The 57671-nt window shown below is 40.2% G+C and carries 44 protein-coding genes and 1 tRNA gene (2 of these 45 cut by a window edge); 23 read left to right on the forward strand and 22 right to left on the reverse strand.

What is annotated here, in order from left to right; genetic code table 11:
- Nucleotides 1–527 carry the 5' portion of a homoserine kinase gene (locus O0V13_RS11565; protein ID WP_268035116.1) on the reverse strand. 403 nt of this gene lie to the left of the window's left edge, so 527 of the gene's 930 nt are visible here — the first part of the coding sequence; its start codon is at nt 525–527; its stop codon lies off the left edge, out of view.
- Nucleotides 527–2974, reverse strand: a complete 2448-nt coding sequence (gene thrA, locus O0V13_RS11570) for a bifunctional aspartate kinase/homoserine dehydrogenase I (protein ID WP_268035117.1) — start codon at nt 2972–2974, stop codon at nt 527–529. The genes O0V13_RS11565 and thrA overlap by 1 nt, the downstream gene beginning before the upstream one ends.
- Nucleotides 2975–3378: 404 nt before the next feature.
- On the opposite strand from thrA, the gene O0V13_RS11575 reads away from it, so the two are divergent.
- Nucleotides 3379–3801 (forward strand): META domain-containing protein, encoded by a 423-nt coding sequence (locus tag O0V13_RS11575; RefSeq protein WP_268035118.1) that lies wholly within the window; start codon nt 3379–3381, stop codon nt 3799–3801.
- Here the strand turns inward: O0V13_RS11575 and O0V13_RS11580 are convergent.
- From O0V13_RS11580 to O0V13_RS11590, 3 genes are read right to left on the reverse strand one after another with little or no spacing between them, the layout of a single operon-like run.
- Nucleotides 3798–4253, reverse strand: a complete 456-nt coding sequence (locus O0V13_RS11580; RefSeq protein WP_268035119.1) for a hypothetical protein — start codon at nt 4251–4253, stop codon at nt 3798–3800. The genes O0V13_RS11575 and O0V13_RS11580 overlap by 4 nt on opposite strands.
- A 6-nt stretch (nt 4254–4259) precedes the next feature.
- A complete protein-coding gene (locus O0V13_RS11585; RefSeq protein WP_268035120.1) occupies nt 4260–4715 on the reverse strand; it encodes a nuclear transport factor 2 family protein in 456 nt (151 codons plus the stop codon).
- A 3-nt stretch (nt 4716–4718) separates the two neighbouring features.
- Nucleotides 4719–5396, reverse strand: a complete 678-nt coding sequence (locus tag O0V13_RS11590; RefSeq protein WP_268035121.1) for an SDR family NAD(P)-dependent oxidoreductase — start codon at nt 5394–5396, stop codon at nt 4719–4721.
- Between the two features lie 56 nt (nt 5397–5452).
- On the opposite strand from O0V13_RS11590, the gene O0V13_RS11595 reads away from it, so the two are divergent.
- Both O0V13_RS11595 and O0V13_RS11600 read left to right on the forward strand, forming a co-directional pair.
- Nucleotides 5453–6346 carry a mechanosensitive ion channel family protein gene (locus tag O0V13_RS11595; RefSeq protein ID WP_268035122.1) on the forward strand — a complete coding sequence of 298 codons (894 nt, stop codon included), beginning with the start codon at nt 5453–5455 and terminating at the stop codon, nt 6344–6346.
- Nucleotides 6327–6665, forward strand: coding sequence for an MGMT family protein (locus O0V13_RS11600; RefSeq protein ID WP_268035123.1), 339 nt, complete (start codon nt 6327–6329; stop codon nt 6663–6665). Before O0V13_RS11595 ends, O0V13_RS11600 begins: the two co-directional genes overlap by 20 nt.
- Here O0V13_RS11600 and O0V13_RS11605 read toward each other — a convergent pair.
- Nucleotides 6662–8107, reverse strand: a complete 1446-nt coding sequence (locus tag O0V13_RS11605) for a sodium:solute symporter (protein WP_268035124.1) — start codon at nt 8105–8107, stop codon at nt 6662–6664. The genes O0V13_RS11600 and O0V13_RS11605 overlap by 4 nt on opposite strands.
- Nucleotides 8108–8168: 61 nt before the next feature.
- Between O0V13_RS11605 and O0V13_RS11610 the strand changes: the two genes are divergently transcribed.
- From O0V13_RS11610 to O0V13_RS11620, 3 genes are all read left to right on the forward strand, one after another.
- Nucleotides 8169–8453: an ATP-dependent Clp protease adaptor ClpS gene (locus O0V13_RS11610; protein WP_268035125.1), complete on the forward strand. Its 285-nt coding sequence runs from the start codon at nt 8169–8171 to the stop codon at nt 8451–8453.
- 11 nt (nt 8454–8464) lie between these two features.
- The gene (recR, locus tag O0V13_RS11615) at nt 8465–9085 is read left to right on the forward strand and encodes a recombination mediator RecR (RefSeq protein ID WP_268035126.1); all 621 of its coding nucleotides are present in this window, start codon (nt 8465–8467) and stop codon (nt 9083–9085) included.
- 128 nt (nt 9086–9213) lie between these two features.
- A tRNA-Ala gene (locus tag O0V13_RS11620) sits at nt 9214–9290 on the forward strand.
- 113 nt (nt 9291–9403) lie between these two features.
- On the opposite strand, the gene O0V13_RS11625 is transcribed toward O0V13_RS11620, so the two are convergent.
- From O0V13_RS11625 to O0V13_RS11640, 4 genes are all read right to left on the reverse strand, one after another.
- Nucleotides 9404–10936, reverse strand: coding sequence for a RagB/SusD family nutrient uptake outer membrane protein (locus O0V13_RS11625; RefSeq protein WP_268035127.1), 1533 nt, complete (start codon nt 10934–10936; stop codon nt 9404–9406).
- An 11-nt stretch (nt 10937–10947) separates the two neighbouring features.
- Nucleotides 10948–14310 carry a SusC/RagA family TonB-linked outer membrane protein gene (locus tag O0V13_RS11630; RefSeq protein WP_268035128.1) on the reverse strand — a complete coding sequence of 1121 codons (3363 nt, stop codon included), beginning with the start codon at nt 14308–14310 and terminating at the stop codon, nt 10948–10950.
- A 154-nt stretch (nt 14311–14464) separates the two neighbouring features.
- A complete protein-coding gene (locus O0V13_RS11635) occupies nt 14465–15520 on the reverse strand; it encodes a FecR family protein (RefSeq protein WP_268035129.1) in 1056 nt (351 codons plus the stop codon).
- Between the two features lie 138 nt (nt 15521–15658).
- Complete coding sequence (locus tag O0V13_RS11640) at nt 15659–16264, reverse strand: RNA polymerase sigma factor (RefSeq protein ID WP_268035130.1); 606 nt, start codon at nt 16262–16264, stop codon at nt 15659–15661.
- A gap of 328 nt (nt 16265–16592) precedes the next feature.
- Here O0V13_RS11640 and O0V13_RS11645 point away from each other — a divergent pair, with 328 nt between their 5' ends.
- Genes O0V13_RS11645 through O0V13_RS11660 form a run of 4 tightly spaced genes read left to right on the forward strand, consistent with a single transcriptional unit; the run spans nt 16593 to nt 18588 of the window.
- Nucleotides 16593–17012, forward strand: coding sequence for a hypothetical protein (locus O0V13_RS11645; RefSeq protein WP_268035131.1), 420 nt, complete (start codon nt 16593–16595; stop codon nt 17010–17012).
- Nucleotides 17013–17062: 50 nt separating this feature from the next.
- Nucleotides 17063–17482 carry a hypothetical protein gene (locus O0V13_RS11650; protein ID WP_268035132.1) on the forward strand — a complete coding sequence of 140 codons (420 nt, stop codon included), beginning with the start codon at nt 17063–17065 and terminating at the stop codon, nt 17480–17482.
- An 11-nt stretch (nt 17483–17493) separates the two neighbouring features.
- Complete coding sequence (locus O0V13_RS11655) at nt 17494–17766, forward strand: hypothetical protein (RefSeq protein WP_073570980.1); 273 nt, start codon at nt 17494–17496, stop codon at nt 17764–17766.
- The gene (locus O0V13_RS11660; protein WP_268035134.1) at nt 17767–18588 is read left to right on the forward strand and encodes an HAD family hydrolase; all 822 of its coding nucleotides are present in this window, start codon (nt 17767–17769) and stop codon (nt 18586–18588) included. It abuts the gene before it with no gap.
- Here the strand turns inward: O0V13_RS11660 and O0V13_RS11665 are convergent.
- Together O0V13_RS11665 and O0V13_RS11670 are read right to left on the reverse strand one after the other, a co-directional pair.
- A complete protein-coding gene (locus O0V13_RS11665) occupies nt 18585–19262 on the reverse strand; it encodes a DUF2461 domain-containing protein (RefSeq protein WP_268035135.1) in 678 nt (225 codons plus the stop codon). The two genes, O0V13_RS11660 and O0V13_RS11665, sit on opposite strands and share 4 nt — an antisense overlap.
- Nucleotides 19263–19304: 42 nt before the next feature.
- On the reverse strand, nt 19305–20600 hold the full coding sequence (locus O0V13_RS11670) for a UDP-N-acetylmuramoyl-tripeptide--D-alanyl-D-alanine ligase (protein ID WP_268035137.1): 1296 nt from the start codon (nt 20598–20600) through the stop codon (nt 19305–19307).
- A 92-nt stretch (nt 20601–20692) separates the two neighbouring features.
- Here O0V13_RS11670 and O0V13_RS11675 point away from each other — a divergent pair, with 92 nt between their 5' ends.
- The 3 genes from O0V13_RS11675 (at nt 20693) to O0V13_RS11685 (ending at nt 27629) form a co-directional block, all read left to right on the forward strand.
- Nucleotides 20693–22759, forward strand: a complete 2067-nt coding sequence (locus O0V13_RS11675; protein WP_268035138.1) for a T9SS type A sorting domain-containing protein — start codon at nt 20693–20695, stop codon at nt 22757–22759.
- Nucleotides 22760–22823: 64 nt separating this feature from the next.
- The gene (locus O0V13_RS11680) at nt 22824–24524 is read left to right on the forward strand and encodes an amidohydrolase (protein ID WP_268035139.1); all 1701 of its coding nucleotides are present in this window, start codon (nt 22824–22826) and stop codon (nt 24522–24524) included.
- A 177-nt stretch (nt 24525–24701) separates the two neighbouring features.
- Nucleotides 24702–27629 (forward strand): S9 family peptidase, encoded by a 2928-nt coding sequence (locus tag O0V13_RS11685; RefSeq protein ID WP_268035140.1) that lies wholly within the window; start codon nt 24702–24704, stop codon nt 27627–27629.
- A gap of 53 nt (nt 27630–27682) precedes the next feature.
- Here O0V13_RS11685 and O0V13_RS11690 read toward each other — a convergent pair whose 3' ends face one another.
- Entirely contained in the window at nt 27683–28261 is a 579-nt protein-coding gene (locus O0V13_RS11690) for a DsrE family protein (RefSeq protein ID WP_268035141.1), read from the reverse strand.
- Between the two features lie 194 nt (nt 28262–28455).
- Here O0V13_RS11690 and O0V13_RS11695 point away from each other — a divergent pair, with 194 nt between their 5' ends.
- The 3 genes from O0V13_RS11695 (at nt 28456) to O0V13_RS11705 (ending at nt 33559) form a co-directional block, all read left to right on the forward strand.
- Nucleotides 28456–30855, forward strand: coding sequence for a TonB-dependent receptor domain-containing protein (locus tag O0V13_RS11695; protein WP_268035142.1), 2400 nt, complete (start codon nt 28456–28458; stop codon nt 30853–30855).
- 54 nt (nt 30856–30909) lie between these two features.
- Nucleotides 30910–33087, forward strand: coding sequence for a DUF5916 domain-containing protein (locus O0V13_RS11700; RefSeq protein ID WP_268035144.1), 2178 nt, complete (start codon nt 30910–30912; stop codon nt 33085–33087).
- A gap of 76 nt (nt 33088–33163) precedes the next feature.
- A complete protein-coding gene (locus O0V13_RS11705) occupies nt 33164–33559 on the forward strand; it encodes a carboxypeptidase-like regulatory domain-containing protein (protein WP_268035145.1) in 396 nt (131 codons plus the stop codon).
- Between the two features lie 74 nt (nt 33560–33633).
- Here the strand turns inward: O0V13_RS11705 and clpB are convergent, their stop codons facing one another.
- Nucleotides 33634–36255, reverse strand: coding sequence for an ATP-dependent chaperone ClpB (clpB, locus tag O0V13_RS11710; protein ID WP_268035146.1), 2622 nt, complete (start codon nt 36253–36255; stop codon nt 33634–33636).
- 246 nt (nt 36256–36501) lie between these two features.
- Here clpB and O0V13_RS11715 point away from each other — a divergent pair, with 246 nt between their 5' ends.
- Together O0V13_RS11715 and O0V13_RS11720 are read left to right on the forward strand one after the other, a co-directional pair.
- Nucleotides 36502–36690 carry an ORF6N domain-containing protein gene (locus tag O0V13_RS11715; RefSeq protein WP_268035147.1) on the forward strand — a complete coding sequence of 63 codons (189 nt, stop codon included), beginning with the start codon at nt 36502–36504 and terminating at the stop codon, nt 36688–36690.
- A 32-nt stretch (nt 36691–36722) separates the two neighbouring features.
- On the forward strand, nt 36723–37010 hold the full coding sequence (locus O0V13_RS11720) for a hypothetical protein (protein ID WP_268035148.1): 288 nt from the start codon (nt 36723–36725) through the stop codon (nt 37008–37010).
- A 47-nt stretch (nt 37011–37057) separates the two neighbouring features.
- On the opposite strand, the gene O0V13_RS11725 is transcribed toward O0V13_RS11720, so the two are convergent.
- The gene (locus tag O0V13_RS11725; protein ID WP_268035149.1) at nt 37058–38311 is read right to left on the reverse strand and encodes a dipeptidase; all 1254 of its coding nucleotides are present in this window, start codon (nt 38309–38311) and stop codon (nt 37058–37060) included.
- A gap of 170 nt (nt 38312–38481) precedes the next feature.
- On the opposite strand from O0V13_RS11725, the gene O0V13_RS11730 reads away from it, so the two are divergent.
- From O0V13_RS11730 to O0V13_RS11750, 5 genes are all read left to right on the forward strand, one after another.
- Nucleotides 38482–40212 carry a hypothetical protein gene (locus O0V13_RS11730; protein ID WP_268035150.1) on the forward strand — a complete coding sequence of 577 codons (1731 nt, stop codon included), beginning with the start codon at nt 38482–38484 and terminating at the stop codon, nt 40210–40212.
- A gap of 3 nt (nt 40213–40215) precedes the next feature.
- Nucleotides 40216–41106, forward strand: a complete 891-nt coding sequence (locus O0V13_RS11735) for an ATP-binding protein (protein WP_268035151.1) — start codon at nt 40216–40218, stop codon at nt 41104–41106.
- 198 nt (nt 41107–41304) lie between these two features.
- Entirely contained in the window at nt 41305–42303 is a 999-nt protein-coding gene (locus tag O0V13_RS11740; protein WP_268035152.1) for an acyl-ACP desaturase, read from the forward strand.
- A gap of 80 nt (nt 42304–42383) precedes the next feature.
- Nucleotides 42384–43676, forward strand: a complete 1293-nt coding sequence (locus O0V13_RS11745) for a Zn-dependent hydrolase (protein ID WP_268035153.1) — start codon at nt 42384–42386, stop codon at nt 43674–43676.
- A 66-nt stretch (nt 43677–43742) separates the two neighbouring features.
- On the forward strand, nt 43743–44597 hold the full coding sequence (locus tag O0V13_RS11750) for a pirin family protein (protein ID WP_268035154.1): 855 nt from the start codon (nt 43743–43745) through the stop codon (nt 44595–44597).
- Here the strand turns inward: O0V13_RS11750 and O0V13_RS11755 are convergent.
- The 7 genes from O0V13_RS11755 to O0V13_RS11785 all read right to left on the reverse strand — a co-directional run.
- Complete coding sequence (locus O0V13_RS11755; protein WP_268035206.1) at nt 44594–45367, reverse strand: Rossmann-like and DUF2520 domain-containing protein; 774 nt, start codon at nt 45365–45367, stop codon at nt 44594–44596. The genes O0V13_RS11750 and O0V13_RS11755 overlap by 4 nt on opposite strands.
- 62 nt (nt 45368–45429) lie before the next feature.
- Complete coding sequence (locus O0V13_RS11760; protein WP_268035155.1) at nt 45430–48042, reverse strand: carboxypeptidase-like regulatory domain-containing protein; 2613 nt, start codon at nt 48040–48042, stop codon at nt 45430–45432.
- Between the two features lie 151 nt (nt 48043–48193).
- The gene (gene lpdA / locus O0V13_RS11765; RefSeq protein ID WP_268035156.1) at nt 48194–49591 is read right to left on the reverse strand and encodes a dihydrolipoyl dehydrogenase; all 1398 of its coding nucleotides are present in this window, start codon (nt 49589–49591) and stop codon (nt 48194–48196) included.
- Between the two features lie 114 nt (nt 49592–49705).
- Nucleotides 49706–51229, reverse strand: coding sequence for a 2-oxoglutarate dehydrogenase complex dihydrolipoyllysine-residue succinyltransferase (gene odhB / locus O0V13_RS11770; RefSeq protein ID WP_268035157.1), 1524 nt, complete (start codon nt 51227–51229; stop codon nt 49706–49708).
- A 61-nt stretch (nt 51230–51290) separates the two neighbouring features.
- On the reverse strand, nt 51291–54086 hold the full coding sequence (locus O0V13_RS11775; protein ID WP_268035158.1) for a 2-oxoglutarate dehydrogenase E1 component: 2796 nt from the start codon (nt 54084–54086) through the stop codon (nt 51291–51293).
- Between the two features lie 204 nt (nt 54087–54290).
- On the reverse strand, nt 54291–55349 hold the full coding sequence (locus tag O0V13_RS11780; RefSeq protein WP_268035159.1) for a DUF4249 domain-containing protein: 1059 nt from the start codon (nt 55347–55349) through the stop codon (nt 54291–54293).
- Nucleotides 55349–57671 carry the 3' portion of a TonB-dependent receptor gene (locus O0V13_RS11785; RefSeq protein WP_268035160.1) on the reverse strand. It continues 77 nt past the right edge of the window, so only the last 2323 of its 2400 coding nucleotides appear in the window; its start codon lies beyond the right edge, outside the window; the stop codon is at nt 55349–55351. Before O0V13_RS11785 ends, O0V13_RS11780 begins: the two co-directional genes overlap by 1 nt.

Raw genomic sequence — 57671 nt, forward strand, 5'->3', positions numbered from 1 at the left:
TGCAACAGGGTACAATGCAAGCCTTTTGGCACATGCAATTTGATCACGTCCAAAGGATGGTAATCTCTGATCAGAACGAAGCCTCCCAATAAACTTGGAGCAACATTATCTGCATGACCTGCTCCACAAGCAGCTTTTTCAGCAGCAATTGCAAAAGGGAGCAAATCTTTCTTTTCAAGTGGATTCCCCAGAAACTCATTAGCAGCAACCAAAGCAGCAGCTGCACTTGCGGCACTGGACCCCATACCAGAACCTAAAGGGAGTCCTTTTTCCAAATGGATAGCCATGCCTATTTCAATATTCAAGGAATGAAGCATGGCCTGAATAGCTACTGAACAGGTGTTTTTCTCCACATCCAAAGGAAGCTTCCCTTCATCTCCAGTAATAGAGACAACCTCTAAACCCGGGCTACCTTTTTCCTCCAAGCGTACCCAATCACCCATGCCTTCGATGGCAAATCCCAGGATATCAAATCCACAGGAAACATTGGCGACCGTTGCCGGAGCAAAAGCTTTAACAGACTTCATTATTCACGGGTATAGTTACCGATACGAATCACATCTGCAAATACACCGGCAGCAGTCACATCTGCTCCCGCACCAGGCCCTCTAATAATCATAGGGCGATCCAAATAACGTTCTGTAGTCAGCAAAATCATATTATCACTTCCACTCAAACTACTGAATGGGTGTGCATTTGGAAGGGAATTCAATCCCACTTTCGCTTTACCATTTTCAAGAGTTGCCATAAACCGCAACTTCTCTCCTTTTGCCTCTGCCGCTTTCAACAGATCAGTAAACTCAATATCGTGTGCTTTCAGCTTTTGGAAAAACTCATCTACAGTCTCAGCATCCTGACAATCTTCAGGAACCATGCTTTGAATAGTAATATCATCAAACTCCAAAGTCTGCTCGGCTTCTCTACCCAAAATCAAGATCTTTCTTGCCACGTCCATTCCACTCAAATCATCTCTTGGATCAGGTTCGGTAAAACCTTTTTCTTTTGCTACTCTCACCACTTCAGAGAAAGGATCTCCTTTTTCCAATTCAGAGAAAATAAAGTTCATCGATCCACTCAAAACTGCTTCAATTCGGATCACACGGTCTCCGGAAAGCATCAAATCCTGAAGTGTATTGATCACTGGAAGACCTGCGGCTACATTGGTTTCATATAGGAATTTCACCCCACGCTTTTTCGCCAATTTTCTGAGGTAGGCATACTCCTCCATGGTACCGGAGTTTGCTTTTTTGTTTGGCGTCACGATTGCAACTTTCGCTTCCAAAATACGGGAATAAGCATCCGAAACACTCTGACTTGCAGTACAATCTACAAATACGGAATTGGAGAAATTCATCTCTTCCATCGTTTTGATGAATTTCTCCAAATCCATGTTTTCGTCTGATTCGCTCAACTCATAAGGATCTTTCAAATCAAATCCATCTTCATGAAATGCCATATAACGACTATTTGCCAACCCATGAATCTGGATATCCAATTCACTGCTATCACGAAGTTTCACCTGCTGGTTTGCGATCATTTTGATCAGTGCTTTCCCGATCAGGCCAACTCCAACCAAGAACACGTGAAGAACCTTGTTTTCAGAAAGGAAGAAGGCCTCGTGCAAGGCATTCAGGGCCTTTTGCAAATCCGCCTGAGGAATCACAGCAGAAATATTCAATTCGGAGCTTCCCTGAGCAATCGCCGCAACGTTGATATTATTTCTACCCAAGGCACGGAACATTCGTCCTGAAGCGCCCGGGTTTTGTTTCATATTTTCACCTACCACAGCAATGGTTGAGAATCCATGCATTAAGTAGACCTCATCCATTTCACCGGACTTGATTTCGTAGAAAAACTCCTTCTCCACGACTTCTTTCGCCAGGTAGGCTTCGGCAGTTTTGATTGCCAAACAAATGCTATGCTCTGAGGATGCCTGAGAAATCAAGACAATATTGACCTTCGCCTCTGACAAAGCTTTGAACACTCGGCTTCCTGCGGTCCCATCAAGCAAAGCAGATCCCTGAACAGTCACAATCGAAATATTGGACATGGAAGAAATCCCTTTGATCAAAGCTCCATTGGTAACCTCCCCATTGATCATGGTTCCGGGATTTTCCGGCTCAAAAGTATTTTTGATATAGATCGGAATACTTTTCTTCATCGCTGGCTGCATGGTAGCCGGGAAAATCACTTTGGCACCAAAGTGAGAAAGTTCCATCGCCTCATTGTAGCTCAATTGAGGAATGGTGAATGCGGTATAAACCAACTTAGGATCTGAAGTCAATACCCCGGAAACATCAGTCCAAATCTCCAAATCATCGGCCCCCAATGCTCCTGCAAAGATTGCAGCAGTATAATCAGAACCAGATCTTCCTAAAGTGGTGGTTTCCCCTTTTGCAGTGGATGCGATAAAGCCAGTGATTACTTTGATCCCATCGTGCTGCAAGAAATAGTCTTTTATCAATTGGTTGGTTACCTCAAAATCAACTCTCGCCTGACCAAATCTATCATTGGTTCTGATCACATCTCTTGCATCGAGAAACTGGGTCTTCATTCCTTTTGCGGCAAAAGCTTCTGCCAAAATGAAAGTTGATAGTCTCTCACCGAAGCTAACTACATAGTCCAGAGTTCTAGCAGAGTTTTCTTTGATCAAGAAAATTCCATGAAACAAATCCTCAAGCTCGTTGAATCGAACCTTCACAAAAGTCATCACAGTGGACTGGTTTTGTACAGCAATCAGCTGACGAACCATATCCAAATGCTTCTCCTCCAATGTTTGAAGCATATCTCTATAGGCTTGATCGCCTTCTCTAGCTAGACGAGCAATCGTCAATAAGCTTTCCGTGACTCCCCCAAAGGCGGAAAATACAACAGCTACTTCCTGTTGTTTTAATTTGTCTTGAATAATTGCAAAAACCTTTCGGATGTTGTCTGGGTTCGCTACGGATGAACCTCCAAACTTGATGATTTTCATAAGAAACTGTTCTGATGATTTGTAATGTAAAATGCCTAAAAAAGGCCTAGGGGCGGGTACTAATAATTCATGACGGGATTACCCCGTAATGGTGGTCATTCGGGTGGACATGGTAAAAAAAGCAGTGATACCTCCGCAAAGGACTTGCGGGGTGTTTGGATAAAAAATATGTTTTGCTGCACCAACCATGATCTTGGAATTGACTGCACAATCTTACTGAGGAATTTCCTTTAAGCCAAATAATCCTTCATGGTTTTTCCAGTTTTGAATAAAAGCTGCCCTTAAAATATAAAAAACGCAATTTTAGGCATCAAAAAATACAAATCATTATTTCCTATTTTTGACTTAATCAAAATATAATTTCTTATTTTAGATTCATACATCTGTTTTAAAATGAATTATCTATGAAACACCTTAAATTTCTTTCGCCAATATTTTTCTTGATTATTTTCAATAGCTGTGGTAGTGTTTCGACTATCAACCCATTTGCATTGTTGTCCAAAAACCCCTGGGTACTATCATCTTTGATGGGTTCTGGACTGGATCTCAATCAATTTACAGGTGGACTCCCCTCTTTAAGCTTCTTGGATGGAGGAAAATTGGCTGGATATTCAGGATGTAATGATTTCTCTGGATCCTTTCAACTGGAAGGAACAGGAATTCAATTGGATCCGGGAGCTATCACAAAAAAAGCCTGCCCAGGTAATGGAGAGCAGACTTTTTTAGATGCTATTGCTAAAGTCAGAGATTTTAAGGTCAGCAAAGACAAACTCACCTTGCTTCAAGGAGCTGAGGAGATCATGACTTTGGTGCCGAAAAAAGATTAAACCAATGAATTAATCGTCTGAGGCTTTCCTCTGAAAGGAATAGCCTCTCCTTCTTTTTTGCCAATCAAGAGTTGGCCCAAAGGAGAATTTCTGCTTAAAAGGAAGTATTTCTGGCCTTCCATTTCCAATTGTCCCAGACTAACGGAAATCAGAAACCAATCCGTCCCCAAATTCACCAAAGATCCTTCTTGGATCATTCCTGAGGATGACTTGATTGCTAGAACCCGATAGAGCTCATCCAAATCTGATTGATTTTTTTCCAATTGAGTCTCAACTTGTTTGAGGTCTTGAGTCAGCATTTCACGACTCGTCTCAAACTTATCTCCTGCGCTACTTTTGGTATCTTCCAATATCCCATCAGATATCGCTTTTCTTTCTTCTTTGAGAAGTTGGATATTTTCTTTCACCTTGCCTATTGCAAGTTGAAAAAGCTTTTCTTTAATACTTTGCATGGGAAATTAACAACCCTCTTTTCTTCGGGTATCAATGATATAGACGATTTTCCAACCTTCCGGGAGTTTCACCAGCTGAAAGCTATTGACTCCACAATGGCTGAATTTGTCATTGACATAGAATTCATAGGGAGTCCAGGCGGCAGCCATATCCCCATCTACCTTGATTTGATATTCTAGGATTCTTTCATCCAACTGAACTTCCGGCCCTGTAGAACCGATTCTCGAAGCGAAATCAGACACAGAATTACTCCCGATTCTCGTGCCTTTGTCATCTGAAATCACGGTTTGCATTACAGCATCAGGGATAAAAGCATTAGAAACCTGATCAGCATTTTTGGCTCTCATTCCATCGAAAAGGGACATAATCACTGCTTTCACATCTTGGTCAGCTCCTGACTGTGCCATGGAAAAGTGGCTTAAAAAAGCCATTGCAACAATTAATAAAAGGGTCTTTTTCATAGTTTAAGCCTCCCCGTATAGTTTAAAGGTCATATTTCTCAATGCAGAATTATTGACAGCATAATGCATTGCTTCTGCAATATCGGTAGGACTAACCCACTTGGCAAAATCAGCCTTTGGCATTGCCTCTCTATTTTGAGGAGTATCGATGATACTAGGCACAAAAACATGGGATCGAATGGCTGTATCTTGGGTTTCTGTTGCAATGATTTCGGCCAAGGAAATTACCATCTTTTTGCTCATAGCATACGCTAAGGTACCTGCGGCATCTTCCAATTGCAATGCCGGACGGGACCCCACAAAAAGGAAAGTTCCTTTTTCCTGCTTTTTCAAAAATGGTAAAAAGCCTTTCACCAAATGATATGCGCTGAAAAAATTCAAAGTGAACATTTTCTCCAAGTCTGCTTGATTGGTCTTTTCAATATTCCCCATTGCGAAACCTCCCACAAGAAGAGCCAAAGCATCTAAGTCCTGATATTGTAATTGATATTCTTTGACAAATTCGGCGACAGACTTTTCATCTGTCACATCTACTTCATAGCAATCATCGGCTTCTTCGACTTCTTCTTCCTTCCCGGGATGAAGCAATGCGATCACATGGTATCCCTCTCGTTTAAATTTTTCTACAACAGCTGAACCTAAATTCCCAGCGGCACCAGTCACGATGATATTTCTACTCATAAGCTTAAAACACGATTGATTATTGCTAAAATTACCCTTTATTTTCCGATAACCTCATGAATCAGTTAAAAACGAGCATTCGTACCAAAGAGAACAAACGAAGATTGAACTTTGCCATCAAGCTCATTCTCTTGATTTTACTCGAATATTTTTCAGAAGCTGACACCTTTCTAAAACCTATTTTAGAAGACAACCTAGTTCTTAAAAACATCATCCGAGCACTCATCTTTTTGATTAGTGCCAATCTGATTATCTCTTTAGGGCGAATAATTACCCTTCGATTTTATCTTCAAAAAACAGCTGAAACGAAGGTCTTGCCCAATTTCGTGGTGGGGATTGGAAGGATTTCGGTGATCTTAAATGCGCTGGCACTTTTGATCTCTCTGATGCTGGCTTTTGGAATAAAACCTCTTGAATTCCTTACCTCCATCACCATTGTCGCGGCTGCGATTGCCCTTTTGACAAAGGATTACATCACCAGCATAGTAAACGGTCTGATCATTATGTTTTCAGAACAATTGGAAATCGGGGACAAAATCAATATCGGAAGACACACGGGTTTTATCAGAGACATCACTTTGATCAATACTGTTTTGAAAAGCGAAACCGGTGAAATCATTATCATCCCAAACGCAATGGTTTTTGCGACAGATGTCGTCAATTATTCGAAAAATAATACCCATCAGGTAGTTTTTGATGCGGAAATGGCTTACTCTACAGATCTTCAGCTAAACCATCTTGAACAAAGTCTCGGGCAAGTTCTGGAAGATTATAAAGAATACGTTTTCCTAGAAGGAGCCCAGCTAAATGTTTTGGAAAGAAAATCTGAAAATGTGTTGATCAGATATCAATTTCCGATCAAGTCAGGTGAAAAATTGATTGAAGCCCAAGTCAGAAAAACGATAAATCAAGCATTTTTAAATTGGACCAATGAACACAGAAAAGCCTAATTACTTCGATCTCGTCTATCAGGTAGTCAAAGAAATCCCTTCTGGAAGAGTCTGCTCCTATGGCACAATCGCAAATTACCTGGGACTAAAAAGTGGAGCTAGGATGGTAGGTTACGCTATGAATGCAGCTCATACACTACCAGATGTACCAGCTCATAGAGTTGTAAATCGCCAAGGGCTTTTGACCGGAAAAAACCACTTTGAAACTCCAACTAAAATGCAAGAATTACTTGAAGCCGAAGGCGTCAAAGTGGTAAAAGATAAAGTACAGGATTTCGAAAACCTGTTTTGGGATCCCGAAAAGGAACTGAGCCTTTAATCCTTTTTCCTGAAAAGATAAAGGCCCAAAAACATCAACAATCCATTCAGGATCAAAGCTTCAAAGCCAAACTTGTATCCCCAAAGCAATTTTTCGGAATTAGTAGCGATAGCAAAGGTTATCAATGGTGCTGCTATAGCAATATAAGGAACGAATTTATCCTGAACCTTCATTTTGGTAAACAAGCCAAAGGCATACAGTCCAAGTAAGGGACCATAAGTATATCCCGCAATGATAAATACAGAATTGATCACACTTTGATCATTGATCCAATGGAAAATCAAGATGGCAAAAAACATGATGGCAGTGAAAGCCAAATGGACTTTTTTGCGGATTGGAACTCGCTTTTCAGCTGGATATTTTCTTTCAATTTCCAGAAAGTCTATACAAAATGAAGTTGTCAATGCAGTCAAAGTAGAGTCAGCACTGGAATAAGCAGCAGCTGTAATCCCAAGTACGAAAATAATCCCTGCGAAGGCAGAGAAATGCTCAGTCGCCAGCATCGGGAATAATTCGTCAGTTTTTGCAGGGATGCTAATTCCTTTGGTTTCAGCATACAGATACAACATCACTCCAAGGCCCAAAAACATCAAATTGACAATCACCAAAATAGTGGTAAACCAGAACATGTTTTTCTGAGCTTCTCCGATGTTCTTACATGTCAGGTTTTTCTGCATCATATCCTGATCTAGCCCAGTCATCACTATTGTGATAAATGCTCCGGAGATAAATTGCTTAAAGAAATTGGTACCTGCTTTCCAATCCCAATTGAAGATTTTGGAACGGCTATCATCAGCAACAGCTGTGAAATAATCTCCAATCCCGTTGAAATCTAACTCATCACCTACTAACTTGATGCTCACAACGACAGCTAGTAGCATAAAGAACGTTTGCAACGTATCAGTCCATACGACTGTTTTGATTCCTCCTCGGTGGGTATAGAGCCAAATCAATCCCACTGTGATCAATACTGAAACCCAAAATGGAATCCCCAAAGAGTCAAACAAAATCAGTTGAAGAACTGAGGCAACAAGAAAGACTCTTAGGGAGGAACCTAATGTCCTCGAAAGGATAAAAAAGAATGCGCCTGTTTTATAGGACCAAAATCCGAATCGATCCTCCAAATAAGAATAGATCGAAATCAGATTGAGTTTGTAATAAAGCGGCAGCAAAACTTTGGCAATTGTAAAATAGCCCAGTGTATAACCCAAAACAACTTGGAAGTAATAGAAGTTGGTATTACCTACTTCACCTGGAACTGAAATGAAGGTAACTCCGGAAAGGGAGGCGCCTATCATTCCAAAGGCAACCAAAAACCAAGGAGACTGTCTGTCTCCGGTAAAAAAAGTATCTGCGGTTACTTTCCTTGATGTAAACCAAGAAATCAGAAAGAGCAACAAAAAATAACAGGAGATAACGAACAGGACAAGTTGCGGATTCATAATCAAAGTATGGTGAGTCGCCAAAATTGTTCAATATTCTTAATTTTGCAAAATGATTGAAATGAGCACACCATTCCCTCAGATAGAAGAAGAAGAAATCGCCCTAGAGGAATTGCTGGATCTAGAGTCTCATGATCTGATCGTATTCAATGATGACATCAACACATTTGACCATGTAGCCAATATCTTGGTCAAGGTCTGTAAGCATACCCGAGAACAAGCTGAACAATGTACGCTGATCATTCACTATAAGGGAAAATGCGCTGTAAAAAAAGGCAGCCAAGAAGAGCTAAAACCCATGTGTGAAGCTATATTAGATGCAGGAATTCAAGCTACCATCGTTTAACATCCCCTTAAGTGAATTTTCCTTCCAAACTGATCGAAGATGCCGTAACCGAAATCTCCAGACTTCCTGGTATCGGTAAAAAAACAGCACTTAGACTAGCCCTACACCTTCTCAAACAAAACGAAGCCCATACTGAAGCTTTGACCTTGGCCTTGTCCAGGATGCGTTCCGAGATCAAATATTGCAAAACCTGTCACAATATTGCCGACGATGATGAATGCAGCATTTGTAAAAGTCATAGGCGAGACTCCTCCATTATTTGTGTGGTAGAGGATATGAGAGACGTATTGGCTATCGAAAACACCAATCAGTATTTAGGAAAATACCATGTGCTTGGAGGAGTAATTTCTCCAATTCAAGGCATCGGACCAGAGGAATTGAAGATCGGCTCACTGCTTGAAAGAATTGAAAAGAATAGAGATTCAGAACCGGTAAAGGAAATAATCCTAGCATTAAGTGCTACAATGGAAGGTGATACGACCTCATTTTATTTAGCCAAAAAGCTGAAAGAAAAGGGAGTATCCGTCAGTACTATTGCCAGGGGAATCCCCGTTGGAGGAGAATTGGAGTTTACAGATGAAGTAACATTGGGCAGGAGCATCATGACCCGAATAAATTACAATACGGATTGATTTTTTATTTGCCGATTTAAATCCACATCCTATATTTGCACACCTTATGGGGGATTAGCTCACCCCGATCCTCGATTATCGGGACCATGGGGGCTAAAGCGCTACAAAATTTAGCGAATCTATAATTTGGGGGATTAGCTCAGCTGGCTAGAGCGCTACACTGGCAGTGTAGAGGTCATCGGTTCGACTCCGTTATCCTCCACCAAAAGCCTCACATTTCTGTGAGGCTTTTTTTGTTTTCAAAAACTTAAACTCTTTAAAAAAACACCCCTTGAAGAACATTCTCCAAGGGGTGTAAAAATTAAACCAAATACTTTTTTAATAACCTGGGTTTTGCTCAAGCAAAGGATTCTGATCTATTTCACTTTGTGGAATAGGCCATAAATATTGCTTTTCAGCAAATACTCTATGGACTCCATTTGGAGTTGCCTCTGTGATCGAACCTGGGACTAACTGCTCCGGAACGACTTCATGAGCAATATTCCATCTCTTAATATCAAAGAATCGAAGACCCTCTCCGGCTAATTCAACTCTTCTTTCGTGTCTGATTTGCTCTCGAAGTCCAGCTTGATCAAAAGTATTGTCGATGGCAGGCATTTCGATTCCAGGTCTCTGACGAACCATATTGATCGCATCAATGATTTCCTGGCTAGGACCGCTTGATTCATTCACTGCTTCAGCATACATCAATAAGATATCTGCATATCGGATCAAAATAATATCCTGATCACTATTTGTAGCTCCAGACGGAGGCGATTGATTTAGGTACAATCCCTTTTGCCACAAGTGATCTGTAGGCTTTTCTCCTGCTTCTAAAGGGATATTATAATACGGCCTATTCTCACCTACATGGACTACTGTCAGTTCCATTCTAGGATCTCTGTTTAAATAAGGGCTCTCAGGGTCATACATTGGAGATTCTGAAATGCTCTTTCCGTCCAGGCACTCAAACTCATTAACCAAATCCATCAAAGGTGCACAGGAACCCCAATCTCCATACATTCTATCGTATTCATGACGCATCGTAGGAGCTTCATAGACGATTGAAAACATAATCTCTGGATTACCCGCTTGATCAGTTCCATCAAACATACCTGCCCAGTTGTCACTCAGACCAAATGCACCAGAACTCATGATTTCTTTACCAATGGCAGCCGCTTCACTCCATCTTTCGTTATAAAGCAAAACACGCATTTTGAGACCTTGAGCAGATCCTTTGACAGCTCTTCCTTCATAAGCTTTTGCATCAAGATTAGCTATTGCATAATCCAGATCATTCAAAATATAATCCACTGTTTCAGCCTCTGAACTTCTTGGCAGCAAGGCTTCTTCCAATGTAATATCTTCAGGAAGAATAATCATACCACCAAACATCTGAAGCAGAGTTGAATAATGCCAAGCTCTGATAAACTTCACCTCAGCGATGTATTGCTTTTTCTTTGCTTCGTCAAAATCTTCAATCCTGTCTACATTTCTCAAGAAATCATTACAAGCTGCAATCCCTTTGTAAGGAATCGTGTAATAATTTCGTACTACACCACCAGTGGTAGAAGTCACATCACCTGATTGAGGCACATTGAAGAGGTCCGGCCAACTCGCATTACCATATCCATCATCACTGAGCCCATCGATTTGCGTACGCAAACCACCAAACCCAATAATCCAATGACTCGTCACCAAAGTCTGATAAACCCCTGCCAATGCATTGGTTGCATCATTTTCATTTCTCCAAAAAGTCTCTGTAGAAACGGCAGAAAGGGGATTTTTATCTAGAAAATCGCTACATGAATTGAGACCTAAAATAGCAGTCATCCCCAAGCAAATAGCTGTACTTTTTATATTAAATTTCATCTGATGTTCATTTAAAAGTTTACAGTAATACCCATTGAATGAATCTTGTTTTGAGGATAATTAGCCAAAGTACCAATGTTGGCAACCCGCTCAGGATCATACCCATCCAATTTGCTGAATGTCAGGATATTGTCTCCGGAATAATAGACTCTCAAATTGCTCAATCCAACATGATCCAGCACAGTTTGAGGGAATGTATAACCGATCTGTAAATTTTGTAATCTTAAGTAAGAAACATCCTTCAGGTAATAGGTAGACATGGAATTAAAAATCTGAGAATGATCTTCTCCGGCATAAATCCGAGGCATCTCATTGGTAGGATTTTCAGGAGTCCAACGATTTCTCCAGTCAGTTGAAGGAGGGGTACCTTTGTAGAATGGTGATGCTCCCTGATAATTCAAGAATTTCTTACCGCCTTGAGACCCATAGAACCTAGCTCCTAAATCAAAGTTTTTCCACTCAACCGAAAAATTGAATGTATAGGTGAATTTAGGGAATGCACCGGAGATATGAATCCTATCATTTTGATCGATAACACCATCTCCATTCTGATCTTTGTATTTCAAGTCCCCAGGCTGTGGCTCCGGAGATTGGGTAGCTGAATTCTGAACTTCTTCTTCACTTTGGAAGATGCCATCCCACTCCCACATGTACCAGTCATTGTAAGGATACCCTTCTTCATTGATCGTCAAGTTATTGATTTCGCTTTCTCCGAATTTCACCAATTTGTTTTTGAAAGTCTGAACATTACCACCTATGGTATAGAACAAGTCACCCACTTGATTTCTGTAATTTGCAGCAATTTCAAAACCGGTGTTTTTCAGGGTTCCATCATTTATAATCGGAGCATTTAGACCCAAATAGGCAGGAATTTGTGCTCTTCTTAGAATGTTGTCTGTGACCTTATTGAACCAGTCAAAATTCAAAATCAATTTGTCATTGAACAATCCCATGTCAAAACCAACATTGGTAACTGAGGTGGTTTCCCACTTGATATCTTTATTAACCAATGAAGATGGAGAAACTGCCGTCACGATACTCCCATCTATTGGGTAAACACCGTAAGGGAAAGAGCCATTTGCTCCAATGCTCAAGACATTTTGATAAGGATAATATCCAATATCCTGGTTACCCAAAACCCCATGAGAACCACGAAGTTTCAAGTCTGAAACCCAAGAAACATCCTGCATAAAGCCTTCTTCACTCATTCTCCATCCCAGAGAGAAAGATGGGAAATACCCCCATTTGTTACCTTCTGAAAATCTGGAAGACCCGTCAGCTCTAAGATTAGCTTCTACCAGGTACTTTTCGTTGAACGCGTAGTTGATACGACCGAAATAGGACAACATGGACCATTCTTCGGAGTTACCTGATGTGTATTGGGTTGCAGCAGGACCTGCATCGATTTCCTGTGCTGTATTGATGAAATAGGATTTTCTACCGAGACCTAAAGTCTCATACTTATACGATTCCATTTGGTATCCACCTACTACTTTGAAATCATGCTTCCCGATGCTTTTATCGTATGTCAGATGAGAATACAAGACTGGATACAAATCATTGAAGGTTTTAATATCCAAAGAGTTGGTGTTTTCGATCTTCGACAATTTTCCAGAGTGGTAGTTGTATGCTTCAAATTCACCATCGAAAGTTTTTGTTTTGGAATTATTCACATTAAAGCCTCCTTTCACTCTCCAAGTCAAACCCTTCAAAATATTTACATCCATAAATGCATTCGTTTGCAACTGAAGGCCTTTAGTACGTCTTAATGATTCACGTGACATAGCATAAGGATTTGTCATGAAACGATTTCCATTGACCTCTTTTTCGTAAGCATTTCTCGCATATCTCCCATCAGGAAGGGTGGGCGCATAGGTGGGACCCGACGCCATGATCATGCTATACATGTCTCCATAGATATCGTCAGTGACGTCATATCCAATACTGGTATTGACTCCCAACTTGATTCGTTCTGTAGCTTGTGCCGCCACATTAATTCTCAAGTTATATTTTTTGTAATGATATGGGTCAATTGTACCTGGCTGGTCAATATATCCCAATCCGATGTTATATGTACTCTTCTCATTGCCCCCATTGAGACTCAAATGGTGATTTTGAACAGTGGCAGGATTAACCATAAAGTCCACCCAATCAAAATTAGGATAGGCTGACTCATCAGTAGAATTTCGATAGGCGTTGATCTCATCTGAAGTATATATCGGGGAAGCTCCGGATGAATTCAAAGCTGCTTCATTATAAAGCTCCATATATTCTGCAGAATTGGTGATCAAGTCAGGAATAGCAGTAGGAGTATGACTACCAATGTTCATATCGTAGGTTAAAGTCATTTTCCCTTCTTTACCTTGTTTGGTAGTTACCAAAATCACTCCATTGGCTGCTCTAGAACCGTAAATTGCCGCAGAAGCTGCATCTTTCAGCAATGTAACCGTTTCAATATCATTTGGATTGATTCCCGAAAGGCTTCCCGGAATCCCATCAATTACCACTAACGGGCTCACTCCTGCTCCACTGAATGTACCAAATCCCCTTACCAGTAAAGAGACATTGTTACCGCTTGGAGCCCCTGAATTCTGGACCACCTGAAGACCAGGCAAAACCCCCTGAAGCATAGAAGAAGAATTAGCGATTTTACGTTTGTTCAACACCTCTCCTCCTACGGAAGCAACTGAACCTGTTAAATTCGCTTTCTTTTGAGTACCGTATCCTACTACCACGACTTCATCTAACTGAGAAGCATCCTCCAATAGCGTTATTTGAAAATCAGTTTGATTTCCAACTTCAATTTGTTGGGTATCATATCCAATAAATGACACAACTAATATTGCGTCATCAGGAACCTCCATTGAAAAGCGGCCATCTTGATCAGTCACCGTCCCCTGGGTAGTTCCTTTGACCAAAACTGTCGCCCCAGGGATAGACTCGCCTGTTTCATCAGTTATTCGACCAGAAACTTTCTTTTCATAAATGGGAACTGACTCGACTTTTATTCGAGCATCTTTTTTAACATCAATTCCATTATTCACCTGACGAAAAGAAACGGACGTTTGCTCAGCAACCTGGCGTAAAAATCCTTCTACCGAATCAGAGTTCCGATTGAAATGAAGTTGCGTATTCATCTCAAAATCTTTCTTATCAAACCCAAATCGAAAATCAGTATTTGATTCTACGAATTGGATAAACTCTGTAATGCTTAGGGTCTTATTGGGTATTGTCAACTTGACTTCATCGATGCTTTTATATTGAGCGCTGACATTAGTAGCCAAAGCCAAATTCAAAAACACCAACTGAACTACAAACCCATAGAGGAAGTATCTGGACAACATGTATATTGTCTTTTGTAGTTTTAAATTCATAAATTTGAGTTGTTAGATTATAAATAATTTAATGCGTCTGATAGCTAGCTGGTGTCCATTCCCCAATGCAGCACCGTTGCTATGTATCAGACATGACCTATCGGCTTTCCGGTAGGTCTTTTTTATTAGGAGGTATTTGGATTAAGATTGCTCATTAGTCATTTAGGTTTATTGTTACATTTTTTCCTTTTATATCGAACTCAAAATCTTCTATGTAGGACAGTCTAAACAGAACCTGCTCCAAACTTGCATTATCAAAATTGATAGAAACGTCCCACTTCCGGGCAGGATTACCCTGAACAGAAATCTTCACCCCAAACCACTTTTCCAAAGCCTGAACGACATTTTGAAATCCATCATGATCAAAGGCTAGCACTCCATCTTTCCAGCCTATCACTTTGGTAGGATCGAATCCACCAATGATGCTTTTATTTTCATCCAAAGAATAAGAGAGCTGCTGTCCCGGAATTAAATATTCCTGGTTTTCATCAAGGAGGTTTTCAATCTTGACCTTTCCCGTAAGCAAGGCAACTTTCACTTTTTCAGCTTCATGTGTGGTGATGTTAAATGAAGTACCGAGAGCGGTAGTGACTAGATTGGAAGAAGTGACACGGAAAGGCTTTTCTGGATTATGGGAAACCTCAAAAAATGCTTCTCCTTCTAAAGAAACGGCTCTTTCTTCCTTCGTGAAATTTTCAGGGAAACTCAATGTACTATTGCTATTGAGCCAAACAGTAGAGCCATCAGGAAGTCTGAAATTCAACCTTTCTCCTTCACGAGTTGACTTGGTAATATTTGCAATTTGAACCTCCTCACGTATAGGTTCTACATTGGGAACTGTTAAGCTATAAATCCAGGAAAAAGTCAATACCAACAAAATAATTGCAGCAACACGATAGCCCTGCTGGGATCTAAGCCAAATAGATTTTCGAGCTACTTTGCCTTTATTAGAAATAGAGAATTCCGCTTCACTTAAATTTTCATGAGGATGACTCAAAATCTCTCTCAGCACTTCATCCTTAAATTCTGATTTGGCAGATTTTGTCTCAAATTGAAATCCCAAAACTACTTCACGAGCCATTTTCAGGGATTTTATTCTGGAAGGATTTGCCTCCATCCATTTTGACCAATAGGTATCGAGCTCAGGATCTGGGTTTTTCACCCATCTAACAAACTCGGTATTGGCTAAAAGTTCTTTGATGTCGTCCATTTACAAAAACACAATCTTCTATGGATATAAGGAAGAATGCATCTAAATGACATCATTATTTTTTCTGTTTTTAAAAAAAAATCTCAAAACCCCTCAAAACATTAAGAGAATCAATGAATTGAATAAGCTGATTTATATTCAGGAAATTTCGGATTTTAGAAAATCCAATGCCTTGTAGAGTAAGTTTCGGACTGATTTCACATTGGACAAGCCCATCAATTGACGAATCTCTTCATAGGATAGACATTCGTAATAAAAATAATAGATGACTTCCTTTTTACGGGTGGATAGCTGCTGGACCGCCTTGTTGAGGTTATTTATTTGCTCCTCATTCAGCTGCCTATCGACCAAAAACTGTTCATGGCTTAAGGAAACGCTAAAGGAGTAATCATCATTTAACTCCAAAAGTTTATAATACCAGGACTTTTGATCTTTGACTACCCTTCTCTTGAGAGATTTGAAAAGATAAAATTTGATATTATTGGTTGTACTCAAATTCTCTCGGCTCTTTCTTAGGTCGATAAATAGATCTTGGACTGCATCTTTCACTAAATTCTCATTGGAACAAAACATCCTACCAAATTCAAACAAAGAATCAAAGTATGCCTCGTAGATAAAAATAAAAGCAGATTCATTTCCAGACCTAAAGGAATCCCAAACAGTAGAGTCGCTTTGCCCCTGAAACCCGCTTTCTTTTGGGTTCTCAGGCCATTCAAATTCCTCTATATGCTTTTTCTGTTTCACTAAATCAAAAATTTGGGATTATTATTAATTGGCGAAAGAAAGATCAACTCTGAGAAATGCAACCTTCCAAATCTTTAAGCTTTCTAAATTTCGCCAACAATAAAACAACATTTCTAATCCAATTCAAAGTCCAGTTTTTTCCCTTTTAATCATTTTAAACACAACTAATCTTAATTGTTTCAGCTCATAATACTCTTAAAATTTTGATGTAAAACCCTTTTGAACCCTTACTATTAAGCCAATTGACCTAATTTTAGAAAAAACACAAGGGATGTATCAGTCTAGCTAAACCCTTCGTCTTTCAAGCAATTCACTATCTGAACATTAAATGAAAAAAATTCTTTTTTTGATTTTTATCATCCCATTCTTCTCCTGCAAAGACGAAGAACCCTGCACAACATTTGTATTTAGTGAGCCATTCGAAATCCCAATTCACGAGACAATCTCTCATTGTACCGAGCTGATTTCCATTTCATTTTTGGATATCACCCAAGACTCCCGATGCCCGGAAAATGTAACCTGTGTTTGGCAGGGATTAGTTGAAGTAGAAATACTAGTTAAAGTAAATGGCGATGAAGAAAGCTTTTTATTGAGTTCATTCCCGCAATTTGAGGGAGTGCCCAGTCAAGTGGATTTCAATGGCTATTCAATCTCCCTGGTAGATGTTATTCCCTATCCCAATACCACTAAAAAATACCGGGAGGAGGATTTGCTGTTAAGCTTGTTAGTTGAAAAGACTGTGGACTAATCGTATCTTGCTGAAAAGATTCGGCAATGATCAACCGGCTATTCAAATCAATGTTTTTAAGTTTCCTCGTAGGAGCAGTTTTCTTCTCTTGTTCTTGTAATCCCGAAAAAATCGCATCCTTGGCTATGAAAGGAATGGAGTCCATGATGGGTGAAGGCTTTTTACCTTCAGATGAAATCAGAGCTCTAGGAGGATTTCAAAATGTCAGCGTCAATTTAAATAAATCCTCTACCGAGGATTCGGAATCAGCTACAATTTTTCTCAAACTCCAAAATGGAGACCCTTTGGTCCTAGGTAATCAACCTGAAGTACTAGCTAGAAAATGTGCCGAAATTTATGTCAGAGACTTTGAAAATGCCTCAGATTATCAGCAAATTACAGTACAATTTATTCAGTCTGACCCTCAAAACCCGGACAACTTTGCGATGCAGGAATACGAGTTTCAGGTTGAAGATTTGCTTTCATCTTAACACCAGCAGCCATGAATATCCCTGAAGAATTTAAAAAGCCACCCTTATCTCTAGGCGATTGGGTCATCAATGTCATTATCTCCAAAATCCCACTCATTGGGTTCATCATGCTCATCGTTTGGGCAGTGGACAACAACACGGAGGAAAACAAAGCAAATTGGGCAAAAGCAGAATTGATCTCCTGGCTCATTGGTTTTGCGATTGCTATGATTTTTGTCGCAATCATTGGTTTTGGAGTATTTGCTAACTTCGCCGATGAAATTGACTGGTCACAAATCGATTAAATGAAATACAAAGCTATCTGTTCCGACATTGACGGAACCCTATTAAACTCTGAAAGAGACCTTTCCGAAAAGCTCAAAAATCTAGTCTATACCCTACCTGAGGATTTCCCTGTCATCTTGGCCAGCTCGAGAATGCCTGATGCCATGAGACACTTGCTTCAGGATCTAAAAAGACCATTGGAACCTTTGATTGCTTACAATGGAGGCTTTGTCATTGACCAGCATGGAAAAGTGTTGGACTCTGTGGAAATTCCATTGGATTTGGTTTCAAAGATTATTGAACTGACTCAGAAAACAGAGATTCATGTCAGCTTATATCAAGGTGAAAATTGGTATGAGGAAAAAGAAGATTATTGGTCCAAGCGAGAAATCAAAAACACGAAAGTTGAGCCTACTTGGCAAAACCATAAGGTTACTTTGGAGCTATGGAAGGAAAGCAATTCCGGTGCTCACAAGGTCATGGTGATGGGTGACAGCAATGAAATCAGCTGGCTTTTTGGAGAATTACATTTGGCCTACAGCGATCAAATTCATTTGTACCGATCCAAAGACACCTATATCGAGATTGCTCCGAAAAAGATCTCCAAAGCAACTGCTCTTGAATTAGTCTTGAATAAGCTATACACTTTTGGAATGGAAGATGTCATCGCTTTTGGTGATAACTACAACGATATCGACCTGATCCAATCCGTTGGCTGGGGAGTAGCGGTTGCCAATGCCAGACCCGAAGTCAAATCCGTAGCAAAGGAGATTACCTTGGAAAATAAAGAGGATGGTGTAGCTATTGCATTGGAGCGATTGATGATTGTCCCGGAGGTTTAAAGTATATCTCCTCCTCCTTCGACATCTTCAATTGCCTGAGCTAAAAAGTCATTGAAGGGCTTCATTTTTATGAAGCCTTCCATGGCCAAATTGATATAATTTCCCGAATCCACATCCTTATCAGAAATCGGTCTGGTCACTGTAAAACTCTTTAATTTCAGGTATTCGATATATGGATGATCCGCATCATAATCACGGGGACTAGTTTTGAGCTTTTCCCCACTGATTTCTCCAAATAGCTTTTTGAATTCAGTCTCGGACTCAATTTTTTCTAATTCAGCACCTGAATAATCAATCTCCTTTCTGATTTTCTTCAAAACATCAGAAGGTGGCATCCAAATACCTCCTCCGAAAAATGAATTTCCTGGCTGAACCTGAACGTAATACCCTGGCCCGTCTGACTTTTTCCCTCCTGGGGAAAAATAAGCTCCAAAATTCAATTTATAAGGGTTCTTATTGGCAGAAAAACGAATATCTCGATTTTGTCGAAATACACATTCTTTGGGCTTGAAAGTCGAAAATTCGGGTTCCAATTCCGAAAGCTGTTTCAAAAAAACCTCCACATCTTTCAAAAATTCTCCTCTCGTTTCCTGATACCATTTCTTGTTGGCATCCATCCATTCTTTTGAATTGTTTTCGGCTAATTGGGATAAAAATTTCAGATAAGATCTCATGGATTTATTTTCTACTGGTAACTCAGGATTTTTCTGAATAGTTTAAATAAAGTCTATCAAGGATTCAAGCTTCATTCCCCGGCTACCTTTAATCAGAATCAGATAATCTTCCAACTGACTATCCTGAAGCCAGTTTCTGAATGAAAAAGGATCTGGAAAATAAAGTGCCTTCGGAGCCTTTTCCAAAGCTGACACAACCAGCTTCCCAGTAAAGCAAACTTTGTCAATTGGGTATTCACTGACTATTTCACCCAGCTTTCTATGCTCAGCTTCGGCATGGTCACCCAACTCAAACATGTCTCCCAAAATGATCATTTTATGCTTTTTGCCGGTCATCTGACCAATAGTCCTAATCGCCACCTCCATGCTGGAGGGATTGGCATTGTAAGCATCCAAAATGATCAAATTGCTACGTTTCTCGATTAACTGAGACCGCATATTGGAAGGTTTGTATTCTACCACGGCTTTTACCGCTTTTTTCATCGGAACACCGAAGAACTTCCCAATAGTCAGGGCGTTTGCAATGTTTCCGAAATTATAAGCTCCAATCAAAGAAGTCAGATGCTCACCCTCAACTTGCTCAACAGAAAATTTCACAAATGGATTGGCTTCAATAAAACTGACTTCACAAAAATCTCCTTTGGCTGGGTACAAAATAGGATCCTCAAATCTCTTGATCATATTTGCTAAAATCGGATCTTGAGAATTGATAAATACCGTTCCCTTATTAGCTCTCAAATGCTGATAAAGCTCTGTTTTGGTTTTCAGAACACCTTCAGGTCCGCCCATTCCTTCGAGATGTGCCCTTCCGATATTGGTAATAAAGCCATGGGTCGGTTCAGCTATTTCACAAAGCTCCTGAATATCTCCAGGCTTGTTTGCCCCCATTTCCACGATGGCAATCTCAGCATCTTTGGGTATTTCCAACAAAGTCAAAGGCACCCCGATATGATTGTTCAGATTACCTCGCGTGGCAGAAGTTTTGAATGTCGTTTTCAAAACCGCATGAAGTAATTCTTTAGATGTAGTCTTCCCGTTACTTCCTGTTAGCCCGATCACAGGAATATCCAATTGATGTCGATGGTAGTTAGCCAACTTTTGCAAACAGGTCAAGGCATCTTCGCAGATAAAATATCGCTCATCATCTTCTTCAAAATAGGCAATTTCATCAATCACTACTGCCGAAGCTCCCATTTCCAAAGCCTTTGGAGCAAACTCATTTGCATTAAAATTGGGCCCTTTCAAGGCGAAAAAAATGTTTCCCGGTTCAATTTTTCGTGTATCGGTGCTGACTCCGGTACTTTTCAAAAAGAGTTGATATAATATTGCGATATTCATCTAAAATCAATTTTACCCCAAAATAAACGAATGATCACATCTTTGGACTGATGATTCCGTATTAATTTTAGAATTCGGAACCAACCTTGCCCATGCGATTATTTCTAGTAGGTATTTTTCTTTTTGTCACTTCGGTAGCTTTTTCTCAAAAGACTTTTACCCTCGATTCGCATCCTTCGATTCAAGTTAATGGTGAAACACTTTCCTCCCCCTTTTCTGGAGGGATCAATTCGGCCCAGATCCAAACGATAGATTTGAATGGTGATGGACAGGAAGATTGGGTAGTTTGGGACATCAATTCTCGACAGCTTACGATCTTCGAAAAAGAAGGAAATGAATGGTCGGCCAGGCCAGAATGGGCCTATTTTTTTCCGGATGATATCAGCGGTTTTATGGCATTGGCTGATTATGATGGTGATGGAAGAAAAGATTTGTTTACCTCCACTGCTTTGGGGATCAAAGTTTATAAAAACACTTCTACAGGCAATTTAATCTCATGGGAGTTGGCTAGAAACTTCCTTCCTCTGGAAAGTGGATCTAATATTCAGGCAAATAATCTAGACACGCCGCTAATTCGGGACCTGGATGGAGATGGAGATCTGGACTTGGTAATTTTCAACTTTGCTGCGGGCGATTATTTGGAGTATTACAAAAACACCTCTGTAGAAAGAAATGGAACACCTGATATAGATGGTTTCGAATCAGCAGTTCCATTTTGGGGAAATTTCACATTCTGCGGTTGCGAAAATGTCCTTTTTGGAAAATCATGTTCAGGCCAAGATTTAAGAGTTCTAGAAAATGAAAATAGCCGAATCCAGCATGCCGGAGGACATTCTATTTTATACCGGGACTTTACAGGCGATGGAATTTCAGATTTGGTATTGGGAAGAGATGAGTGTGATATTTTGTATTTTTTACCCAATGAAGGAACGGAAACCTCCCCATTATTCACCAGCTTTTCCCATGAAATCCCAGGCTTAGGAGACCTTCCTACTTTTCCCATTTTCCACAATCCGAATTGGGTTGATGATCAATTTATTATTTCTCTCAATTCCAATGAAGCGGCTCAAACTTATGGAATAGATTATGAAAATTCTGTTTTCACATTTGAAGGAGGCATAGAGCCGATTTTGCAAAATCAGACTTTGGATTTGGGAGAAAATTCCAAGCCATTCTTCAGTGGGAATAAAAACGGAGGATACCTTTTTGTGACTTCCAATGTAACTCGCCAGGAAAGTGCATTAGGTGAAATTGCTGAGTTTACATTTTCAAACAACCAATTCAACCTGTTAAACAGAAATCAGGAAATACGAAGTTTAGGACTTTGGGACATTCAGTATTTGGAGCCACTGGACAATCTAGGAAATCCCTACCCAATCCTAACAGGCCAAAGATGGGAACAAGCTATTCCCAAACAAGTTTTCTTCTATCAAGTTGAGGGAAAATGGCAGGAAAGAGACATTGTCGGTTACAATGCTGCGCGAGGAGATTATATCCAATTTTTTAATTACCAAGACCAGCAGTATATGCTTGTAGCAGGCCAAAATGGAGCTTTGGACCTGTACAAAATGGATTTTTCAATTTTAGCAGCAAACCTAATGGAAGAAGATTTTCTGGATTTCTCAGACAATCCTTCTAACCGAAACCTCAGCATTGCGGTGGTCGAAGGGGAAAGTCCAAACCTCTATGCAATAGACCAAAGAGGAATTCTTGTTTTCATCGAAAACTTTATGGAAAACACCCAACGAGAGGAAGTCCAAATAGAAGTCGGAGATAAAAACTTTTCTACCAGACTGGGAAGAAATACTTGGATTGCAGTTATCTCTCCTGTTTTGGGAAATGACCACGATTTGATTTTGGGCACTCGTGCTGGAGGCTTGCTTTTCTTGACTGGAGTTTCCTCGCCTACTTCTCCTTCAGAAGAGAGTCAATTAATCGTTTTTCCGAATCCAAGTGACGGTCCAATTAAGATTATCTCAAATCAAAGCGGAACTGGTAGACTAATTACCTCTTTGGGACAGATTCTTTTGGATAAAATCTCTATAACAGCTGGACAAGAAACTGAAATCCAATCTGGAATCCTGACTCCTGGGCTTTACATATTTCAATTGGAGACCTCAAATGGCTCCCGCATCGCCAAAAAAGTCTGGATCCGCTAATTACAAGATTGGTTTTGTAGGCATTCTGTAAACTCGTAGCTTTCGATACAGAATATTTATCCCCATGAAACATCTATTTCTCTTAGGAATCCTTGGAGTTTTTCTTTTCTCCTGTTCCTCCCAACCTGACAATCCTGCCGATTCGGTCTTTATTAATGGAACTATCTACACGGTTGATTCTCGAAATCCAAAAGTTGAAGCAGTTGCTGTCAAGGACGGTTTGATCCAAGCTGTAGGGACAAGTGATGAGATAAATGCCTTTGTCGGGAATGACACAGAAGTAATTGACTTAGCCGGAAAAACCATGACCCCCGGGCTCATTGAATCACACGCACATTTGATGGGAATCGGATACAATAAACTGGAGCTGGATCTAATGTATGTGAAAACCTATGATGAATTGGTAGAAAAAGTAGCAGAGGCAGTCGCCAAATCCAAGCCCGGAGACTGGATAGTAGGAAGAGGCTGGCATCAGGACAAATGGGCTAAAATGCCTGAAAAAACTGTAAAAGGTTTTCAAACCAATGAAGAACTGAATAAAGTTTCTCCAGACAACCCGGTTTACCTAAGCCATGCTTCCGGACATGCTTCTTTTGTCAATGGAAAAGCTTTGGAATTGGCAGGTATTGCTAATCTGAAGGGTGAAAGACCCATAGAGGTAGAAGGTGGAGAAATCATTATGGATGAATTAGGAAACCCTACGGGGATATTATCCGAAAGAGCCTCTGGATTGGTAGCCAGATTGATCCCGAATGAAACTCCTGAAAGAGCTGCTGAAGCATTGACATTGGCTTTACAGGAATTGGCAGAAAAAGGCATTACTTCTTTTCATGATGCAGGTTCGGGTCAAGATGTAATTGACTTAGTTGACCAATTCAAAAAAGATGGAAAATTGACATCCAGAATGTACATCATGCTTACGGGTCGCCAGCCTGAACTTTTGGAAGAATGGTACAAAAAAGGCCCTATGATTGATCAGGACCATCTATTGACAGTTCGTTCGATCAAATTAAACTGTGATGGAGCTTTGGGAAATCGAGGTGCTTGGTTATTGGAGGATTATTCCGACAGAGCTGGACATAGAGGCCATGAAACACTGCCGATGTCAGTAGTAACTGAAGTTTCCGAAAAGGCATTGCCTCTGGGTTTTCAGGTTTGTTCCCATGCCATCGGAGACCGTGCGAATCAGGAAGTCTTGGATCGATATGAAGCTGCTTTTGCAAAAAATCCAGAGATCAAAGATCATAGATTCAGAATCGAACATGCACAGCATATCGACCTAGAGGACATTCCAAGATTTGGAGAAATGGGTGTAATTGCCGCTATGCAAGCTATTCACTTGAGCTCTGACAGACCTTGGGCCATCGACAGATTAGGAGAGAAAAGAATCGTTGACGGCGCTTACGTGTGGCAAAAGTTGATGAAAAGTGGCGCAGTGGTTACCAACGGTACTGACGCCCCTGTAGAGCCAGTGGATCCGATTCCATCTTTTTATGCTTCTGTGACTAGAAAAACATTGGCTGGCACTCCTGAAGGGGGCTATGAAGCCAGTCAAAAAATGACTCGTGAGGAAGCCTTGAAATCCTATACTTTGGATGGAGCTTTCGCCGAGTTCGAAGAGGATTTCAAAGGATCCATTGAAGTAGGAAAAGCGGCTGATTTTACGATTTATGACCAAAACATCATGGAAATCCCTGAAGAACAAATTTTGGATACTAAAGTGGTGAGAACAGTAGTTGGTGGAAAGACGGTGTTCAGCAGATAGGACAAAAAGCTGAAAGCTTAAGTAAGATATCTAAAAAATCAGTGGCCCTTCTGGATTTAAAAATTCGGAAGGGCTTTTTTTCACACTTAAACTAACCTTTAAGCCAACAGCATATATTTGACTTCCCCCTTCCTAATTTTTTCCTATTTTCAGTCTTTCAAAATAAATCCAAATCTTATGAGAAAAATTTTATCGCTCTTTGGGGTATTTTTTCTTCTGGCCATTTCTATCCATGCCCAAGAAGTCAAGCCCATTACGTGGAAGGATATCCCGAACTGGAAGTACATGCCAGGGCCGGCTTTTCAAATTTCGAATGATGGCCAATGGGTTGCCTACGGCTTGGTAGAATTGGAAGGAGATGGAGAAATTATTCTTCAGAAAGTCGGAGTAGATTCCACCAAACAAACCCTGAAAATTGGTTCTACGAGCTACCCTTCTATGCAATTCAGTGAAGACGGCAAGTATTTTATCTACACTGAATACCCGACTTTTTCTGAGAAAAAAGCCAATCAAAAAAGCAAAGGTAAGCCTCTTAAAAACAAAGCCATCCTGATCAAATTGGGATCTGATGACAAGAAGGAGTTTGAAAATGTAAACAACTACTCCTTCAACAGAGACGGTTCCTCCGTCCTTGCCATCAACCTCTCTAAAGAAGGAAATGGTGATGCCAAAGGTTCAGATCTATTGATTTACCATTTAGGTTCAGAGAAAGCACAAAACATCGGGAATGTTTCCGATTTCAGTTTTAATAAAGCGGGTAATTACCTCGCATATACTGTCGATGCGGCAAACCAATCCGGAAATGGCCTTTATTTAATGAATGTTGCAGCAAACAGTATCCAAATTTTGGATTCGGATAAGGCATCCTATAAGTCAATCGGATGGACCGAAAAGGGTGATGCACTTTCCGCATTGAAAATGGTCAAGGACAAGAAGTATAAGCAAGACAAAGGTCAGGTGATCGGTGTTAAAAATCTTGCAGCTCCTTCCGTCACTATTTATGATCCTGCAAAGGATTCTGTGAATTTTGATCAAGCTTATACCATTTCTGGGAACAGAAGACCCGAATGGTCTGAGGATTTGACCAGATTATTTTATGGCATTCATCCTTTAGAATTAGCTAAAAAAGAAGAGCCTAAGAAAGAGGTTGATAAAGATTCAGTTGCGCAAGCAGAATCTGCGGCTATGAAGAAAATCATGGCTGACACGACAATCAAGTCCATTTCAGATTTACAAAAAGCTATCTCGAAATTGGACAGCGGCAAAACCAAGGGCAAAAAAGAGAATGATGCTGATAAGCCTGAAATGACCATTTGGCACTGGAATGATGCAAGACTTCAATCCCGTCAGCAAATAATGGAAAACAGAGACAAAAACTTCAGTTTCTACTCCATGTATGATGTTGCTTCTAAAAAGCATACCCAGTTGCAGGATAGCAGCATGCTAGAGTTGAACATTTTGGACAAAGAGCTTTATGCATTGGGCTCTGATATTTCTGCCTATGAATTGGACATCAACCTAGATGGCCAAAGCTATAGGGACTTTTACATTGTCAATTTGAAAACTGGAGAGAAAAAAGAACTTTTCAAGAAGTTCTATATGCCTGGATTCGCTTCCTATCCTCGTGAATCTCCGGATGGCACCAAGTTGATTTATGGAAACGATGGTCATTTCTACATCTATGACATCGCTACTGGTCAAAGCACTAATATCACTGAAAACATTCCCACCACTTTCGTCAATACAGAAGATGATCATAATGTGGTCAAACCAATGAACAGCCCATTGGGATGGAGCTCGGATAGCAAATATGTCCTTTTGAGAGACGGTTGGGATATTTGGCAAGTGCCCGTTGGAAGCACAAAAGAGAAAGCTACCAACTTGACATTAAATGGCAAAACTGACCAGATCCGTTATCAATATAGATTTGGATTGGACCCAGAAGAAAAAGGGCTTGATTTGAGCAAGCCTGCCTACATCAGAACCTACGGTGAATGGAACAAGAAAAGTGGTATTGCAAAGATTTCTCCTGCCAAAAAAGGAGGATTGACTCCGGGTGTGGAAGTTTTGCTTTGGGAAGATGCTTACGTGAGCAGCCTGGGTAAAGCAAAAAATGCAGACACCTACTATTTCTCCCAAGGCACATTCAATAAGGCTCCGGAAATGTATTTGACGAACGCATCTCTTTCCAACCCAACTCAAGTAACTGATGCCACTCCTGACGCTGACAAATACGCTTGGTCAGCAGGAACAAGATTGGTGGACTATACCTCAGACAAAGGGGTGAAATTGCAGGGGACTTTATTCCTACCGGCAGGCTATCAGGAAGGTAAAAAATACCCAACCGTTGTTTATTACTATGAGAAGCTGTCCCAAACCCGTCACAACTGGTACAATCCTGGGTATAGCGGAACAGGCTGGAATCCAAACGTATATACTTCCAATGGTTTTGCAGTATTCATTCCGGATATCGTTTATACCATGGATGATCCTGGGATGTCGGCTGTTTGGTGTGTAATCCCTGCCGTAAAAGAAGCAATCAAAACCGGCGTGATCGATGAAAACAACATCGGCATCCATGGTCACTCTTGGGGTGGTTATCAAACTGCATTCCTGATCACCCAGACTGACATGTTCAAGGCTGCGGCAGCTGGAGCGCCTTTGACCAACATGATCTCTATGTATGACTTGATTTACTGGAATTCTGGAGGAGGAAACATGTCCATCTTTGAAGCTTCTCAAGGAAGATTCACTGGAGGACCTTGGGAAAACTGGGATTCTTACGAAAGAAACAGCCCGGTTTACCATGTGAAAAATGTAAAAACTCCACTTCTAATGTTGCATAATGACAAAGACGGAGCCGTGGATTTCACTCAAGGGATCGAATATTATTCTGCATTAAGAAGATTAAAGAAGCCAGTGGTTTTGGTTCAGTACAAAGGCGAAAACCATGGATTGAGCAAATTGGAAAATAGAAAAGACTACAGTGTAAGAATGATGGAATTCTTCGAGCATCATCTGAAAGGAAAAGAAGCTCCTGAGTGGCTGGAAAAAGGAATCGACAAGATTGATTTAGATGAGCACTTGAAAGAAAGAGCTTTTTAAGAAAGCTGAAGTTTGAAATTTGAAAATCCCCGGTTTGCGTCGGGGATTTTTTGTTATTCGCTCACATTGAGATAAACATACCCCATTTGCCCCAAGGTCACAAAGGAGTATTTCGCTGAAATAGCTGGATGAACTAGCGGAGTTAATTTCTCTTTCCCAATTTGTAAAAAGGCCATACTTTGACCACAAACGTAGAATTGAACCCCTACTTTTTCTAATTCTTCAATAGCTAACAGGTTGGGATTTTTGATGCTAAATTTCTTCTCATATTCAATATCAGAAAGGATAGCATTCACCAATCCACCATGAACCACTGCTGCCAAATGAAGCTTTTCTTTCGGTACTCCATTGGCAATACCCAAATTATAGGTTCTTGCCACTTCCAATATGGAAGGATGGATTGCAGTTGAGTCTTTGATACCTCCATATAGATCTAAAACTACCTTGTAGTCTAATTCCGGATTATAGGGAAGTGCAGGCTCCTCCACTGGCATCACTCCTACATAAGGATGAAAACCTAATACTGGATAGGTAATTTTTTCTTTGATATAAGCAGGGATTTCATCTTGAGAAAAAGATTGAAATGAAAATCCTAAAACCAATAAAATGAGTAAAGGGATAAACTTTTTCATAGAAGTCAAATTAAAGCAAGCGAATAAGTTAGCTAGTAATTTTTGAAAATCATATCACGCAATTCGTCAGGGATTTCCCTCCTTTAGTCATTATTTACCTGATTATTAGATTTTTTCGAAATATCTTTCTAGCTATTCCCTCATCAGCAAGTTTTAGATTTGGGAATAAAACCCAGAACAAGCCTATTCAATCTATGAAGTACACTTTTACCAATCAATCTTTGGGAAAATTTTGCCTGCTTTTCACAACAATTTTGTGCATTTCTATCCCTTCCTTTTCCCAGCAAAACAAAGCGAAGCTTGTTGGAAGTATTCAAGAAAAAACTTCAGGAAATCCATTAGGGTTTGCTAGCGTAGCGCTGTATACCCAATCTGACAGCCTAGTCGCAGGAGGAATCTCTGAAGAAAGTGGAAAATTCTCCATTGATGTTCCTTTTGGGGAATATTATGCCTTGATTGAGTTTATGGGCTTTGATCCTTTCAAAACTGAAACTCTTACTTTTTCCAGAGAATCCAATCGAATAGATTTGGGAAATATCCAGTTGGAAACCAGCGCTGAAAATCTGGATGAGGTAGTTGTTCAGGGAGAAAAAACCTTGATGGAGCTATCTCTGGACAAAAGAATTTTCAATGTCGGAAAAGACTTGGCTAACGCGGGTGGAACCGCAACGGATATATTGATGAACCTTCCTTCAGTCGCTGTGGATCCAGAAGGAAATGTGAGGCTTCGAGGATCTAGCAATGTGAGGATTTTGATTGACGGAAAGCCGTCAGGATTAGTTAGCTTCAAAGGAAGCTCAGGACTTCGCCAGCTTCAGGCAAATATGGTGGAGCGAGTGGAAGTCATCACCAATCCTTCTGCCCGATACGAAGCGGAAGGCATGGCAGGTGTGATCAATATCATTCTCAAAAAAGACAATCAACAAGGATTTAATGGCTCCTTTGAGGTCATTGGGGGTACTCCTTTGAATCTGGGATTTTCAGCAAATCTGAATTATCGCCACAAGAGAATCAATTGGTTTATCAATTATGGATTTGCCAGAAGGTATCAGCCAAATGTCAACGAGATCTATCAAGAAGTCTACGAGGATGGAAACACCATGATCCTTAAACAGAATAACGAAGGCGAACTTCGAGGCTGGAATAACAACATCCGTGGAGGTCTGGATTACTATTTCAATGAACAAAGCATCCTGACACTTTCTTATCTCTGGAGAAGAACCAATGGAAGAAGAATCACCAATATCCGCTATGAAGACTACCTAAACAGTCTTGACAATTTCTTGGGATATTCATTGAGAAAACAAGATGAAAAGGAGAAAGAACCCAATTCAGAAATTGCAGCCACCTACAAAAGAACATTTGCCGAAAAAGGCCATGAATTAACTGCTGCATTTACTTATTTGAATTATTGGGAAAATTCTGATCAGTTATTCACCGAATACAGTTTTAATCCAAGTGGAGAACCTGTTGCGGGAGGATCTTCGGTCCAAACTTCATTGAATGACGAGTACGAAAATCAATACTTGCTTCAGTTGGACTATGTCAAGCCTTTTGCCAAAGAGGGGAAATTTGAAACTGGTCTAAGAACAAGTTTCCGGGAAATGAAAAATGACTTTATCGTTTCCCAAGAAAATGAAAGTGGTGAATTTGAACCGCTTCCTGGTTTGGATAATATTTTCCTTTACAATGAAAACATTCTTGCTGCCTATGGGATTGTGGGGAATAAAACTGGAAACTGGAGTTATCAGGCAGGATTAAGAGCGGAGCACACCGATGTGGAGACGATTTTGGAGGAAACCAATGAGAAAAACCCAAGAAAATACACCAATCTTTTCCCTAGTGCTCATATGACCTATAATATCAGCGAGGAAAATGCCTTTCAGCTGAGCTATTCAAGGAGAGTACGAAGACCTGTTTACAATGACTTGAGTCCTTATGTGACCTTTTCAGACCAACGTAATTTCTTCAGTGGAAACCCAGATTTGAATCCTGAATACACAGATGCATTTGAATTAGGTCATATCAAGTATTTCGAAAAAGGAACCCTCTTCTCAACAGCTTACTTTAGAAATACCACTGATAAAATCGAGAGAATCCGAACTGTCGATGAAGAAGGGAAATCTGTGACTCTACCTTACAATTTGACAGGAGAGCAGTCTTTTGGATTGGAGTTTAGTGCGGATTACAGACCCAAGCCTTGGTGGAAATTAGACCTGAACTTGAATTTCTTTCACGCTGACATCAATGGAAGCAATATTCAAACTGATTACAAAGCAAAAACCACTTCATTCTTAGCCAGACAGACTTCACGTTTTACGCTTGAAGGTGGATGGGATTTGCAGCTGAGAGCTAACTACGATGCCAAGCAAAAAACTGCTCAGGGAATCCGAAAAGGAATTTTCTTCCTAGACATTTCTGCAAGCAAAGTAATCATGCAGGACAGAGGTCGATTGATTTTGACCGCCAACGATATTTTCAACTCCAGAAGAAATCGATATATCACAGAAGGATACAATTTCTATACGGAAGGCAATTCCCAATTCGTCCGTCGTCAAATCAATTTAACCTTCAGCTATCGTCTGAAACCTTAAAACATTTACCCAAAATCTATCCTAAATCCCTATACTTGGGATTAAATCTATCTCATGCGCCAATTTCTAGCCTCACTCAGTTTGATTTTCATTCTGGGGACTTCGACTTACGCCCAAAAAATTAACGCCGACTACCGCTTACCCATTAAAAAAGCTACCTCTGAAATTCATATAGATGGCATTTTGGATGAAAAAGCGTGGCAAGAAGCCGACGTAGCTACGGACTTTTTTATGATCACCCCGATGGACACCAGTTTTGCAAAAGTGCAAACAGATGTTCGAATGACCTATGATGATCATAATCTTTACATCATTGTTGTAAACCATCATTTAATCGATGGGCCTTACATGGTCGAGTCATTGAGAAGAGATTTCTCCTTTGGGAAAAATGACAACTTCTTGCTTTTCATGGACCCATTTGACGATCAGACCAATGGCTTCTCCTTTGGTGCAAATGCAGCAGGTGCTCAGTGGGATGGAATTATGTACAATGGAGGAAGTGTAGATCTGAGCTGGGACAACAAGTGGACTTCCAAAGTAAAAAACTATGAGGACAAATGGATCTTTGAAGCTGCTATTCCTTTCAAATCTATTCGCTACAAAAAAGGGATTACCGAATGGGGAATCAACTTTTCCAGATTGGATCTAAAAGCTACTGAAAAATCAGGCTGGGCTCCAGTTCCAAGACAATTCCCTTCAGCCTCTTTGGCCTATACGGGTATTTTGGCATGGGATAATCCTCCACCACAAGCAGGAGCAAATGTTTCTATCATTCCTTACGCTTTAGGCGGTGTTACTAAAGATTTTGACAATGGTGGCGACAATGTATACAGAAAAGAAATTGGCCTAGATGCCAAAATAGGTTTAACCTCTTCTCTCAATTTGGATTTAACAGTCAATCCTGATTTTTCCCAAGTCGAAGTTGATCGACAAGTAACCAACTTGGACCGATTCGAGTTGTTTTTTCCCGAAAGAAGACAATTTTTCCTTGAAAACGGAGACCTGTTTGCCAACTTCGGATACACCTCCATTAGACCATTTTTCTCTCGTAGAATAGGCTTAAACGCACCTATTCAATTTGGAGCAAGATTGAGTGGAAAGATCAACAAAGACTGGAGAGTCGGAGCTATGAATATGCAAACTGGGGCAGTGGATGAAGAGGCTTTGCCTTCTCAGAATTTCACTGTTTTAGCATTGCAAAGACAAGTTGGAGCTAGAAGTAATGTAACCGGTATTTTCATCAACAAGCAGTCTCTCAATTACAATCCAGATGAAAATTCTGAACAGCCAATTTATTCTCAATTCAATCGTAATGTGGGTTTAGAATATAATTTAGCGTCCTCGAACAACCTTTGGACAGGTAAAGTAATGGCTCTTCAAAGCTTTGCCCCTGACAATACAGGGAATGGTTTTGTCCATGCCGCCAACTTGAAATATACCTCAGGAAACCTGACTTGGAACTGGCAGCATGAGTATGTTTCTGAAAATTACATCGCCGAAGTTGGCTATGTACCGAGAAGAGGATATTTCAAAATAGATCCAGAAATTGGATATAGATGGTTTCCTCAAAGTGAAAAAATTCTGAGTCATGGACCTGATTTTGGAACCAGATTTTTCTTCAATAAATCAGGAGAAAAAACTGACAACACCACCTTTGTAGCTTACAACTTGAAATGGAGAAGCCAAAGTACATTTATGCTTTGGGTAGCAAAAGATTTCATTAAGCTTCAAAGACCATTTGACCCAACCAATTACAGTGGTGAAACACTTGACCCTGGCACAGAGCACTCATGGTATGCTTGGGGGACTGAATATGCTTCCAAACCACAAAGCTTGTTTACTTATTCTTTTTCTACCCGAATGGGAGGCTACTATGCCGATGGAGACAGGTACAATGTGAGTACAGAATTTGGATACAGATTCCAGCCATATGTCAGCATCGCGATGACGACCAATTACAACAGAATCAACTTGCCAGAACCTTGGGGCAACACGAGATTCTGGCTAGTAGGCCCTCGTGTGGATTTGACTTTGACCAACACTTTGTTCTTCACGACTTTTGTCCAATACAATGAGCAGATCGAAAACATTAATTTGAACACCCGATTCCAATGGAGATTCAAACCAGCCTCTGATTTGTTTATCGTTTATACGGATAATTATCTTCCAGCACCTTTCTACACGAAGAATAGATCTTTGGTCATCAAGTTTACCTACTGGTGGAATGCCTAATAAATTGATGTGTTTTAACTTAATCTAATTGAGAAATTGACAAATAATTAGTTTATTGAAGAAAAACGATAAACTCATGTCAACCAACTATTTACATTACATTCAGAGTGGATTTTTGAAAATCTCTTTTCTTTCAACTCTGCTATTTGCCATTGGCACTATTTCTTCATCCAACTTTGCTTTGGCGCAAGAAATGGAAAGACCACCGACGAAACCAATTGTTAAAGGACAGGTAATTGATGAGCTGGAAAAGGCAATCCCGGGGGCAACTGTCATTGTCAAGGGAACAACAGTGGGAACTGTTTCTGATATCAATGGATTTTTCTCTTTGGATTTGAGCAAGTTCAGTACAGATCAGGTCTTGGTGATTTCCTTTGTCGATCGCTCAAAAAAAGAAGTAAAAGTAGAAATAGATAAAGTTCCAAAAGACTTTGGCCAAATTCAGCTGAAGCAGACAGAGCTACGCGAATAATACACCTTTCTAGTACAATTCAAAAGCCCTTGAAGATCGCTCTCCAAGGGCTTTAAATTTTCATCTATTTTAGATTAGACTTCGATAGAGGCATCAATATTCTTGAAATATACCTGCTTGTCAGCATCCAAATCAACCAAAACGGCTGAGTCATTTTTGATATATCCTGCCAAGATTTCCTTAGAAAGCTCATTCAAGATCAAGCGCTGCATGGTTCTCTTCAATGGCCTTGCTCCAAACTGTGGATCAAAACCTACTTCAGCCAAGTAATCCAATACTTCGGTTGTTGCCTCGATCTCAATATTGGATTCGGACAAACGCTTCTGGATCTCTCTCCATTGGATATCGACAATTTTACGAATGATCTGCTTGTTCAAAGGCTCAAACATAATCGTCTCATCGATACGGTTGAGAAACTCTGGTCTAACTGATTTTTTCAGTAAGTCAAATACTTCTGATTTCGTTTTCTCCAGTACTTCATCTTTATTCCACTCGTCCATTTCGGCAAATCGCTCCTGGATCAAATGAGAACCAATATTGGTAGTCAATATGATAATGGTATTCTTGAAGTTGGCAATTCGGCCTTTGTTATCAGTCAATCGACCATCGTCCAATACTTGCAATAGGATATTGAACACATCCGGATGGGCTTTTTCAATCTCATCCAACAAGATCACTGAATAAGGCTTTCTTCTCACAGCCTCAGTCAATTGCCCGCCTTCATCATACCCTACATATCCCGGAGGCGCTCCTACCAATCTACTGACCGCATGTCTTTCTTGGTATTCAGACATATCGATACGAACCATGGCATTCTCATCATTGAAGAGGTATTCTGCCAAAGCCTTCGCCAATTCCGTCTTTCCGACCCCAGTCGTACCCATAAAGATAAAGCTACCAATTGGGCGTTTTGGATCTTGAAGTCCTGCTCGGCTTCTTCTGACAGCATCGGACAGTGCTGCAATTGCCTCTTTCTGACCAGCCACTCTTCTTCCCAATTCATCTTCCAAATGCAATAATTTCTCACGCTCAGACTCAATCATCTTATTCATTGGGATTCCAGTCCACTTGGAAACAACAGCTGCAATATCTTCAGCATCTACTTCCTCCTTCAATAATGGAGAACCTGCTTGCATCTGAGCCAATTGAGATTTGAATGATTCTAGCTTTTGCTCAGCTTCACCGATCTTACCATATCTGATTTCAGCAACTTTACCGAAATCACCAGCTCGCTCAGCTTGCTCAGCCTCCAACTTGAATTTATCGATATTCTCTTTTTCTCGTTGGATGCCCATGATGACAGCCTTTTCAGACTCCCACTTGGCTTTGACACTATCTCTCTTTTCAGACAATTCAGCCAATTCCTTGCTCAGAACGGTCTCTTTATCTTTGTTCTTTTCTCTACGGATCGCTTCACGCTCGATCTCCAGCTGCATAATTCGACGGTTCAACTCATCCAATTCCTGAGGCAAAGAATCAATTTCCATCCTCAATTTAGCTGCTGCTTCATCCATCAAGTCAATCGCTTTATCTGGCAAGAATCGATCAGAAATATATCGCTGAGAAAGCTCCACCGCTGCAATCACCGCATCGTCTTTGATTCGCACACCATGGTGCAATTCGTATTTATCCTTGATACCACGAAGAATGGAGATCGCATCAGCTGCATCTGGCTCATCAACGATAACTGCCTGGAATCGACGCTCCAGAGCTTTATCTTTCTCGATATACTTCTGATATTCTTTCAAGGTAGTAGCACCAATCGCATGCAACTCACCTCGAGCCAAAGCAGGCTTGAGCAAGTTTGCTGCATCCATTGCACCTTCTCCTCCACCTCCGGCACCAATCAAGGTGTGAATCTCATCAATGAAAAGAATGATTTCTCCATCTGAATCAGTCACCTCTTTGATAACAGCTTTCAATCGCTCCTCAAACTCTCCTTTATATTTTGCACCAGCTACCAACAAACCCATATCCAAGGAAATCAAAGTCTTGGATTTCAAGTTTTCAGGCACGTCTCCTGACACAATTCTTTGAGCCAATCCTTCTACGATCGCAGTCTTACCTACACCAGGCTCACCCAAAAGAATTGGGTTGTTTTTGGTTCTTCTGGCTAAGATTTGAAGAACCCTTCGGATCTCTTCATCTCTACCGATAACTGGGTCAATCTTCCCTTTTTTGGCAAGATCATTTAGATTTTTGGAGTATTTCTCCAAAGCTCTGTATTTGCTTTCTGCGTTTGGATCGGTCACTTTATTACCTTTTCTAAGTTCTTTTATTGCTTCGATCAATGGCTTTTCTGCGAGTCCTTGATCTTTTAATAATTGCGCTGTCGCATCAGTTCCGGCCAAAATCGCCAAAATCAAATGCTCAATCGCTACATATTCATCCCCAAAAGTTTTGAGATAATCTTTTGCCTTAATTAAGGCCTGGTTGGCGGAATTGGATAAATGAGGCTGTTGGTTTCCCCCACTTACCTTGGGCATTTTTGCCAACTGATCTTCCAGTTTTTGGGAAACCAATTGCTTATTGACACCAAGCTTTTTGAATAAAAAGTCAGTGACATTCTCATCTTCGGAAAATATTCCTTTCAGCAAATGTGCCGGCTCGATTGCTGGCTGACCAGCACCCATTGCCAACTCAGCTGCCTTCTGAATTGCTTCCTGAGATTTGATTGTAAATTGTTTAAAATCCATGTATTGTTAGTCGTTTTTTCCTGTCTTTAAAGGCAATTGATCAAAACCACCGCCAAGCTATTTTTTCAGCCAAAATGACTGGATTATCACATGAGAATTAAATTTTTCGGAATTATTGGCAGAAAAACAGTAGAATTCAAGACAATAAGAATCGACTTATAATTTAGTATTGATTCAGAATTTTTCCTGTTTTAAATCTCCAGATTAATATTTTTCCCATCAACCTAAATCAAACTTTTTCTAATTATGGAAAACAATAAACCAGAAGAAAATATCCTCCAACTCATTCAAATTATTCGAAATCAAAAAGTCATGCTTGATTCAGATCTTGCCGAGATGTATGAAGTTTCGACAAAACGCATAAACGAACAAGTAAAAAGAAACCCGGATCGATTCTCTGGAAATTTTATGTTTCAGCTTACTGATGACGCATAGAAAAACTAGAGGTCGCAATTTTCGACCTCAAGATGGGAGGTAGAAGGACTCCACCTTATGTTTTTACAGAGCAAGGTGTAGCTATGCTTTCCTCAGTAATAAACAGTCCTCAAGCGATCCAGGTTAATATTTCCATCATGAGAACTTTTGTGAAAATACGTGAATGGGCTCTCAACTATTCCGATTTGCAGGAAAATATTCTTCAACTCCAGCAATCAGAATCCGACCAAAACCATCACATTTCCCGTATTTATCAAGTCTTGGAGGAGCTATTGGATCCCGAACCAAAAGAGAGAAATGCTATTGGCTTCAAAAAATAAACCCCGACTTTGAAAAGCCGGGGTTTTAAAGACATTAAATTCTACTTTTAGCTCTGACTAGCGGCATAATCTTCAACGGCTTGCCATACTCTAAACACATTTTTATAACAGATCTTCTCTATATCTTCCTCTGAATACCCTCTCTTCAGAAGCTCAGCAATCAGGTTTGGGAACATGGAAACATCCTTCAATCCTGTAGGCAAAGAATCTCCTACCCCATCGAAATCAGATCCAAATCCAACATGGTCAATACCAACCAAACTCACTACATGATCAATATGATCAGCAACTTTCTGAACGGTAGGGAAAGGATTATTTGCGGCTGCATATTCAGCGGCATAAGCCTGGAAAGCAGAATCTCCTCTACTTAATTCATTTTCTACCATATAATTGACCAGATGCTCGCGGACTTTGGAAGATCCGGCGGCATATGCCGAATCAATAAATGAACCTCCAAAATTAATCATCATCACACCACCATTTTCAGCCATCGCTTTAATTAATTCATCACTCATGTTTCTTTCGAATCCCGGAGTGAATTTCCTAGCTGAAGAGTGAGAAGCAATTACTGGAACTTTGGTGATAGCCAAAGCATCTTTGAAGGTATCATCCGAAACGTGACTCAAATCCACCATGATCCCAACGCGATTCATTTCTTTGACCACCTGCTCCCCAAACTCACTTAAACCATTATACAATCTAACAGTATCATAACTGGAATCTCCAATCAAATTGGCTTTCCCATGAGTCAATGTGATATATCTGATTCCACGATCTCTGAAATATTCCACATTGGAAATATCATCCTCAATGCCAGCTCCATTTTCCATACCCATTGGCAATGAAATCAGTCCTTTTGCAAAATTAGCTTCAACATCAGATGGACTATAAGCCATCGCAAACTGATCTGGAAAAGTATTTGCCAACCTTTCAGTCATCATAATCAATGAATCAGCTAAAGCCTTTGAAGCCCCTGGAATTTGCTGATTTCCTGCGGGAATATAGATAGACATAAAAGGAGCGTCCAATCCTCCTTCTTTTGACCTTGGAAAGTCAAAATTACCATCAGGAGTACGGACTGAAACATCCAAAATTTCTCTTTGTAAGGTAAAACCTCCGACTTTCATTCTATATGGAAGGTCCACATGACCATCCACCATAATAGTTTTGTGGGCAATTTCTTTTGCAGCCTCTAAACGTTCCGCATCCGACATTTTGGTATAGTCGACAGCTTCTTCCGCTGGAGGTTGGCAGGCAAACCCGACAGCAGCCAGGGCCAATAAGCTTACATATTTTTTCATAGCATAAGGTTGGTTAGGATTAGGGAAGATAAGGGCTTTTGAGACAAGCATAAAAAAAAATCCATAAATGGTGAAAATTACAGAATTGAATCATGATTTCTGAATTTCAAAACCCTCTGATTCAAACAATTGATTCTTTATTACTAAATTTCATATAAAAACCACCCCATATGAAAAAATATTGTTTTTACCTACTCGCCATTTTGATTGGTTTTGGATGTCAATCTCCTTCCGTAAAATCATCAATAGCAATCAAAATTGCTCCTGAATTACAAAAAGGGCTAAAAGACGGTCGGTTACTTTTTATTCTTTCAAATGACAAGGAAAAGGAGCCTCGTTTTTCTATTTCCGATGATGCCGCCACAGCCCAAGTGTTTGGAATGGATATAGAAAATTACAGTCCAGAGAAAGAGATTTATCTCGACCTAGAAAGCTTTGGTTATCCGGTAGAAAATATCCAAGATCTGAAAGAAGGAAGTTATAACATGCAGGCTTTTATCATCAAATATGAAACTTTCAATAGAGGTGATGGCCATACCGTCAAGCTTGCAATGGACCAAGGAGAAGGAAGAAGGTGGAATAGCACTCCAGGAAATATCTATTCTACGCCTATTAATATCGATTTTAAAAATGGCAGCTCCATAGAAATCACTGTAGATCAGGAAATCCCTCCTGTTACTGAACCTGAAGACACAGAATATATCAAGCATATCAAGATAAAATCTGACCTTCTTTCAAAGTTTTGGGGAAGGGATATGTATTTGGGAGCTCATGTTTTGCTTCCGGAAGGCTTTGAAGAAAACCCCAATCAATACTATCCTCTGATGGTTTTTCATGGACACTTCCCAAGTGATTTTGGAGGTTTTAGAACGATTCCACCAGATCCGGAATTAAGCGACGAAGACTATTCTGCACGGTTTGGAATTTATGGATATCAAAAAATCCAACAACAGGAAGCCTATGACTTTTATAAAAAATGGACTTCCCCTGACTTCAAACGATTTATCATCATAGAAATCCAGCATGCTAATCCTTTTTATGATGATAGCTACGCGGTGAATTCTGAAAATCTGGGCCCCTACGGCGATGCCATCACCTATGAATTGATTCCTTACATTGAGGAGCAATTCCGCGGAATAGGTGAAGGATGGTCAAGATTTTTGTACGGCGGATCTACCGGAGGCTGGGAAGCTTTGGCAGTGCAGGTTTTATATCCAGATGAGTACAACGGATGTTTTGCAGCCTGTCCGGACCCCATAGATTTTAGAGCCTACACCACCATCAATCTTTATGAGGATGAAAACGCCTATTACCAAAAGGGAGAATTTCGAGAAACATTAAGACCAGGGCATCGGGATTCTTTGGGGCATGTTTCTGCCATGGTTAGGGATATGAACCTGAAAGAATTAGCAATCGGAGGACCGGAAACAAGATCTGGAGAGCAGTTTGACATTTGGCAAGCAGTTTATTCGCCAGTCGGAAAAGATGGATATCCAAAGCCTATCTGGGATAAAAAAACGGGGGAAATAGATCCTACTGTTGCTGACTTTTGGAGGGAGAATTACGACCTTCGCTATATCATGGAGCGCGACTGGGAAACACTTGGGCCAAAGTTGGCTGGAAAAGTGCATATCTACTGTGGGGACATGGACAATTATTACCTCAACAATGCTGTTTACCTGACCGAAAAATTTTTAGAACAAACACAAAACCCTTACTATGGTGGGGAGGTTGCTTATGGTGACCGAGCGGAACATTGCTGGAATGGAGATCCGAACCTCCCTAATTATATGTCAAGATTGAGGTATAACACCATGTATCTAGATAAAATATCGAAGAGACTGCAAGCGTCCGCTCCTTCAAATTTTAATCAACAAAACTGGACACTAACTAAAAATTAAACTATGAAAACCTTATTTAAAACCAGCTTATTGGGACTTTCTGCCGCAGCAATTTTTGCTAGCTGTAGCTCAGAAAAAACCTCAGAAACCGAAACTGAAGAAATGGTCGAGGTGGTTGAAAAGAAAACACCTTCTTTGACTATGCTTTGGGAAAGCCCTGCTACCCTTGAGACAGTTGAATCTGTACTATTTGATGAGACTACTGGAAGGATCTACACTTCCAACATCATCGGCCAGGACCCTACTGAAAAAGATGGAAAAGGAAGTATTTCTATTTTGGATACCGATGGAAATATTGTGGAGCAAGATTTTGTCACTGGATTAAATGCGCCTAAAGGAATGGGCATTGCAAATGGTCACCTGTATGTAACAGACATTGATGAATTAGTAGAAATCGACTTGGAAAGTGGTGATATCTCAAACAAGTGGCCAATTGATGGAGGTCAATTCTTAAATGATATTGCAACTGAAGACGACAAGGTTTTCTTCACCGATATGAATACAGGAACTGTCTATATCTTAATGGATGGAGAGATTATGAAAGTATCAGAAGGAAATGAATCTATCAATGGGCTAGAGGTAAGTGCCGATGGAGTTCTTTATGGCTTGGATGCTTCAGGCTTGAAAAAAATAAATGAGGACGGCAGTTCTGAAGTTCTTAACAATGTTGTAACTGGAGGAGATGGTTTGATCTCATTGGGAGATGGAAAATTCGTCGCTTCAAGATGGGCAGGTGAAATCTACTTTGTGGATGGCGATGGAGAAACTCTACTTTTGGACACAAAAGCACAAGAGTCCAACACAGCTGACATTGGATACAATCCTAGCGAAAAGATCGTCTATGTACCGACCTTTTTCAAAAACAAAGTAGTCGCTTACAAACTGGATTATTAATCCTTAAACTTCTCAACTCAAAGCCTCTCAGAACTGGGAGGCTTATTTTTTTGTTACATGTTCATATTAGAAAGGAATTTTACCCTTTTGTATAAACTCAAGCGAGGATTAAAGCAATTCCTCCACCTTTCTCCAATATTGTCCGTACATTTACGGAACATTAAGGGAAAATCCCCTGAAATGAATAAATAATTAGCTATGAGTTCAAAACCGATCAATTACGAGCTGGAAAAAAACATGGAAGTAATTTCCCAGTTGGATGCAGTAGTAGGTCACGCAGTAGACAATGTCTTAGTGGATCCAGATACTTGCTGGCAGCCATCTGATTTTCTTCCTGACATGGCAAACCCAGAAGCATTAGAGGACATCAAACTTCTTCAAAAAAGAGCTGAAGGGATTCCTGATACTGTATTGACTTCTTTGATTGGAAATATGATCACTGAAGAGGCACTTCCTTCCTATCAAACTTACTTCAACTTACTTGAAGGAATCAATGATGAAAGGAGCCTTCTTTCTCCTTCTGGCTGGGTAAGATGGTCCAAAGCTTGGACTGCTGAAGAAAACAGACACGGCGATTTGCTAAACAAATACCTTTACCTAACAGGTAGAGTTGACATGGGAGCTGTTGAAAGAACTATTCACAGACTCCTGAGTAATGGTTTTGATGCCAATACAGATGCAGATCCTTACCAGGCAATGATCTATACCTCTTTCCAAGAAAGAGCTACAAAAATATCTCATGTAAACACCGGAAAACTTGCTGACAAAGCAGGTGATCACGTTCTTTCCAAAATCTGTAAAACCATCGCAGGTGATGAGGCGAGACATGAAAAAGCCTACAAGACCTTTATGTCTGAGATCTTCAAAATCGATCCAAGTGGAGCGATGGTTGCATTCGAAAAAATGATGAGAAAGCAAATCGTGATGCCGGCGGTATTGATGGGCACAGGCGGAAAAAGAGAGTCCATCTACAAAGACTTCTCTGAAATAACTCAAAAAGTAGGAATTTATACGGGTTGGGATTATGCTAGAATCATCCAACATTTGGTAGATTTCTGGAAAATTGAGGCGGTAACTGGTCTTAATGACATGGCTTCTAAAGCTCAAGATTACCTTTCAGGTTTGGCCGATCGTTACATGAGATTGGCAGACAGAATGAAAGCTCCTGACGAAATCAAATTGGCTTGGTTGAAATAAGCCAACCAGATCTTAATACATTCAAGTCCTGTCTTTTGGCAGGACTTTTTTTTGTAATTTGAAAGACAAACCTAACAGCCATGAATCTAAAATACTGCCCTCTATTCCTACTGATCTTTTTATTCAGTAGTCTTTCTTTTGCTCAAAGCTACCTTGTCAATTCCGAAAGACTACACGGAAGTCTGATGAAATTGGCCACATTCGGCAAAAACTCGCAAGGAGGAAGTGATCGTGTAGCATTTAGCGAATATGACATTGAGGCCAGAGAGTATGTCAAAAAACTAATGCAAGAAGCTGGAATGGATGTTTCTGTTGATTTCGCAGGAAATATTATCGGTAAAAAAGCAGGGTCAAATCCAGACCTAAAACCGATCGCATTTGGATCCCACATTGACGAAGTGCCCAATGGAGGGGACTATGATGGACCAGTTGGATCGATGAGTGCGATTGAAGTAGTCAAAACTTTGGGAGAGAACAATGTCATGACCCAGCACCCACTTGAGGTGATCATTTTTACCAATGAAGAAGGCGGAGTTGTAGGAAGTCGAGCATTAGCAGGACAATTGACTGAGGAAGCACTCCAAGTTGTCACCAATGTGGGATTCTCTCAATATGAAGGAATCATGAAAATTGGTGGAAATCCGGATCGTATCAAGGAAATCAAATTGAATCAAGGGGATCTGGCAGCATTTCTGGAACTCCACATCGAGCAAGGAGGCAATTTGGATAGAGAAGGAATTGATATAGGTGTCGTAGAAGGGATTGTCGCAATTGAGTGGTGGGAATATACCTTCAAGGGGTTTGCAAATCATGCAGGCACGACCCCAATGAACATGAGAAAAGACCCCATGCTTGCAGCCTCCAAATTTATTTTGGCGGTGAATGAAACAGTAAAATCTGTGGAAGGAAGACAAGTTGGAACTGTCGGAAAAATCCAGGCCTTCCCGGGTGCCGGAAATGTAATCCCGGGTGAAGTCAAACTCAATCTAGAAATGAGAGACTTATCTTCCGAGAAAATCTGGAGCATCTATAATACGATCGAAACTCAGGCAAAAGCTATTGCTGATGAATATGGAGTGACTTATGAAGTGAAACACATCGAAGTCGCCTCAAAACCAGCATTGGCAGATGAATCAATTCGTCAAGTCATTAAGCAAAACGCTGAAAAATTGGGATTAAGTACCCTAAGTCTTCCAAGCGGAGCCGGTCATGATGCACAAGAAATGGCCAGAATAGCTCCAATGGGTATGATTTTCATCCCGAGTAAGAATGGAATCAGCCATTCCCCTCAGGAATTCTCAAGTCAAGAAGACATTGCAAATGGAGCCAATGTCCTTCTTCAGACCATTTTATCTTTAGATCAAAAATTGTAGTAAAAACCAGATTTTTCTAAACTTTTTAAAAGGAAAAAACCTTTACATGTATATACACTGGAAATCATGAGAAAGATCAAAAAAATACATTCCGCAGAATACAGACCTATTGCAGACCTTGTTACTTACAGCCCAATGCCAACAAGAAGTTTGCAGATGATAGATCCATTTCTATTCTTAAACCATCATGGTTTTCAGACATATTCGGCGCACAATAATGGTCTGCCATTTGGACCACACCCGCATAGAGGAATGGAAACTGTCACCTTTATTTTGGAAGGAGATATCATGCATAAAGATTCCTCTGGACATGAATCCGTAATTGGTCCGGGTGGAGTACAATATATGACTGCTGGCAAAGGATTAATCCACGCCGAAGTATCCAGTTCTGAATTCAAAAAAGAAGGGGGAGACTTGGAAATCCTCCAATTGTGGTTGAACCTACCTGCATCAAAAAAAATGATGGCCCCAAATTACATTGGACTTCAAAAGGAAGAAATTCCCACATTTGATCTAGATAATGGGAAGATTCAAGTTCAACAGCTATTTGGAGAATGGAATGGGACCAAAGGAGCGTTTGCGGGCACTTTCCCAATCACCATGAGCACAGTTTACTTGGAAGAAGGCGCTGAATTCACCAAAGAGATTCCCGAAGATGAGAATATTTTCTTCTATATCGTCAGAGGAAAATTAGATGTCAACGACACTCCTGTTCCTTTTAGAAATCTGGTAGAATTCCAAAATTCAGGTTCTACTTTGAATATTAAAGCATTGGAGGACTCTATCCTGATTTTAGGCCACGCATTGCCTTTCAATGAGCCCGTGGTAGCTCAGGGCCCTTTTGTGATGAATACGCAAGAGCAGATATACGAAGCTTATCAGGATTACCAAGAAGGTAAATTTGGCAACTGGAAAGGTTAAGAATCGATGATATCCTGAGAGATTAGCCTGTAGATTTCAGCCACCTGCTCATTGTAATTCAGGAATCGATAGTGATCCTCCATCACCTCAAAATCTTCTCGAATAGCAGGGCCCGTTTGGGCCTTTTTTGCTCCTATGTCCAGACTTTTGGAAATCGTCTCAATGATCAGCGGCTTGATCATCTCAAAGTCCAAGCCTTGCCTTCTCATTATTTCCTCAGCTATTCGGATCATGTGATTGGAGAAATTGCTCGCAAAAACTGCTGCGATATGTACTGCCTTTCGGTCTTTGGAACGAACAGTAAATACGTTATTTGAAAGACTTTTGGCTAACTTTTTCAGTCTTACCATTACCTCTTGATCATCAGATTCCAACAAAAAAGGCACCTCTGAAAGGTCCATTTTTTGTCCTTTGGTAAAAGACTGCAAAGGATAAAAAATCCCTGTATACCCAGCAGAACTGTAGTCCAAGATATCCAAAGGCATAGACCCTGAAGTATGAACCAAAATACTTTCTTCAGGAAGTATAACAGAATCCGCAACCTCAGGAATCGCATCATCTTTCACCGCTATAATAAAAATTTGAGCCTGGCTATTTGTAAAATCCAAATCATCCTTGGGTTCTGCAGAATAAACTCGTTCAGTAATCAATCTGGCCCTTTGGATATCTCTAGCATATACCTCGGTGATTTGATGGCCTGCCTCTTCCAAAGCGGGTGCCAAATGCCAAGCAACATTTCCTGCCCCCAGGATTGCGATTTTAAACTTCATCATCGAATTAAGGCAAAAATTCGGAAAATGTAAAAGTGTATTACCCTTCTGTAATTATCCAACTAATTTCCTCCAAGACTTTTCTGATTCATTAAAAATCTACCAGAAACAGGCTCTCCAGATGAATTTACCCCATTGACTATTACCCAAAATGGACCAGGATTTTCTGGCAGCTTGAACTTAATAGTTGCTGAAGTCTGAGAAGTGGAGATTCCCAAATTTGGATTCCAATAAATGGTTGGATTATCTGATTCAAATTCAGTTTTTGCTCCTTTTCTTAATTTTTCCAAACCCGCTAATTTAAATTCCTGATAGGTGTTTATATCAGCTGCCATCTCAGTTCCTGTTTTTGTAATAATATTGATCACACCATATTTCCCAGCATCACCATAGGCAGGAACAACTGACTTAATCACTTCGATTTTTTTGATATTAAAAACATTGATGCTTTGAAGAGCCCTGTATTGTGCCTGTCCTCCGTCACTTCCCAATGTCGGGCCTGAGACCGGAGTAATAGGCGCTCCATTTAGTAAAATCAATGGAGGTCCTCCTACTGCTCCTCGAGCGTTAATAATCATAGGAGGAATTCCACCTACTCTAAAACCTGTTCTATTCGCAAAAGAATAAATAAATTGCTGAGTATCCCCAGATAAATAGACACCATCCATTTCATAGGTTCTTTCTGCTCTTCCATAAGGCATGGCACCAAAGTTTTCCTCTTTTACATCTTCTACTTCCACCTCATCCAGTAAAATTTCCCCCTCTCTAACTTTCAGGTATTCCGAAATCAATGAATCAACTCCTAAAGGTCGTTTGGACAAAGGATGCACCTTGCCAAAATCATAACTAGAAAAATCAAATTGATTTCCAGGGCTTAACAATTCCAAATCTATGTTCCTCAATGGTATTCTGCCATCCGGACTAGTGGCTTTAACTAAAACTGGAAACTCCCCTTCCTTATGTAATCCTTCCAACAAAAACTCTCCTGCAAAGTCAGGATTGAGCTCACGGCGATCCATAAACCCATCAATCATCACTTCCACTTTTGCTTTATTTATTTGAGGAAGTGAATCGTTGATTTTCCCTTTCAGAGTCAATCCATATTCTTTCTGAAAATCAAAGCCTGAAGAATCTATATGACCAAATTCAGGCTTAAACTTCAAAAAGTCGATCAATAGGTCATCAGAAGCATTCATCTTTTGAATCCCATTTCCCTGAACTACAGCAAGAGATAAATTGGCTGCAGCAATCGAACCCTTTTGATTATTCACTATGACATTTAAAGTGATGCTATCTTGAGATTGATATACCTGCTTGTCAGAAAAAACCACAATTCCCTCCGACTTGGGTTCTATTTGGCTTTGCCCAATTTCCCAAAGGGAACTCATCACCTGGATGGGTTTATAGTATTCAAAGTCCGCTCCGTAATTAGATCCCCAAAGCGTATAGGCTTTTACTATAAAGTCCTTGGTATTCAGTTCTGGACCAAGAAAAATCGCCCCGCTTGACAGTCCATTTTCTAGTGGATAAACTTTATGAAGCATACTGTAGCCAGTGGGGTCTACAATTTCAATATGCAGTACTTTACTAGCTTCCTCCACCAAAAGTGGATTCCCCAACATAAGATAGGCTTTGAAATACAGCTCTTCTCCCATCAAATAGACATCCTTATCTGTATGCAAAAACACTCTTTCCTGCATCGCTTCAAGAGATCTATCTACTTCATCCATTGCGATGGCTTGATCATAATCGAAATCCAAAGGGAGAGTTTTGAATGGGTGTCCAGAACCTATAAATCCTTGGGTTTTCAATAGCTCCGGATATACTGGAGAGCCGTTTGTCCGGATTTCAATTCCTTCCCCGTCAAATGCCAAAGCCCTGTATCCTTGGTCTGACTTTTTGATTTCAATCGGACTTTTTGCCTGAAGAATAAAAGTTCCTTCTTGATCCGTAGCATTCACCTTGATTTGATCCGGCCTATCTCCAATCAGTTTTCGAATGGCAAACACAGGTGAGTTTTGATAGGCCTCCACCCGATTGGAATTGATTAGGTTTTTCTCCTCCACACTCCCCAAATCCATTTCCAAAAACGAAAGCAACAAATCCCCATCCTCAAATGGTTTAGAAAGATTTAGTGGCCTCCTCAGCCTCACAGAAATCAAATAGCCCGTGTTTAAATTTTGAACTAATAAGACATCAGAAAGATCAACCCATACCTCATTTGCATCCTCTTTTTCAAAGAATACCAATGCTTCAGGATTGATTAGCACCAGTTCCGAACCTTTAGGATCAATCCCAATCCTGGCTTCAAATTGTTCTTTTGCTTTTTTGGTTTTGGAATCCTTCAATTCTTCCCAATTCATGGATTCACTTTCAGAAATAACCCAGCCTTCCAAAATATTCCTGGATTGACTTACTTGGAGGTTTTTGGAGGAATTTTCAAATCCACTCTTAACAGCAAAAAGCTCCCAAGGACCAACAGGAATTCCACTTATCGAGAAGTTCCCCAAGCTATCTGAATAAGTCTGAAAGGTTGTATTTGGTATAAATACATGACTTTCAGCAATGGGCTCCTGTGTTTGTTGGTTGATGATCTTTCCTGAAATAGTCCCTTTTTGAGCAAAAAGTGTAGAAAAGAACAATAAAAAAAACAGAACCAAAGTGAGTTGCTTCATAAAATAAGTCTTAGGATTGATTTAAAAATATAGTTCCATTTACTAAATTTTCATAGCAAAGCATTTAAATCACTTTAAATTAGGCCTATAAAAACAAAAAAGCCATCCTGAATTAATCAGAATGGCTTTTTAAATCATTTATATTTAGTGATTAAATATGCAATGCTCTATTATCTGTAGCTGCTAAACAAGCTTCTTTGAATGCTTCAGTATAAGTAGGATGAGCGTGTGACATTCTTGAAATATCCTCAGCTGAAGCTCTATATTCCATCGCAACAACCGCTTCAGCAATCATATCGGCTGTTCTTGGCCCAATCATATGAACACCTAGAATTTCGTCAGTTTCTGCATCAGCCAAAACTTTCACTAAACCATCAGTATCCATGGAAGCTCTTGCTCTTCCTGATGCCAAGAATGGGAATTTCCCTGCCTTATATTTGATGCCTTTTTCCTTTAATTGCTCTTCGGTAAAACCAACTGCAGCAACTTCAGGCCAGGTATAAACAACCCCAGGAATCAAATTATAATTGATATGTGGTTTTTGACCTGCTAAAGTTTCAGCTACAAAAACGCCTTCTTCTTCAGCTTTATGAGCCAACATAGCCCCTTTCACCACATCTCCGATTGCGTAGATATTTGGAACATTAGTTTGAAGATGATCATTCACTTCAACCTGTCCTCTTTCAGTCATTTTTACTCCTGCAGCTTCGACATTCAGGCCTTCAGTGTATGGTCTTCTACCGATAGAAACCAAGACATAATCACCCTTAACTTCCACTGTTTCACCTTTAGCATTGTCGGCTTTTACAGTAACCTCTTTGCCTTTTCTTTCGACAGATGTCACTTTATGCTTCAGATAGAATTCAAAACCGATCTTTTTCAAAGACTTTTGAAGTTCTTTACCCATGGTTTTGTCCATGGTAGGAATCAAGGAGTCCATAAACTCAATCACAGAGACTTTTGCCCCCAATCTCGCATAAACAGATCCTAGCTCCAGCCCGATTACACCACCACCAATAACTACCAAATGCTTCGGAATTTCTTTCAAATTCAAAGCTTCTGTAGAAGTAATCACTCTTTCTTTATCCAATTTGATAAATGGAAGGGTAGATGGCTTTGATCCAGTAGCGATGATGATATTTTTTCCTTGGATATCAGAAGAAGAACCATCGTCTTTCGTTACTTTTACAGTGGTATTGTTTACGAATGAACCCAATCCCTGATGAACATCGATTTTATTCTTTTTCATCAAAAACTGAATACCATCTGTATTCTGCTTCACCACGTCATTTTTGCGGGAAACCATTTGACCCAGATCTACTTTCAGATTACTTAGATTGATTCCATGGGTTTTGAAAGTATGCTCAGCATTGTGATAGTGCTCAGAAGAGTCCAACAAAGCTTTGGAAGGAATACAACCTACGTTCAAGCAAGTACCTCCCAACGTTGGGTATTTTTCAACTAATGCGGTTTTCATTCCCAATTGCGCGCAACGAATAGCTGCTACATACCCACCAGGACCAGAACCGATTACGATGACATCATACATATTTTTAAGATTTTAGAAGCGAGAGCCAAGATCCAAGATCTAGCCTTAGCTAGTGAAATAGAGGCTGAGACAAACAGCCCCTTGTAAATCAAATTTCGTATTTCGTAAATTAAATTAGACTCCGAACAACAATCTTGTTGGATCCTCCAATAGCTGCTTCACTCTTACCAAGAAGCTTACAGACTCACGTCCATCAATGATTCTATGGTCATAAGAAAGTGCCACGTACATCATTGGAAGGATTTTTACTTCTCCGTTTACTGCCATTGGACGCTGAACGATGTTGTGCATTCCCAAGATAGCCGACTGAGGAGCATTGATAATTGGAGTAGACATCATCGAGCCAAATACACCGCCATTTGTAATAGTAAAAGTACCTCCAGTCATTTCTTCGATAGACAATTTGTTGTCTCTCGCTTTAGTTGCCAATCTTACTACTTCTTTCTCGATACCTTCGAAAGAAAGATCTTCAGCATTTCTAATTACTGGAACTACCAATCCTTTTGGTGCAGAAACAGCAATTGAAATATCACAATAATCATGATAAATGATTTCGTTGCCATCAATCTGCGCATTCACTGCAGGCCACTCCTGAAGAGCTACACAAACAGCCTTGGTAAAGAAGGACATAAAGCCCAATCCAACCCCATGCTTTTCTTTGAATTGCTCCTTAAATTTGGATCTTAGATCCATGATTGGCTGCATGTTCACCTCATTAAAGGTGGTCAACATCGCAGTTTCATTTTTCACAGCTACCAATCTTCTCGAAACAGTTCTTCTCAAAGAAGACATTTTCTCTCTTCTTTCTTCTCTTGATCCAGGTGCTGCCGGAGCTGGTGCGGAAGCCGCAGCAGGTTTTGCCGCTTGCGGAGCAGGAGCTGGTTTTTTAGCACCCTGAGCATCTTCTTTGGTAATTCTTCCATCTTTGCCAGTTCCTTTCACATCACCAGAATCAATTCCTTTTTCAGAAAGAATCTTAGCTGCGGCAGGAGAAGCATGCCCAGTAGCATAGCTATCTTTATTTGGAGCAGAAGCTGAAGCAGGAGCAGATGAAGCAGTTGGAGTAGCCTCAGCAGCAGATGGTTCTCCATCCATCACCTCGATCTTACAGATCATCCCTCCTATTTCCAATGTATCTCCCTCTTGAGCCACATGTCTTAATATCCCGGTTGCCTCAGCAGGCAATTCAAAAGTCGCTTTATCGGAATCTACTTCAGCAATGATTTCATCCAATTTCACGAAATCACCATCTGCTTTGATCCAATTGGCCAAAGTCACCTCAGTGATTGATTCTCCTACAGTAGGGACAACCATATCTTTTACTTCACCAGTCTTTTTAGGACCTTCAGAAGCAGCGGCGGCCGGTTTTGCAGCAGGAGCCTCTTCAGCCACTACACCTGACCCAGCTTCTTCAATCACACAAATCAATGCTCCAATTTCCAAGGTATCACCTTCTTCAGCTTTGATTCGCAAAACACCAGCTGCTTCAGCAGGCAATTCAAAAGTTGCTTTATCAGACTCTAGTTCACATAAAACTTCGTCCATTTGAACGGTATCTCCGTCCTTTTTAAACCACTGGCCAATGGTAACTTCTGTAATCGATTCGCCGACGGCCGGAACTTTGATTTCTTTGCTCATGAGTATTTTATTTGGCTTTTACCAAAAAATGGCAAAAGAGGATATTATGATTATTCTGGATTTATGACAATTTCAATGCTTTGGAGACAATAGACTTCTGCTCCTCTACGTGGACTTTATTATAACCTGTCGCTGGAGACGCACTGACTTTTCTGGCAATTACATCCATAGGAAGTTCTTTGTGCAACAATCTCAACATGTAAGTCCAATAGCCCATGTTTTCTGGTTCTTCCTGTACCCAAACTACCTCGGCTCCTTCATAGGATTTAAGAACCTCAACAATTTGCTTTTTAGGAAGTGGGTGAAGCTGCTCGATTCTAACGATGGCAACATCCTTCACTTTTTCCTTCTCTCTGGCTTCTTCCAAATCATAATAAATCTTACCGGTACAAAGCACAACACGCTTCACATCTTTTGGATTTACAGTAGTGTCAGGAATCAATTCTCTGAATTTGCCATCAACAAACTCTTCGATAGGCGACATTACTTTAGGGTGACGAAGCAATGACTTTGGAGACATGACAATACAAGGCTTTCTGAATTCCCAAGCCAACTGTCTTCTCAATAAGTGGAAGAAGTTAGATGGCTCAGTGATATTAGCCACAACTATATTGTATTCTGCTGAAAGCTGCAAGAATCGCTCCGGTCGAGCATTGGAGTGCTCTGGTCCCTGGCCTTCGTAACCATGTGGAAGTAGCATGACCAATCCGTTTTGTCTTTGCCACTTAGACTCACCAGAAGAAATAAACTGGTCAATCATAGTTTGAGCACCGTTGGCGAAATCACCGAATTGTGCTTCCCAAAGTGTCAAAGAATGCGGGTTTGCCATTCCGTAGCCATATTCAAAACCTAGAACGGCATATTCAGAGAGCAGGGAATTATAGATATAGAATTGCCCTTTTCTTCCCTTCATCTCTTTCAAGGAATTGTAAGGCTGGTTAGTATTTGCATCATGAAGCACAGCATGTCTATGAGAGAAAGTACCTCTTTGAACATCCTGCCCAGTCAATCTTACAGTTTTACCTTCCAAAAGAATAGATCCGTAAGCCAGCAATTCGGCAGCAGCCCAGTTCAAAGACTTGGACTTAAAGAACATATCTTTACGCTGCTTCATCTGAACATCGATTTGCTTGATAGGCTTGAATCCTTTAGGAATAGTAGTCAACGCCTCAGCTACCTCATCAATCACTTTTTGAGAGATGCCAGTTGCTGGAGATTGCTCAAAATCCCCTGGAGTAGATCTTCTCAGGTTAGCCCATTCTCTCTCAAATTTAGTTGCTTGATAAGGAAGAGGTTTTTCTTTAACCATATTCAAACGATCCTGAAGCAATTGTCTGAACTCTTCATCCATTTGAGAAGCAATCTTTGCATCGATATCTCCTCTTTCAGTCAATTTCTTCACATACACCTCTCTTGGGTTAGAATGCTTAGAAATGATGTTATATAGTTCAGGTTGAGTGAATTTTGGTTCGTCAGACTCATTATGTCCATGACGTCTGTAGCACACCATATCTACGAAAATGTCTCTACCAAATTTCTGTCTGAATTCAGCAGCCAATTTCGCTGCAAAAACAACTGCCTCTGCATCATCACCATTTACGTGGATTACCGGAGCATCAATGATCTTGGCTACATCTGTACAGTAAATAGAAGATCTCGCATCATCGAAATCAGTAGTAAAACCTACCTGGTTGTTAATAACAAAGTGGATAGTACCACCAGTGTTATAACCTTTCAAACCAGCCATCTGAGTCACCTCATAGACAATCCCTTGTCCTGCTACAGCTGCATCCCCGTGGATCAAAATAGGTAAAGCTTTAGTCACATCACCCTGATGCTCAGAGTCAATTTTAGCTCGGATAAACCCTTCTACTACCGGATTAACAGCCTCAAGGTGAGAGGGGTTAGGAGCCAATTTCAGGTGAACTTTCTTATCACCAGGAGTCACAATATCAGAAGAGTAGCCCATGTGATATTTCACATCACCATCTCCCATTGTCAAATCCGGCTTTGCAGTACCTTCGAACTCAGAGAAAATCTGCTCGTATGTTTTGCCCATGATGTTAGCCAACACGTTCAGACGACCTCTGTGAGCCATACCAATCATCACTTCTTCCACTCCACCTAAAGCAGCAGAGTTAATCACAGCATCCAAGAAAGGAATAGTACTTTCACCACCTTCTAGAGAAAATCTCTTTTGTCCGAGATATTTGGTATGAAGGAAGTTTTCAAATACTACGGCTTGGTTTAGTTTAAAAAGAATCCTCTTTTTCTCCTCAACAGCCGGATTGAAAGCCAAAGCTTCTTTTTCTACTTTGGTTTTGAACCAATCCAACATCTCCGGATCACGGATATAAAGATATTCGAAGCCCATCGGGCCTTCATAAATAGTCTTCAAAGCGTCAATGATCGCAGAAAGCTTTGCTTTTCCGATTCCAATTTCGTTTCCTGCTTGGAATTCGGTATTCATATCTTCTTGACCCAACCCAAAATCTTGAGGGTCAATTAGTGCTTTTCTATCTCTTCTCTCTCTTACCGGGTTGGTCTTAGATCTCAAGTGTGCTCTTGAGCGATGAGCATGAATCAAAGCTCTAACCTTGATTTCTTTTGGAAGCTGCTCCATATCCATGATGGTGCCTGGAGTGGCTAATGAACCATTTTTAGCAGGCGCTCCATTGGAAGAAACTACTGCGGCACTTCCATTTTCAGCTTCACCATAATTGGTTAAGGCAAAATCAAAGCCATCGAAAAACTCTTTCCAACTAGGATCAATGGATTCAGGGTCTTGCTTGTAAGAATTGTATAGCTCATCGATGTATGACACGTGAGCATTTGCGATATAGGAAAACTTATCCATGAGATTAATTTGAGAATGTCACAAAACTAAGAGGTATAAGTAATATAAAAAAATTGCTTATTTGCTTTAGCGAATATATAATTTATAATGAAAAAGACAGAATGTTTTTCCTGTCTTAATACGATCTACTAAAATATTATTATTCGCTTTATTTTATTTGGAAAAGAGCTGATTAGTAATAACTATTCCAAACAATCATCTAAATCACGGATCCCAATCAGCAGGCGGATCCTGCTCAGCGCCGACTACAACTCGACAATCATCTGCGATCAAACTTAAGGGTTGTCTATAATCCAAATCTGCACCATGGATATACATCCTTTCATTGGTTTCTCCAGCCACCATAAAGTAGCCCAACACCACTTCATCTGGATCATCTAGACTGATCATATTTCCTCTGATATTTGCCGGAGGCGGATCAAACACAGACCCACTTAATTCAGTTTGCTGCTTTACCAATCTTAAAAAGCGATAAGCACCAGCTGAAATAGTCAATTGCCTTAAATCCATTCGGAAAGTTGTGATAAATCTTAAACCATCATCTGGAATAAACATGGCTGTCACTTTGGTAGATAAACCATTGAAGTCATCATCTGTCGCAATGAACATCGATCTATTCCCAACACTTTCAGCTAAGTAACAAGTAAAACAACAATCTTTCGGAGCCGGAGCACGAGTTTCCCGATCCATAAACAAATCTGGTCTGGCATTCACTTCAAACATGGCGTTTTCAGTTCTCCAATAATAAAAGTTGTTTTCGTTGCCCGGATCCTCGACATCAACGACAAATCTTACTCCAGATTCTGGCTCTAACTCACCTTCAACAGGAAACTCCACTGAGAAATAATCAATATTACCCATAGGAACCGGACTACTTACTGTTTCAGGAAGTGACGTATAAGTTTTGCCATCCTGTAATTGAATTTGCAAGGTATATGTATCTCCTGCTTTGGCGGCAAAACCTTCCGGAGTCAAATAATTCCCTTTGACCTCTGAATCTTCTGTCAAATAAGTCACTACGCCATCTTGATTTCTCACCAAGATTGTGGCCAAAGAAACGGGCCGGATCAACCCTTCGAAAACAGATCCATAAGTATCACTCCTAGTCAACTTAATAGAATGCCTACCCGGATCAGTAGTAATCATTCCATCAACCGTCAATAATTGGGCGCCATTTTCGATTTCCACTTCATAGGGATCAACACAAGCTTCAAAACTTAAACAAACCCCAATGATAATCAGGCTGTAAATAATCTTTCTCATTAGAACTTGATAGAATAACTTAAACTAGGTAAAGGCACACCCAAAACAGCTAACCTTAAAGCCTGAGGCGGCGATCCTTCTTGATCTACAAAGAATAAGGAGAATGGATTTTTGCGAGCATAAACATTCAATACAGAGAAAGTCCAGTCACCATCAAAAAACTTACCTTCTCCTTTCAGTTTGAAATTAATTGCTAAATCCAAGCGGTGGAAATCAGGCAGTCGTTGCTCATTTCTTCTATTGAAATAAGCCAGGTTATTTCCTGAATAGTCAAATTTTGCTTCAGGGAAAGTTACTGGTCTACCGGTACTGTATCCAAAAGTCGCTGAAACAGAGGTATTGGTACTGACCTTATAATTCCCGATTAGTGTCAAATCATGGGGTTTATCAAAATTGGAAGAATACCAATCTCCATCATTGATAATTTCCTCCTCATAAGGTGTGATCACCCTTCTTAAGCTTCTAGAATAGGTATAAGAAACCCAACCTGTTAAACGTCCCAGGTTCTTTTTCACAAACAATTCCACCCCAAAAGCTCTACCTGTCGCAGGTATCAATTCCGTTTCAAGATGATTTTGTAGAATTAGGTTAGCCCCATCTTTATAATCGACCACATTTTGGATGTCTTTATAATACACCTCAATGGAAGTTTCAAAAATGTTTCCTTTGAAATTATTGTAGAAACCCAATGAATATTGATCAACAATTTGAGGCTTCAAGAATTCATCACTTAGTTTCCAAACATCCGTTGGGGCAATAGTAGCAGTATTGGAAATCAAATGGATGAACTGGTACATCTTATTATACCCAGCCTTAATTGAACTGGATTTGGAAAGAGAATATCGAATAGATCCTCTTGGACCCAAGCCATCATAAGAAGTTATTTTCTCACCATCTCCATAGGTAGTTTCGCTGATCGCACTTCCATCGGAAATTGGTTGGTTTTCCGCATATTGTCTTACAGTTCTTGGTCCAAAATATTGATACATATCGTACCTTAATCCATAAGAAACCCCAATTTTTTCACCCAATTCAAATTCATGTTGGAAATGAACAGCCGATTCCCTCCCAAATTCATCTTGGACTTTTTTAGGTAAGAGCCCTGACTCTTGTTCGTCAGCAGGAATCAATTCACCTGGCTGCAACGTCACATCTTTGAACTCACCTCCGAATGTTACTTTATTAGTTTCTGAGAATTGATACATCGCAAAAACTTTGGCCCCAAAATCCACAATCCCGGAATTCAAATCAAAATTATTGATTCCTGATCTATTGAAAATACCGTAATCATATTGGGAATAATAACCCAATGCATCCAAGCTAAGTTTATCACTCAGTCTACTTTTCCACTGGAGGGAATGAGAATTGTTTTTCCAAGAAATCGTGGTATCCGATGCAAAAGCAAAATCATCATACGAAGTGTAATAGCTATAAGTGAATTCATTCTTATCAGAGATTGGAGCTGAAATCACCAAATTTCCATCATAAAAATTCGCACTAGATGTATTCAAATCAGGATTACTCAGAGCACCTAAAAACCAATTGATATAGGAACCTCTAAATCCTCCTCTAATGGACACTTTTTCTTTCACCAAAGGACCATTGATCCCAATTTTCCCAGAATAATTGCTGAGCATCAAGTCCCCTCCCCAGCGATCAACACTACCTGCTTTTGGAAGTATATCTAAAATAGATGAACCCCTCCCTCCAAATCGGGTTGGAATTACAGATTTATAAAGCGTCACATCATTGACAACGTCTGCATTGAAAGAGGTAAACAAACCAAAAAGGTGAGTAGGGTTATAAATTGGTGCACCAGCAAATTGAATCAAGTTCTGGTCTGCTCCTCCACCCCTTACATTCAAACCAGCAGCAGCCTCTCCAACTTGAGAGACACCCGGCAAGGTTGCCATAGATCTAATAATATCAACCTCACCCAAGAATGGAGGAAGCTCTTTAATGGAGTTCATCGACAAAGTTATCGCTCCCATGTCTGTGGAACGTATGTTTTTCTCAGGATCTCGACCAAAAATCACTACATCATCCAGTTGAAAATCCTCTTGGATCATTCGGATGGAAATTCTGCCATCACCTACAGCTGTTATAGGGTAAAGCACTGTTTCATACCCTACATACCGAAACTCCAAATTGTACTCAGCACGATCTAGAATTAATTCAAAAGCCCCATTATTATCAGTAATTCTGGTCAGGTTAATTTCAGGAACAGTAACTGTCGCTCCGATCAAGGCATCTCCAGTGATTTCATCAATCAACCTCCCTGAAATCCGAATGTTCTTTAATTGACCGATATCTCTACCAATT

The organism is Algoriphagus sp. PAP.12, from assembly GCF_026652115.1.
Taxonomy (GTDB): domain Bacteria; phylum Bacteroidota; class Bacteroidia; order Cytophagales; family Cyclobacteriaceae; genus Algoriphagus.

What these genes read in the sequence shown, in the direction of transcription:
- thrA (WP_268035117.1), bottom strand. Translation starts at nt 2,974, where the DNA reads ATGAAAATCATCAAGTTTGGAGGTTCATCCGTAGCGAACCCAGACAAC.
- O0V13_RS11575 (WP_268035118.1), top strand. Translation starts at nt 3,379, where the DNA reads ATGAAACACCTTAAATTTCTTTCGCCAATATTTTTCTTGATTATTTTC.
- O0V13_RS11580 (WP_268035119.1), bottom strand. Translation starts at nt 4,253, where the DNA reads ATGCAAAGTATTAAAGAAAAGCTTTTTCAACTTGCAATAGGCAAGGTG.
- O0V13_RS11585 (WP_268035120.1), bottom strand. Translation starts at nt 4,715, where the DNA reads ATGAAAAAGACCCTTTTATTAATTGTTGCAATGGCTTTTTTAAGCCAC.
- O0V13_RS11590 (WP_268035121.1), bottom strand. Translation starts at nt 5,396, where the DNA reads ATGAGTAGAAATATCATCGTGACTGGTGCCGCTGGGAATTTAGGTTCA.
- O0V13_RS11595 (WP_268035122.1), top strand. Translation starts at nt 5,453, where the DNA reads ATGAATCAGTTAAAAACGAGCATTCGTACCAAAGAGAACAAACGAAGA.
- O0V13_RS11600 (WP_268035123.1), top strand. Translation starts at nt 6,327, where the DNA reads ATGAACACAGAAAAGCCTAATTACTTCGATCTCGTCTATCAGGTAGTC.
- O0V13_RS11605 (WP_268035124.1), bottom strand. Translation starts at nt 8,107, where the DNA reads ATGAATCCGCAACTTGTCCTGTTCGTTATCTCCTGTTATTTTTTGTTG.
- O0V13_RS11610 (WP_268035125.1), top strand. Translation starts at nt 8,169, where the DNA reads ATGAGCACACCATTCCCTCAGATAGAAGAAGAAGAAATCGCCCTAGAG.
- O0V13_RS11625 (WP_268035127.1), bottom strand. Translation starts at nt 10,936, where the DNA reads ATGAAATTTAATATAAAAAGTACAGCTATTTGCTTGGGGATGACTGCT.
- O0V13_RS11630 (WP_268035128.1), bottom strand. Translation starts at nt 14,310, where the DNA reads ATGAATTTAAAACTACAAAAGACAATATACATGTTGTCCAGATACTTC.
- O0V13_RS11635 (WP_268035129.1), bottom strand. Translation starts at nt 15,520, where the DNA reads ATGGACGACATCAAAGAACTTTTAGCCAATACCGAGTTTGTTAGATGG.
- O0V13_RS11645 (WP_268035131.1), top strand. Translation starts at nt 16,593, where the DNA reads ATGAAAAAAATTCTTTTTTTGATTTTTATCATCCCATTCTTCTCCTGC.
- O0V13_RS11650 (WP_268035132.1), top strand. Translation starts at nt 17,063, where the DNA reads ATGTTTTTAAGTTTCCTCGTAGGAGCAGTTTTCTTCTCTTGTTCTTGT.
- O0V13_RS11655 (WP_073570980.1), top strand. Translation starts at nt 17,494, where the DNA reads ATGAATATCCCTGAAGAATTTAAAAAGCCACCCTTATCTCTAGGCGAT.
- O0V13_RS11660 (WP_268035134.1), top strand. Translation starts at nt 17,767, where the DNA reads ATGAAATACAAAGCTATCTGTTCCGACATTGACGGAACCCTATTAAAC.
- O0V13_RS11665 (WP_268035135.1), bottom strand. Translation starts at nt 19,262, where the DNA reads ATGAGATCTTATCTGAAATTTTTATCCCAATTAGCCGAAAACAATTCA.
- O0V13_RS11670 (WP_268035137.1), bottom strand. Translation starts at nt 20,600, where the DNA reads ATGAATATCGCAATATTATATCAACTCTTTTTGAAAAGTACCGGAGTC.
- O0V13_RS11675 (WP_268035138.1), top strand. Translation starts at nt 20,693, where the DNA reads ATGCGATTATTTCTAGTAGGTATTTTTCTTTTTGTCACTTCGGTAGCT.
- O0V13_RS11680 (WP_268035139.1), top strand. Translation starts at nt 22,824, where the DNA reads ATGAAACATCTATTTCTCTTAGGAATCCTTGGAGTTTTTCTTTTCTCC.
- O0V13_RS11685 (WP_268035140.1), top strand. Translation starts at nt 24,702, where the DNA reads ATGAGAAAAATTTTATCGCTCTTTGGGGTATTTTTTCTTCTGGCCATT.
- O0V13_RS11690 (WP_268035141.1), bottom strand. Translation starts at nt 28,261, where the DNA reads ATGAAAAAGTTTATCCCTTTACTCATTTTATTGGTTTTAGGATTTTCA.
- O0V13_RS11695 (WP_268035142.1), top strand. Translation starts at nt 28,456, where the DNA reads ATGAAGTACACTTTTACCAATCAATCTTTGGGAAAATTTTGCCTGCTT.
- O0V13_RS11700 (WP_268035144.1), top strand. Translation starts at nt 30,910, where the DNA reads ATGCGCCAATTTCTAGCCTCACTCAGTTTGATTTTCATTCTGGGGACT.
- O0V13_RS11705 (WP_268035145.1), top strand. Translation starts at nt 33,164, where the DNA reads ATGTCAACCAACTATTTACATTACATTCAGAGTGGATTTTTGAAAATC.
- clpB (WP_268035146.1), bottom strand. Translation starts at nt 36,255, where the DNA reads ATGGATTTTAAACAATTTACAATCAAATCTCAGGAAGCAATTCAGAAG.
- O0V13_RS11715 (WP_268035147.1), top strand. Translation starts at nt 36,502, where the DNA reads ATGGAAAACAATAAACCAGAAGAAAATATCCTCCAACTCATTCAAATT.
- O0V13_RS11720 (WP_268035148.1), top strand. Translation starts at nt 36,723, where the DNA reads ATGGGAGGTAGAAGGACTCCACCTTATGTTTTTACAGAGCAAGGTGTA.
- O0V13_RS11725 (WP_268035149.1), bottom strand. Translation starts at nt 38,311, where the DNA reads ATGAAAAAATATGTAAGCTTATTGGCCCTGGCTGCTGTCGGGTTTGCC.
- O0V13_RS11730 (WP_268035150.1), top strand. Translation starts at nt 38,482, where the DNA reads ATGAAAAAATATTGTTTTTACCTACTCGCCATTTTGATTGGTTTTGGA.
- O0V13_RS11735 (WP_268035151.1), top strand. Translation starts at nt 40,216, where the DNA reads ATGAAAACCTTATTTAAAACCAGCTTATTGGGACTTTCTGCCGCAGCA.
- O0V13_RS11740 (WP_268035152.1), top strand. Translation starts at nt 41,305, where the DNA reads ATGAGTTCAAAACCGATCAATTACGAGCTGGAAAAAAACATGGAAGTA.
- O0V13_RS11745 (WP_268035153.1), top strand. Translation starts at nt 42,384, where the DNA reads ATGAATCTAAAATACTGCCCTCTATTCCTACTGATCTTTTTATTCAGT.
- O0V13_RS11750 (WP_268035154.1), top strand. Translation starts at nt 43,743, where the DNA reads ATGAGAAAGATCAAAAAAATACATTCCGCAGAATACAGACCTATTGCA.
- O0V13_RS11755 (WP_268035206.1), bottom strand. Translation starts at nt 45,367, where the DNA reads ATGAAGTTTAAAATCGCAATCCTGGGGGCAGGAAATGTTGCTTGGCAT.
- O0V13_RS11760 (WP_268035155.1), bottom strand. Translation starts at nt 48,042, where the DNA reads ATGAAGCAACTCACTTTGGTTCTGTTTTTTTTATTGTTCTTTTCTACA.
- lpdA (WP_268035156.1), bottom strand. Translation starts at nt 49,591, where the DNA reads ATGTATGATGTCATCGTAATCGGTTCTGGTCCTGGTGGGTATGTAGCA.
- odhB (WP_268035157.1), bottom strand. Translation starts at nt 51,229, where the DNA reads ATGAGCAAAGAAATCAAAGTTCCGGCCGTCGGCGAATCGATTACAGAA.
- O0V13_RS11775 (WP_268035158.1), bottom strand. Translation starts at nt 54,086, where the DNA reads ATGGATAAGTTTTCCTATATCGCAAATGCTCACGTGTCATACATCGAT.
- O0V13_RS11780 (WP_268035159.1), bottom strand. Translation starts at nt 55,349, where the DNA reads ATGAGAAAGATTATTTACAGCCTGATTATCATTGGGGTTTGTTTAAGT.